The organism is Arthrobacter sp. Y3224055 (genome assembly GCF_059090825.1).
Genome location: NZ_JBNHGB010000006.1, coordinates 223,608 through 277,122 on the forward strand (window position 1 = coordinate 223,608; position 53,515 = coordinate 277,122).

60 protein-coding genes and 1 riboswitch (2 of these 61 only partly in view) are annotated in these 53,515 nt (G+C 67.7%); of the genes, 33 read left to right on the forward strand and 27 right to left on the reverse strand.

Translation table 11 applies throughout. From position 1 onward, the window contains the following. The 4 genes from AC5RTY_RS15175 to AC5RTY_RS15190 all read right to left on the reverse strand — a co-directional run. A protein-coding gene (locus AC5RTY_RS15175; protein ID WP_494139849.1) for an anti-sigma factor crosses the window boundary here: on the reverse strand, positions 1-31 show its beginning. It extends 758 nt beyond the left edge of the window; 31 of the gene's 789 nt are visible here — the first part of the coding sequence; its start codon is at positions 29-31; its stop codon lies off the left edge, out of view. Beyond that, complete coding sequence (locus tag AC5RTY_RS15180; RefSeq protein ID WP_494139850.1) at positions 18-590, reverse strand: RNA polymerase sigma factor; 573 nt, start codon at positions 588-590, stop codon at positions 18-20. The genes AC5RTY_RS15175 and AC5RTY_RS15180 overlap by 14 nt, the downstream gene beginning before the upstream one ends. A 64-nt stretch (positions 591-654) precedes the next feature. Further along, positions 655-1,350: a class F sortase gene (locus AC5RTY_RS15185; RefSeq protein ID WP_494139851.1), complete on the reverse strand. Its 696-nt coding sequence runs from the start codon at positions 1,348-1,350 to the stop codon at positions 655-657. A gap of 117 nt (positions 1,351-1,467) precedes the next feature. Further along, complete coding sequence (locus AC5RTY_RS15190) at positions 1,468-2,289, reverse strand: DUF4397 domain-containing protein (protein ID WP_494139852.1); 822 nt, start codon at positions 2,287-2,289, stop codon at positions 1,468-1,470. Between the two features lie 187 nt (positions 2,290-2,476). Between AC5RTY_RS15190 and AC5RTY_RS15195 the strand changes: the two genes are divergently transcribed. From AC5RTY_RS15195 to AC5RTY_RS15205, 3 genes are all read left to right on the forward strand, one after another. Next, a complete protein-coding gene (locus tag AC5RTY_RS15195; RefSeq protein WP_494014587.1) occupies positions 2,477-2,992 on the forward strand; it encodes a DUF6328 family protein in 516 nt (171 codons plus the stop codon). Positions 2,993-3,057: 65 nt separating this feature from the next. Next, entirely contained in the window at positions 3,058-4,644 is a 1,587-nt protein-coding gene (locus tag AC5RTY_RS15200) for an SDR family oxidoreductase (RefSeq protein ID WP_494139853.1), read from the forward strand. Between the two features lie 13 nt (positions 4,645-4,657). Continuing rightward, positions 4,658-5,122 carry a hypothetical protein gene (locus tag AC5RTY_RS15205; protein ID WP_494139854.1) on the forward strand — a complete coding sequence of 155 codons (465 nt, stop codon included), beginning with the start codon at positions 4,658-4,660 and terminating at the stop codon, positions 5,120-5,122. A 77-nt stretch (positions 5,123-5,199) separates the two neighbouring features. Here the strand turns inward: AC5RTY_RS15205 and AC5RTY_RS15210 are convergent, their stop codons facing one another. Both AC5RTY_RS15210 and AC5RTY_RS15215 read right to left on the reverse strand, forming a co-directional pair. Then, positions 5,200-6,018 (reverse strand): PDC sensor domain-containing protein, encoded by an 819-nt coding sequence (locus AC5RTY_RS15210; RefSeq protein ID WP_494139855.1) that lies wholly within the window; start codon positions 6,016-6,018, stop codon positions 5,200-5,202. Further along, complete coding sequence (locus AC5RTY_RS15215) at positions 6,015-6,800, reverse strand: winged helix-turn-helix domain-containing protein (RefSeq protein WP_494139856.1); 786 nt, start codon at positions 6,798-6,800, stop codon at positions 6,015-6,017. The genes AC5RTY_RS15210 and AC5RTY_RS15215 overlap by 4 nt, the downstream gene beginning before the upstream one ends. 184 nt (positions 6,801-6,984) lie before the next feature. Here AC5RTY_RS15215 and AC5RTY_RS15220 point away from each other — a divergent pair, with 184 nt between their 5' ends. From AC5RTY_RS15220 to AC5RTY_RS15235, 4 genes are all read left to right on the forward strand, one after another. Beyond that, positions 6,985-8,052, forward strand: a complete 1,068-nt coding sequence (locus AC5RTY_RS15220; RefSeq protein WP_494139857.1) for an ABC transporter ATP-binding protein — start codon at positions 6,985-6,987, stop codon at positions 8,050-8,052. A 46-nt stretch (positions 8,053-8,098) separates the two neighbouring features. After that, positions 8,099-9,298 carry an ABC transporter substrate-binding protein gene (locus AC5RTY_RS15225; RefSeq protein ID WP_494069245.1) on the forward strand — a complete coding sequence of 400 codons (1,200 nt, stop codon included), beginning with the start codon at positions 8,099-8,101 and terminating at the stop codon, positions 9,296-9,298. Positions 9,299-9,478: 180 nt separating this feature from the next. Further along, entirely contained in the window at positions 9,479-10,408 is a 930-nt protein-coding gene (locus AC5RTY_RS15230; protein WP_493979617.1) for an ABC transporter permease, read from the forward strand. 11 nt (positions 10,409-10,419) lie between these two features. Next, on the forward strand, positions 10,420-11,223 hold the full coding sequence (locus AC5RTY_RS15235) for an ABC transporter permease (protein WP_494026219.1): 804 nt from the start codon (positions 10,420-10,422) through the stop codon (positions 11,221-11,223). A gap of 51 nt (positions 11,224-11,274) precedes the next feature. Here the strand turns inward: AC5RTY_RS15235 and AC5RTY_RS15240 are convergent, their stop codons facing one another. Next, entirely contained in the window at positions 11,275-12,342 is a 1,068-nt protein-coding gene (locus AC5RTY_RS15240; protein WP_494139858.1) for an enoyl-CoA hydratase/isomerase family protein, read from the reverse strand. Positions 12,343-12,502: 160 nt separating this feature from the next. Between AC5RTY_RS15240 and AC5RTY_RS15245 the strand changes: the two genes are divergently transcribed. Further along, positions 12,503-13,609 carry a copper resistance D family protein gene (locus tag AC5RTY_RS15245; RefSeq protein ID WP_494139859.1) on the forward strand — a complete coding sequence of 369 codons (1,107 nt, stop codon included), beginning with the start codon at positions 12,503-12,505 and terminating at the stop codon, positions 13,607-13,609. Here the strand turns inward: AC5RTY_RS15245 and AC5RTY_RS15250 are convergent. From AC5RTY_RS15250 to AC5RTY_RS15265, 4 genes are all read right to left on the reverse strand, one after another. Continuing rightward, on the reverse strand, positions 13,606-13,968 hold the full coding sequence (locus tag AC5RTY_RS15250) for a hypothetical protein (RefSeq protein ID WP_494139860.1): 363 nt from the start codon (positions 13,966-13,968) through the stop codon (positions 13,606-13,608). The genes AC5RTY_RS15245 and AC5RTY_RS15250 overlap by 4 nt on opposite strands. Beyond that, the gene (locus tag AC5RTY_RS15255) at positions 13,914-15,353 is read right to left on the reverse strand and encodes a glycosyltransferase family 2 protein (protein ID WP_494139861.1); all 1,440 of its coding nucleotides are present in this window, start codon (positions 15,351-15,353) and stop codon (positions 13,914-13,916) included. The genes AC5RTY_RS15250 and AC5RTY_RS15255 overlap by 55 nt, the downstream gene beginning before the upstream one ends. Positions 15,354-15,956: 603 nt before the next feature. Beyond that, positions 15,957-17,771, reverse strand: coding sequence for a DUF4389 domain-containing protein (locus AC5RTY_RS15260; RefSeq protein WP_494139862.1), 1,815 nt, complete (start codon positions 17,769-17,771; stop codon positions 15,957-15,959). Between the two features lie 402 nt (positions 17,772-18,173). Next, the gene (locus tag AC5RTY_RS15265) at positions 18,174-18,617 is read right to left on the reverse strand and encodes a glutaredoxin family protein (RefSeq protein WP_494023471.1); all 444 of its coding nucleotides are present in this window, start codon (positions 18,615-18,617) and stop codon (positions 18,174-18,176) included. 160 nt (positions 18,618-18,777) lie between these two features. Here AC5RTY_RS15265 and AC5RTY_RS15270 point away from each other — a divergent pair, with 160 nt between their 5' ends. Then, complete coding sequence (locus AC5RTY_RS15270) at positions 18,778-19,530, forward strand: SurA N-terminal domain-containing protein (RefSeq protein WP_494076734.1); 753 nt, start codon at positions 18,778-18,780, stop codon at positions 19,528-19,530. 106 nt (positions 19,531-19,636) lie between these two features. Here AC5RTY_RS15270 and AC5RTY_RS15275 read toward each other — a convergent pair whose 3' ends face one another. From AC5RTY_RS15275 to AC5RTY_RS15285, 3 genes are all read right to left on the reverse strand, one after another. Further along, positions 19,637-20,071: an Hsp20/alpha crystallin family protein gene (locus AC5RTY_RS15275; protein WP_494001673.1), complete on the reverse strand. Its 435-nt coding sequence runs from the start codon at positions 20,069-20,071 to the stop codon at positions 19,637-19,639. A gap of 152 nt (positions 20,072-20,223) precedes the next feature. After that, a complete protein-coding gene (locus AC5RTY_RS15280; protein ID WP_494014602.1) occupies positions 20,224-20,784 on the reverse strand; it encodes a GNAT family N-acetyltransferase in 561 nt (186 codons plus the stop codon). A gap of 80 nt (positions 20,785-20,864) precedes the next feature. Next, on the reverse strand, positions 20,865-21,425 hold the full coding sequence (locus AC5RTY_RS15285; RefSeq protein WP_494139863.1) for a type 1 glutamine amidotransferase domain-containing protein: 561 nt from the start codon (positions 21,423-21,425) through the stop codon (positions 20,865-20,867). A gap of 215 nt (positions 21,426-21,640) precedes the next feature. Between AC5RTY_RS15285 and AC5RTY_RS15290 the strand changes: the two genes are divergently transcribed. From AC5RTY_RS15290 to AC5RTY_RS15310, 5 genes are all read left to right on the forward strand, one after another. Further along, complete coding sequence (locus AC5RTY_RS15290) at positions 21,641-22,699, forward strand: iron-containing redox enzyme family protein (RefSeq protein WP_494026230.1); 1,059 nt, start codon at positions 21,641-21,643, stop codon at positions 22,697-22,699. After that, positions 22,696-23,730, forward strand: coding sequence for a glycosyltransferase family 2 protein (locus tag AC5RTY_RS15295; protein ID WP_494139864.1), 1,035 nt, complete (start codon positions 22,696-22,698; stop codon positions 23,728-23,730). Before AC5RTY_RS15290 ends, AC5RTY_RS15295 begins: the two co-directional genes overlap by 4 nt. Beyond that, positions 23,666-23,875: a CDGSH iron-sulfur domain-containing protein gene (locus AC5RTY_RS15300; protein ID WP_494001678.1), complete on the forward strand. Its 210-nt coding sequence runs from the start codon at positions 23,666-23,668 to the stop codon at positions 23,873-23,875. Before AC5RTY_RS15295 ends, AC5RTY_RS15300 begins: the two co-directional genes overlap by 65 nt. 55 nt (positions 23,876-23,930) lie before the next feature. Then, positions 23,931-24,794 carry a phosphatase PAP2 family protein gene (locus tag AC5RTY_RS15305; RefSeq protein WP_494026232.1) on the forward strand — a complete coding sequence of 288 codons (864 nt, stop codon included), beginning with the start codon at positions 23,931-23,933 and terminating at the stop codon, positions 24,792-24,794. Positions 24,795-24,916: 122 nt separating this feature from the next. Then, the gene (locus AC5RTY_RS15310) at positions 24,917-25,216 is read left to right on the forward strand and encodes a hypothetical protein (protein WP_493987708.1); all 300 of its coding nucleotides are present in this window, start codon (positions 24,917-24,919) and stop codon (positions 25,214-25,216) included. 124 nt (positions 25,217-25,340) lie between these two features. On the opposite strand, the gene AC5RTY_RS15315 is transcribed toward AC5RTY_RS15310, so the two are convergent. The 3 genes from AC5RTY_RS15315 to AC5RTY_RS15325 form a co-directional block, all read right to left on the reverse strand. Further along, positions 25,341-25,889, reverse strand: a complete 549-nt coding sequence (locus tag AC5RTY_RS15315) for a DUF488 domain-containing protein (RefSeq protein WP_494139865.1) — start codon at positions 25,887-25,889, stop codon at positions 25,341-25,343. A 13-nt stretch (positions 25,890-25,902) separates the two neighbouring features. Then, positions 25,903-26,340 (reverse strand): LapA family protein, encoded by a 438-nt coding sequence (locus AC5RTY_RS15320; RefSeq protein WP_494001682.1) that lies wholly within the window; start codon positions 26,338-26,340, stop codon positions 25,903-25,905. A 195-nt stretch (positions 26,341-26,535) separates the two neighbouring features. Further along, positions 26,536-27,330: a hypothetical protein gene (locus AC5RTY_RS15325; protein ID WP_494139866.1), complete on the reverse strand. Its 795-nt coding sequence runs from the start codon at positions 27,328-27,330 to the stop codon at positions 26,536-26,538. Positions 27,331-27,479: 149 nt separating this feature from the next. Here AC5RTY_RS15325 and glsA point away from each other — a divergent pair, with 149 nt between their 5' ends. Then, positions 27,480-29,294 carry a glutaminase A gene (gene glsA, locus AC5RTY_RS15330; RefSeq protein WP_494139867.1) on the forward strand — a complete coding sequence of 605 codons (1,815 nt, stop codon included), beginning with the start codon at positions 27,480-27,482 and terminating at the stop codon, positions 29,292-29,294. Between the two features lie 4 nt (positions 29,295-29,298). On the opposite strand, the gene AC5RTY_RS15335 is transcribed toward glsA, so the two are convergent. Beyond that, a complete protein-coding gene (locus AC5RTY_RS15335; RefSeq protein WP_494139868.1) occupies positions 29,299-30,762 on the reverse strand; it encodes an aldehyde dehydrogenase family protein in 1,464 nt (487 codons plus the stop codon). Between the two features lie 284 nt (positions 30,763-31,046). On the opposite strand from AC5RTY_RS15335, the gene AC5RTY_RS15340 reads away from it, so the two are divergent. After that, positions 31,047-32,117, forward strand: coding sequence for an MBL fold metallo-hydrolase (locus AC5RTY_RS15340; RefSeq protein ID WP_494023460.1), 1,071 nt, complete (start codon positions 31,047-31,049; stop codon positions 32,115-32,117). Continuing rightward, a complete protein-coding gene (locus tag AC5RTY_RS15345; protein WP_494001687.1) occupies positions 32,114-33,475 on the forward strand; it encodes an MFS transporter in 1,362 nt (453 codons plus the stop codon). The genes AC5RTY_RS15340 and AC5RTY_RS15345 overlap by 4 nt, the downstream gene beginning before the upstream one ends. Positions 33,476-33,601: 126 nt before the next feature. On the opposite strand, the gene AC5RTY_RS15350 is transcribed toward AC5RTY_RS15345, so the two are convergent. After that, positions 33,602-34,534, reverse strand: a complete 933-nt coding sequence (locus AC5RTY_RS15350) for a LysR substrate-binding domain-containing protein (protein ID WP_494101705.1) — start codon at positions 34,532-34,534, stop codon at positions 33,602-33,604. A gap of 249 nt (positions 34,535-34,783) precedes the next feature. Next, positions 34,784-34,948, forward strand: a riboswitch (cyclic di-AMP (ydaO/yuaA leader). Positions 34,949-34,951: 3 nt separating this feature from the next. On the opposite strand from AC5RTY_RS15350, the gene AC5RTY_RS15355 reads away from it, so the two are divergent. From AC5RTY_RS15355 to AC5RTY_RS15365, 3 genes are all read left to right on the forward strand, one after another. Then, the gene (locus tag AC5RTY_RS15355) at positions 34,952-35,860 is read left to right on the forward strand and encodes a C40 family peptidase (RefSeq protein WP_494139869.1); all 909 of its coding nucleotides are present in this window, start codon (positions 34,952-34,954) and stop codon (positions 35,858-35,860) included. A 381-nt stretch (positions 35,861-36,241) separates the two neighbouring features. Next, on the forward strand, positions 36,242-37,762 hold the full coding sequence (locus AC5RTY_RS15360; RefSeq protein ID WP_494139870.1) for an MDR family MFS transporter: 1,521 nt from the start codon (positions 36,242-36,244) through the stop codon (positions 37,760-37,762). Positions 37,763-37,923: 161 nt separating this feature from the next. Further along, the gene (locus tag AC5RTY_RS15365) at positions 37,924-39,702 is read left to right on the forward strand and encodes an HNH endonuclease signature motif containing protein (RefSeq protein ID WP_494139871.1); all 1,779 of its coding nucleotides are present in this window, start codon (positions 37,924-37,926) and stop codon (positions 39,700-39,702) included. A gap of 97 nt (positions 39,703-39,799) precedes the next feature. On the opposite strand, the gene AC5RTY_RS15370 is transcribed toward AC5RTY_RS15365, so the two are convergent. Further along, positions 39,800-40,183 (reverse strand): hypothetical protein, encoded by a 384-nt coding sequence (locus tag AC5RTY_RS15370; protein ID WP_494139872.1) that lies wholly within the window; start codon positions 40,181-40,183, stop codon positions 39,800-39,802. Between the two features lie 375 nt (positions 40,184-40,558). Here AC5RTY_RS15370 and AC5RTY_RS15375 point away from each other — a divergent pair, with 375 nt between their 5' ends. The 3 genes from AC5RTY_RS15375 (at position 40,559) to AC5RTY_RS15385 (ending at position 42,717) form a co-directional block, all read left to right on the forward strand. Beyond that, positions 40,559-41,029: a ferritin family protein gene (locus tag AC5RTY_RS15375; protein WP_494014618.1), complete on the forward strand. Its 471-nt coding sequence runs from the start codon at positions 40,559-40,561 to the stop codon at positions 41,027-41,029. Then, positions 41,026-41,847, forward strand: a complete 822-nt coding sequence (locus AC5RTY_RS15380) for a family 1 encapsulin nanocompartment shell protein (RefSeq protein ID WP_494139873.1) — start codon at positions 41,026-41,028, stop codon at positions 41,845-41,847. The genes AC5RTY_RS15375 and AC5RTY_RS15380 overlap by 4 nt, the downstream gene beginning before the upstream one ends. A gap of 219 nt (positions 41,848-42,066) precedes the next feature. Continuing rightward, positions 42,067-42,717: an SDR family oxidoreductase gene (locus AC5RTY_RS15385; RefSeq protein WP_494139874.1), complete on the forward strand. Its 651-nt coding sequence runs from the start codon at positions 42,067-42,069 to the stop codon at positions 42,715-42,717. Between the two features lie 54 nt (positions 42,718-42,771). Here AC5RTY_RS15385 and AC5RTY_RS15390 read toward each other — a convergent pair whose 3' ends face one another. Together AC5RTY_RS15390 and AC5RTY_RS15395 are read right to left on the reverse strand one after the other, a co-directional pair. Beyond that, positions 42,772-43,074 carry a DUF4193 domain-containing protein gene (locus AC5RTY_RS15390; protein WP_493979582.1) on the reverse strand — a complete coding sequence of 101 codons (303 nt, stop codon included), beginning with the start codon at positions 43,072-43,074 and terminating at the stop codon, positions 42,772-42,774. A gap of 208 nt (positions 43,075-43,282) precedes the next feature. Further along, entirely contained in the window at positions 43,283-44,032 is a 750-nt protein-coding gene (locus AC5RTY_RS15395; protein ID WP_494001697.1) for a M50 family metallopeptidase, read from the reverse strand. A gap of 72 nt (positions 44,033-44,104) precedes the next feature. Here AC5RTY_RS15395 and AC5RTY_RS15400 point away from each other — a divergent pair, with 72 nt between their 5' ends. Both AC5RTY_RS15400 and AC5RTY_RS15405 read left to right on the forward strand, forming a co-directional pair. Next, entirely contained in the window at positions 44,105-44,719 is a 615-nt protein-coding gene (locus tag AC5RTY_RS15400; protein WP_494139875.1) for a GyrI-like domain-containing protein, read from the forward strand. 256 nt (positions 44,720-44,975) lie between these two features. Beyond that, positions 44,976-45,404: a DoxX family protein gene (locus tag AC5RTY_RS15405; protein ID WP_494014623.1), complete on the forward strand. Its 429-nt coding sequence runs from the start codon at positions 44,976-44,978 to the stop codon at positions 45,402-45,404. A 593-nt stretch (positions 45,405-45,997) separates the two neighbouring features. Here the strand turns inward: AC5RTY_RS15405 and AC5RTY_RS15410 are convergent. Beyond that, positions 45,998-46,261 (reverse strand): helix-turn-helix domain-containing protein, encoded by a 264-nt coding sequence (locus tag AC5RTY_RS15410; RefSeq protein ID WP_494139876.1) that lies wholly within the window; start codon positions 46,259-46,261, stop codon positions 45,998-46,000. A 214-nt stretch (positions 46,262-46,475) separates the two neighbouring features. On the opposite strand from AC5RTY_RS15410, the gene AC5RTY_RS15415 reads away from it, so the two are divergent. Further along, complete coding sequence (locus AC5RTY_RS15415) at positions 46,476-46,895, forward strand: MarR family winged helix-turn-helix transcriptional regulator (RefSeq protein ID WP_494001701.1); 420 nt, start codon at positions 46,476-46,478, stop codon at positions 46,893-46,895. 30 nt (positions 46,896-46,925) lie between these two features. On the opposite strand, the gene AC5RTY_RS15420 is transcribed toward AC5RTY_RS15415, so the two are convergent. After that, positions 46,926-47,402 carry an acyl-CoA thioesterase gene (locus tag AC5RTY_RS15420; RefSeq protein ID WP_494139877.1) on the reverse strand — a complete coding sequence of 159 codons (477 nt, stop codon included), beginning with the start codon at positions 47,400-47,402 and terminating at the stop codon, positions 46,926-46,928. Between the two features lie 152 nt (positions 47,403-47,554). Between AC5RTY_RS15420 and AC5RTY_RS15425 the strand changes: the two genes are divergently transcribed. Genes AC5RTY_RS15425 through AC5RTY_RS15435 form a run of 3 tightly spaced genes read left to right on the forward strand, consistent with a single transcriptional unit; the run spans position 47,555 to position 48,633 of the window. Next, positions 47,555-47,830: a hypothetical protein gene (locus AC5RTY_RS15425; protein WP_494139878.1), complete on the forward strand. Its 276-nt coding sequence runs from the start codon at positions 47,555-47,557 to the stop codon at positions 47,828-47,830. Between the two features lie 60 nt (positions 47,831-47,890). After that, positions 47,891-48,289 carry a YidH family protein gene (locus tag AC5RTY_RS15430; RefSeq protein ID WP_494001704.1) on the forward strand — a complete coding sequence of 133 codons (399 nt, stop codon included), beginning with the start codon at positions 47,891-47,893 and terminating at the stop codon, positions 48,287-48,289. Beyond that, on the forward strand, positions 48,289-48,633 hold the full coding sequence (locus tag AC5RTY_RS15435) for a DUF202 domain-containing protein (RefSeq protein WP_494139879.1): 345 nt from the start codon (positions 48,289-48,291) through the stop codon (positions 48,631-48,633). Before AC5RTY_RS15430 ends, AC5RTY_RS15435 begins: the two co-directional genes overlap by 1 nt. 108 nt (positions 48,634-48,741) lie before the next feature. On the opposite strand, the gene AC5RTY_RS15440 is transcribed toward AC5RTY_RS15435, so the two are convergent. After that, positions 48,742-49,149, reverse strand: coding sequence for a YchJ family protein (locus AC5RTY_RS15440; protein WP_494139880.1), 408 nt, complete (start codon positions 49,147-49,149; stop codon positions 48,742-48,744). A 2-nt stretch (positions 49,150-49,151) separates the two neighbouring features. Then, positions 49,152-49,823 carry a TetR family transcriptional regulator gene (locus tag AC5RTY_RS15445; protein WP_493979572.1) on the reverse strand — a complete coding sequence of 224 codons (672 nt, stop codon included), beginning with the start codon at positions 49,821-49,823 and terminating at the stop codon, positions 49,152-49,154. 80 nt (positions 49,824-49,903) lie between these two features. Between AC5RTY_RS15445 and AC5RTY_RS15450 the strand changes: the two genes are divergently transcribed. After that, positions 49,904-50,401, forward strand: a complete 498-nt coding sequence (locus tag AC5RTY_RS15450; RefSeq protein ID WP_494014631.1) for a CarD family transcriptional regulator — start codon at positions 49,904-49,906, stop codon at positions 50,399-50,401. Positions 50,402-50,547: 146 nt separating this feature from the next. Here the strand turns inward: AC5RTY_RS15450 and AC5RTY_RS15455 are convergent, their stop codons facing one another. After that, on the reverse strand, positions 50,548-51,606 hold the full coding sequence (locus AC5RTY_RS15455; RefSeq protein WP_494001709.1) for an App1 family protein phosphatidate phosphatase: 1,059 nt from the start codon (positions 51,604-51,606) through the stop codon (positions 50,548-50,550). 170 nt (positions 51,607-51,776) lie between these two features. Here AC5RTY_RS15455 and AC5RTY_RS15460 point away from each other — a divergent pair, with 170 nt between their 5' ends. From AC5RTY_RS15460 to AC5RTY_RS15470, 3 genes are all read left to right on the forward strand, one after another. Next, positions 51,777-52,172 (forward strand): SRPBCC family protein, encoded by a 396-nt coding sequence (locus AC5RTY_RS15460; protein WP_494001710.1) that lies wholly within the window; start codon positions 51,777-51,779, stop codon positions 52,170-52,172. 193 nt (positions 52,173-52,365) lie between these two features. Next, a complete protein-coding gene (locus AC5RTY_RS15465) occupies positions 52,366-52,836 on the forward strand; it encodes a DUF4383 domain-containing protein (RefSeq protein WP_494139881.1) in 471 nt (156 codons plus the stop codon). Positions 52,837-52,935: 99 nt separating this feature from the next. Beyond that, a protein-coding gene (locus AC5RTY_RS15470; protein WP_494139882.1) for a hypothetical protein crosses the window boundary here: on the forward strand, positions 52,936-53,515 show its 5' portion. 668 nt of this gene lie beyond the right edge of the window; only the first 580 of its 1,248 coding nucleotides appear in the window; the start codon lies at positions 52,936-52,938; its stop codon lies off the right edge, out of view.

Genomic DNA, 53,515 nt, shown 5'->3' on the forward strand with positions numbered 1-53,515 from the left:
GGCTGATCAGTTCCGGTTCAAGATGCTGCATGGTCGACCTCCAATCGGCTCCTCAGGTGGTGCAAACTGCGATGAATATGGCTCTTGACGGTACCAACGGGAAGGTCCAGCCGGTGGGAAATCTGCTCGTGGGTCAGATCCTCGTAGAACGCCAGGCGCATGATGGAGCCCTTGGGTTCGCCCAGCCGTTCCAGCTCATCGTCCAGCAGCAGGCGGTCTGCGAGGACCTCCGGCGACTGGGAGTCCCGGGCGAATTCGGGGTCCGGCATGACCGCCGAAACGGCCCGCAGTTTGTGCTGCTCGCGGGCGGCGGAGGAATAGGCATCGGCGATGGCGCGGCGTGTGATCCCCACGATCCATGCGGGCAACCGGCCGAGCGCGGGATCGAATCCTTCCCGCGATCGCCACGCCCGGATGAATACTTCCTGAGTGATATCGTCCGCCGCGGACTTGTCTTGCAGGGCCCTGGAGGCCAGCGTGTGGACGAGCGGGGCCAGGTGCCGGTAGGCATCGGCGATGGCAGCCTCCTCACCCGCCGCGAAGGCTGCGTCGATGTCCGTGTCCCACGCTTCGAAAGGATGAGGTACCAAGCCTGCGTCCTTCCGGTTGGTCGGAGGAAACGCCACGCGAACAGTTGTTGCGGGACCGGAAAAGTCAGTCGGGAACTGCCGTGACAACCACATTGTGGCTGTAATCCTCTCGCGCGTCCAGCCATTGGCCACCGCAGGTGACCAGCTTGAGCAGCGGTTGTCCACCGCGGCGGAAGATGCCGTTTCCGTCGAAATCGTCCTTGTCCATCAGGGCCACCTCGGTGACACGGTAGGTCACGGGACCGGCGGCAGCCCGTTCCACCGTGATGCGGGTGCCCTGTTCGAGCTGCCTCAGTTCGGAGAAGGGAGCCAGGCCCGCCAAGGTGTCGACGTGGGCCGCTATCACCGCGGTCCCCGCCCGGTCACCCGGCGCGGCACCGTAGCGGTACCAACCCGCCTGCTCCACCGACTCGGGGATCTCCATGGCGTTACCCGTAGTGACGCCGACGTCGACGACGCTCACATCGATTGACGTGCCGGCCACGACCAGCCGGGTGGGCGGCGTCTCCTGATTGGCGGCGGTCAGTGGCGCGGCCAGCCGCACCGGAATGTCGGCAGGGTCGGGGATCTTGTCGACCGCCGGAACAGCGGTTTCGACCGGCCCTGCGGGGTTTCCAACAGCTGCCGGGGAGGCCGCCGGAACCAGCTGCCGACCCGCGGCCGGTTGCATCGGTGCGGCGCAGCCGGTAGCGGCGATCAAGACGCCGCAGCACAGGAGCCCTACGCGGGTGCCCATCGTCGTCGTCGGTACGGTTGTCATGATTCTTTCCTCAAGGGGTGGTTGCAGGTGCCGAAGCGATGGTTGCCGGCGCCAAAGCGATGGAAGCCGGCGGCGCCCCGGGCTGGCGCCGCCGGCTTCTTTTCGGACCCGTCGCAGTTAGTCGGTGGTGCGAACCGCTTGCCTGCGACGGGCGACTGCGCCGGTGCCGAGGAGCAGCAGCACTGCTCCGCCGGCAACCGCGGCGATGGTGTAGTCCGGGCCGGCCTCTGCGGCCGCGCCCGACATGCCGCCCGGCACGGCGCCGGGCGCGGAATGCAGTCCTTCGATGTTCTGCACCGCAAGGGCCAGGTTGCCGTCATTCAGGCTGCCCCAGGCATAGACAATCGTGTGGGTGCCCTCCGCCACCGGCACGTCGGCCGGGCCGATCACCGGTTCGGTGGTGCCCGCCGCAGCCACCGCCGCGGAGATCGTGCCCGGGTCGAGGGTGAGGGTCTGCTCGTCCGGGTTGGACAGGCCCTGGATCACCGGAGATCCTCCGGCCAGCACGTCGACGGCGGGGGCGGCGGCAGTGTGCCGCACGGTCAGCTTGCCCTTGCCTGCCTCGATGGCCGAGACGTCGTTGGTGAACAGGTTGGCGGTTGGATTGCCCTCGGCGTCCAGGTTGGCCACGGCGGTGTAGTTGCCGCCGCCTTCCAGTTGGACATCCACCGGGCCGATGGCGGGGCTGTCGGCGTTCTCGGCGTCCGAGGCGGTGATGGCCAGCGAGTACTCGCCCGCAGGCAGTGCCAGCGGACCGGCCAGGTCGCCGGGAGCGAAGTCATCCAGCGTCCGTTCGCCGTTCACCCACACGTCCACGGTCAAATCCGGGACGCCGTGCAGGACCGAGAGCTGGGCTTCCTGTTCGGCCGCCTGGGCGGGACTTGCCGCGCCGAGTGCCAGAAGCCCCAGGGCTGAAACCGTAACGATGCTCTTGCGCATTTTGTTCTCCTTCAACGGCCCGGGTGCTCCGGGCTGATCGGTGCTTACACCCCTACTACTGTCCGGGCGGGGTATTTGGATGCACTTTCATGGAAATTTTTTAGGCGGCGTCTCTCCCCTCGGGATGCGCCCCGCCGTCGCGCCTCCCGGTTGAGTGGAGAGCGGCCGGAGACGCTAAGTTTTTCCTATGGCTACGGAAGATCGCGTTAACGAACATTCAAAGGGCCGGACCGAGACCTTCGAGGAGAAGCTGGACCGGAATTGGAACGAGCTGCTGCAGGAGCTGCGGGTGATGCAGACCGGCGCGCAGATCATCACCGCGTTCCTGATGACGCTTCCGTTCCAGAGCCGCTTCAGCGATCTGGCCCCGTACCAGGTGAGCCTGTACATCGCGCTGCTGGTGCTTGCGGCGCTCATGACCGGCGTGATCCTCACGCCGGTGGCGATCCACCGCCAGCTGTTCGGGCTGCACCTCAAAGACGCGACCGTGGCGCACGGGCACCGGATCGTGAGGGTCGCGGTGCTGGGGATCGGGCTGCTGGCCACCGGTTGTGTGGCGTTCATCGTGGACGTGATCGCCGGCGATGTCCCTGCCCTGGCGGTGGGCGGCGGCGTGCTGGTGGCGATGTTCTTCCTGCTGTGGATCCTGCCGTACCTGCTGCGGCGCGGGCTGAGCGGCGCAGAGCCCCGCTCCAGGGACTGACCGTCCGGCGCTTTCCGGGCCCTTGACCCCGTGACAGGGCCCGGCGCGGGTGGAAGCATGGCGTCATGGCCACTCCACCGGAACCGACGCCGCAGCTGGTGCTGGTCACCGGCGCCACCGGCTACATTGGCGGGCGGCTGGTTCCGCGGCTGCTGGCCCGCGGCTACGCCGTGCGCGTTCTGGTCCGCTCACCGGGCAAGCTCGAGGCCGTTCCGTGGCACGACGAAGTGGACGTTGTTGCCGGCGACCTCGCCGACGCCGACGACGCCAAGCTGGCCTGCGCCGGCGTGCAGACGGTGTTCTACCTGGTGCACTCCATGGCCTCCGGGACCGACTTCGAAGGGCGCGAACTGGCGATAGCGGGCACGGTCGCGGCCGCTGCGGCCGCGGCCGGGGCGCAACGGATCGTCTATCTGGGCGGGCTGCATCCGGAGAACGTCGAGCTGTCCCGCCACATGCGTTCGCGGGCCGCCGTGGGCCGGGCGCTGCTGGAAGGCGAGGTGCCGGCGGCGGTCTTCCAGGCCGGCGTCGTGATTGGCTCCGGTTCCGCCTCCTTCGAGATGATCAGGCATCTGGCCGAAAACCTGCCGGTCATGCCGGCACCCAGCTGGGTGCGGCGCACCGTGGAGCCGATAGCCATCAGCGATGTGCTGCACTACTTGGAACGGGCGCCGGAGCTGCCGGCCGGGCTGAACCGCACCTTCGACATCGGCTCGCGGGAACGGATCACCTACGCGGGACTGATGTACGGGTACGCGCGCGAGGCCGGGCTGGCGCGGCGGCTGATTTATGCCCTGCCGATTCCGGCTCCCGCCCTGGCCGGCTGGTGGGTGGCGCTGACGACCCCGATCCCGCACGCCATGGCCGTGCCGTTGGTGCAGTCCCTACAGCACGACGCCGTCTCCGCGGAACACGACATCGACCGCTACATCCCGCCGCCCGAGGGCGGACTGACCGGGTACCGCCGCGCTGTGCAGTTGGCGCTGGGCAAGATGGCCAGCGGCGAGGTGGAAACCAGCTGGACCAACGCCTCCAACAGCCCGCCGTCAGACCCGCTGCCCAGCGACCCTGAATGGGCGGGCCGCACCGTCTTCGTGGACGCGCGGGAACGCGGCTCCACCGTCGCGGCCGAGGACGTCTGGCGGGTGATCCAAGGGATCGGCGGGGACAGCGGCTGGTACTCGTGGCCCGCGGCCTGGGCCATCCGGGGCGTGCTGGACAAGCTGGTGGGCGGCGCCGGGCTCAACCGCGGCCGACGGCATGCCGACCGGCTTAGCGTGGGCGACGCCGTTGACTGGTGGCGGGTGGAGGCCATCGAGGACGCGCCGGAGCGCCGGCTGCTGCGGCTGCACGCCGAGATGAAGGTGCCGGGCCAGGCCTGGCTGGAACTGTCGGTGGTCCCCGCGGACGGCGGCAGCGTCTACCGGCAGCGCGCCATCTACTTCCCCACCGGGCTCTCCGGCAAGCTCTACTGGTGGCTGGTGCTCCCGTTCCACGGGCTGATCTTCCCCTCCATGGCCCGAAACATCATCCGCCGGGCATCCGCGCTCGGGGGTGCCGGTGAGGCGACCGCCGCGGAATCGGCCGCCGGACGCAACGCTGCCGGGCTGGGGGCCGCCGGGCTCGGGGCTGCCGGTGACGCGACAACTTGAAAGAGTGCCCACCATGACAAAGCAACCTGACGACGTGCCCGCCGAAAAGTACCGGCGCCCCGAGGGCCTCGACGACGCCACCCTTGAGGCCCTGGGCAAGATCTCGGAGGCGCTGGAAGCGGTGGAGCACGCCCGCGGCCTGCTGTACGGCTTTCACCGGCTCACCGGTACGGCCGACTTGGCGCTGGGCGAGGCGGTGGAGCTGCTGCGCAAGGCCGGACACCGGCAACTGGCCGAGCGCGTCGACCGGGAGATCGTCGGCCGCAACGTCATCGAGGGGCATTGGACGTTCCAGATCATCGACGAGTACGACGAGATCTACTACGGTCCCTTCAAGGAGCTGGAGCGGCAGGCACGTGAAACGCTGGCCGGCGGCCGCAAGCACCTGTTCGAAGCCGCCATGAAAGAGGACCGGCGCACCCACGGGCTCCGAAACCACGAGGCAAACGCCCCGGGCCAGCGGGACGCCGGCACCTGATCGCGGCCGGCACGAACTCGGACCGGTTTCCAGGGGACAGCCTTTGAGCCAAGACGTGTGCGCCGCCGATCTGGCCGTTACGCCTGCGGGTACACAACCGCCAGCGGAAGCCGGCCACAGTCCAGCACGACCAGGTCCACATCGTTGTACCGATCGCCGCGGGGCGGCACCGTCCGGGGGCGGGCCGGAGCGGCCTGGCTTCCGGGATCGCCGATCATCCCTGCCGCCGGACCGGCCGCCGGGACGGCACCCGGCGCCAGCAGCGTGCCGGCGGCCAGCTGGGCGTCGGCGGAGACCACCACGCGGCCGGCACGATTGACCAGGGACGCCGCCGGGTGCAGGCTCTTCAGCGCCGGCAGCAGCAGCGGTTCCAACGACGCGACAAAGACGTCGGCGCCCGCCACGCCGACCCGCCGCTCTCCCGCTGCGACTCCCGCTGCGACCGGGACAGTCATGGTCATGGTGTATTCGTCGGTGCAGAGGAAGTCCACGTAGGGTCCGGTGACATGCGGCAGGCCGGTCTCCATCGGCCGGGTGAACCACTCACGCCGCATGTAGGCGTCGGAGGCCGATGCCAGGGCGGGCAAGACCAGCCGCTCCATGCTCTCGCCCTGCCACCACGCCATGTGCCAGGAAGCGTCGGCCACCGCGTGGGCGGCGGCCACAAAGCCGGCGCCGACCACGGGCCTTTCCTCCCTCCCCACCAGCTCAGCGACCAGCGGCTGCATGGTCGCGGTCACCTGCTTGCCGCCCGGCGGCCGGGCCGGATCCTCAAACAACCCGGCCAAGGCGGGCACCCACGCGTTCACTTCGGCCAGGATGTCTTCGAAGAATCCGGTGACCTCGGCGAGCGGATCCGCCGCACGTGCTGATACCGGTTGGGCCATGGAGTTCATCCCGTCCTCCTTTGGGCGGTAGCGCGGGTCGGGCCGGCGGGCCGGTCGGTCAGCCGGGCGTGTTCGTCGATCAGCGCCGCCAATCCGGTCTGGATTTGTTCGGTCACTGTTGTGCGCGCCGTGGCGGCATCGGCTGCGGCAACCGCATCGGCAATGCGGTCGCACATCTGCACCATCGTGGCGTCGAACTCTGCGTCCTCGTGCAACACCGACAACAACGGACCAAAGTCCTTATAGAGCCGGACGAATTCACGCGTCAGCCGCGCCGACTGGCTCAAGGCTGCCAACTCCAGCAGGAAATCGCCGACGACGGCTCCGCCGGTGCCTGTTGACCGGGGAGCATGCAAGATCCGGCGCAGCATTTCGGCGTCGTCGGGATCGGCAAAATCCGCCGCCAGCTCGGCGGCGGTCGCCGCGATGGCACGGTAATGGATAGCCAGGTCGCGCAGCTCCACCCGGCTCATCCGGCCCAGGCGGTCGCGGACCAGTTCCGCACGCCGTCCGGCGGGGACGGTGACGAAGGTGCCTCCGTCGCGGCCCCGCCGGGTGGCCACCAGCCCGCGGGATCGCAGGCCCACCAAGGCTTCCCGGGCCGTCACCGTCGCCACGCCCATGGAGGAAGCCAGCTCGGCCTCGCTGGGCAGCCGGTCGCCGTCGGCCAGCACACCCGCGGCAATCCCTTCCAGGATCCGGTCCTCCACGCGCTGCGCCTTGCCGCCCTCGCCCAGCGGGGCGAAGACCGCGGCGAGCAAGCGCTGGCGTGGCGGTGATTCCTTAGGCATGCGTCGATCCTTCCAGACGGACCGCCCGCAGGACGGCAGGACGCGGCGGAGCGCCTGCGGCCGGAACGGGCCGTAACAAGAAATCTACCCGATGTGACCCGCTTTACATTTAACCTCTGGTTTCATATGTTAAGGCAAGACGATGTAGTCCACGCCACATCAGCCCTCTTGAAAGGACCCAGCCGTGCAAGTCACAGCCACCTCCGCAACCACCGCGCCGGACAGCACGGGGGCCTCCGCCACGCCTGCCATCTCCCTGCAGCAGGTCGCGAAGACCTTCGGCGACTTCTCCGCCGTCAAAGGTTTGGACCTGGACATCCGCCAGGGCGAGTTCTTCTCCTTGCTGGGCCCCTCCGGCTCCGGGAAGACCACCGTGCTGCGCATGATCGCCGGCTTCGAACTCCCCACCTCCGGCCGCATCGACCTGGCCGGTCGCGACGTCACTCGCAAGGCGCCGTTCGAACGCGACGTCAACACCGTGTTCCAGGACTACGCGCTCTTCCCGCACCTGAGCGTGGCGCAGAACGTGGAGTACGGGCTCAAGCTGCGCAAGACGCCCCGGAGCGAGCGCCGCAGGCTGGTGAACGAAGCGCTGGAGATGATCCGCCTGCCCCGGGTGGCCGACCGGCTGCCCTCGCAGCTCTCCGGCGGCCAGCGCCAGCGTGTTGCCCTGGCGCGGGCACTGGTCCTGCGCCCGCAGGTGCTGCTGCTGGACGAGCCCCTCGGCGCACTGGACAAGCAGTTGCGCGAACAGATGCAGGTGGAGCTGAAGCAAATCCAGCGCGAGGTGGGGATCACGTTCGTCTTCGTGACCCACGACCAGGAAGAAGCGCTCACGCTCTCGGACCGGGTCGCCGTCTTCAACGAAGGCGTGGTGGAACAGGTGGGCACGCCCGAGGACCTGTACGAGCGCCCCGGCAGCCGGTTCGTCGCTTCCTTCCTGGGCAACACCAACCTGGTGGAGGGCGCCTTGGCCAAACAGCTCACCGGCTCCGAGGCGCTGCTGAGCATCCGGCCGGAGCGGATCCACATCCGACGCCTCGACGAGCCGGCGGAAGCCGATGGCCTCTCCACCGTGGAAGCGCTGATCGAGGAGGTCATCTACACCGGTCCCGCCACCCGCTTCGTGGCACGCACCGCCGTCGGGCAGACCCTGATTGTCCAGGAGCCGAACGATGCCCGCGCCTCCGGCGCCCAGCGCGGCGACCGGGTCCGGCTGCAGTGGTCTTCCCGCTTCAACTACACCGTCTAGTCCCGCACCAACTACCTCACTACGCACCCTGAAGGAAAGGTACTCCATGAAGATCACCAAGGCACTGCCGCTGGCGGCACTCGCCTCGCTCTCGCTGGTCCTGGCCGGCTGCGGCGGCTCCGCTCCCGCCTCGTCCGCCGGCGGCGGCATCCAGGTCCCTGACCTCCCGGCCGCCACCGAGGTGGGCGAGTCCGAGGGCGAAGTCAACATCATTGCCTGGGCCGGTTTCGTCGAGGACGGCTCCACCAACCCCGACGCCGACTGGGTCACCGAGTTCGAAAAAGAGACCCAGTGCAAGGTCAACCGCAAGGTCGGCGCCACCAGCGACGAGATGGTCCAGCTGATGCGCACCGGCGAGTACGACCTGGTCTCGGCCTCCGGCGACGCCTCGCTGCGCCTGATTGCCGGCGGCGACGTGGCCCCGATCAACACCGACCTGATCCCGAACTTCGGCCACATCGTGGACGGCCTGAAGGGCCAGATCTACGACACGCTCAACGGCAAGACCTACGGCGTTCCCATCGGCCGCGGCGCCAACGTCCTGATGTACAACACCGAAGCGGTGCCCGAAGCCCCTGACTCGTGGGAAGCCACCTGGGACCCGAACAGCGAGTACGCCGGCGAGATCATGGCCTACGATTCGCCCATCTTCATCGCCGACGCGGCCCTCTACCTGATGGCCACCCAGCCGGACCTGGGGATCACCAATCCCTACGCGCTGGATAAGGAGCAGCTGGCCGCAGCGGTGGAACTGCTCAAGACCCAGAACGGCGTCGCCGGCGAGTACTGGAACGACGCGCTCAAGGCCGTCTCCTCCATCTCCTCCGGGACCGCGTCCCTGGGCACCGGCTGGCAGGTCATCGTGAACATCGCCCAGGCCGACGGCGGAAAGGTTGAGTCCGTGCTGCCGAAGGAAGGCGCCACCGGCTGGTCCGACACGTGGATGCTCTCCGCGCAGTCCAAGAACCCCAATTGCGCCTACCAGTGGATGGACTGGGCCTCCTCCGCCGAGGTGAACGCCAAGATGGCCCAGAACTTTGGCATGGCTCCGGCCAACGCGCTGGCGTGCGAAGGCTCCAAGGAGAACGAGGAGCACTGCGCCACCTACCACGCCACGGACGAGGAGTACTACAAGCAGGTGTGGATGTGGACCACCCCGGTGGAGCAGTGCATTGACGGCCGCACCGACGCCACGTGCACCAACTACCAGGAGTGGACCAAGGCCTGGACCGAGGTCAAGGGCTAGTCCCTCCCTCCAGCACCCTCCCCATGGCAGGGGCGCGGCGCGCGGTGAGCACCGCCGTCGTGCCCCTGCTTTGGAGGCATTCCCCCAGCACGACGGCGGTGTCCCCGCCGGCCGTGCACACGCATCCTGATCAGCACCGCATCTGAAGGAGGAACGGCGGGCAGGCCCGCCGAAACCACCATGGCAGCACCAACGATCGAACCGGAGGCCGCAGCCGGCAGCGCCTCGGCGCCGGGCAGCGAGCGCAGCGGACTGGGCGACCGGATCTCCCGACTGCTCTACGCCCGGCCCAAACTGCGGCTGACCGCGCTCCTGACCCTGCCGCTGGCCTGGCTGGGCGTGCTGTACATCGGATCGCTGATCCTGTTGTTCATCACCGCTTTCTGGACCACCGACTCCTTCACTTCCAAGGTGATCCCCGCGTTCACCGTGGAGAACTTCGTGGAGATCCTGACCGTGCCGGCCTATCAGTTCACCGCGCTGCGGACCATCGGCATCGCGCTGGCCGTGACCGTGCTGTGCGCCGCGTTGGCGCTGCCGCTGGGACTGTACATGGCCAAGGTCGCCTCGCCGCGGATGCGCGCGGTCCTGGCCATCGGCATCACGCTGCCGCTGTGGGCCGGCTACCTGGTGAAGGTGTTCTCCTGGCGCATCACGTTCTCCAGCGGCGGCCCGCTGGACTGGCTGCTGGCCCCGCTGGGCATGACCGGGCCGGGCTACGGCACCGCGGCGCTGGTGGTCACGCTGGCTTACCTGTGGTTCCCGTACATGGCGGTGCCGGTGTACTCGGCCTTCCGCCAGATCCCGGACAACCTGTTCGACGCTTCCTCGGACCTGGGCGCGAAGGCTTGGTCCACAGTGCGCACGGTGGCCGTCCCGCTGTTGAAGCCGGCGTTCATTGCCGGGTCCATCTTCACGTTCTCGCTGAGCCTGGGCGATTACATCGCGGCGCAGTTCGTCGGCGGGAAAACGCAGGTGATCGGCACGGTGATCGCCTCCAACATCAACCTCAATCCGCCGTTGGCCGCCGCGTTCGGCACCGTGCCCATCGTGGTGGTTGTCCTGTACCTCTTCCTGGCCCGCAAGTCCGGCGCCCTCAAGCAGCTTTAGGAACTTCACCGATGAGACTTTCCTCCTCCGCCAAGGTCACCCTGCGCCTGTTCGCCGGGCTGGTGATGGCCGCCATCTACCTGCCGCTGCTGCTGGTGATCGTCAACTCCTTCAACGCCACCACCTCCGGCGCGTTTCCGATCACCGAATTCACCACCCGCTGGTGGGAAGCGGCCTTCCGCAACGAGGGCGTGCGCGAGGCGCTCTGGACCTCGCTGCGCGTGGCCACGGTAGCCACCGTGATTGCGCTGGTGCTGGGCAGCATGATCGCGTTCGCGCTCTCCCGGTATGACTTCTTCGGGAAGAACACGGTCAACCTGCTGGTGGTGCTGCCCATCGCGCTGCCGGGCATTGTCACCGGCGTGGCGCTGAACAACACGTTCAAGACGGTGCTGGAACCGCTGGGCATCGGCCTCGGGCTGTTCTCGGTGATCGTGGGCCACGCGACGTTCTGCATCGTGATGGTGTTCAACAACGTGCAGGCCAGGCTGGGCCGGATGAACAAGGGCCTGGAAGAGGCCGCCATGGACATGGGCGCCAACGTGGTCAAGACCTTCTTCCAGGTCACCTTCCCGGGTTTCCGCTCGGCGTTCGTGGCCGGCGGCCTCCTGGCCTTCGCGTTGAGCTTCGACGAGATTGTGGTGACCACCTTCACCGCCCCGCCCGGAACCGAGACCCTGCCCATCTGGATCTTCAACAACATGGCCCGGCCCAACCAGGCGCCGGTGGTGAACGTGATCGCGGCGGTACTGATCATCGTGTCGATGATCCCGGTCTACCTGAGCCAGCGGATGACCGGAGACGACAAGAAGTAGCAACAGCAGGAGCGGCGCGGGTTCCCGGTTTCCGGGGCCCGCGCCGTTCGTCTAGCTGCCCGCGGCTGGTTGTGCCGCAACGGATGCGGCCAGGCCCAGTTCGTCCTCGCCGAGGTCCGCGAAGTAGGACTCGACGGCGGCACGGTCCACCTCCGCGAGCGTGGCCGGGTTCCACCGCGGATTGCGGTCCTTGTCTATCACCTGGGCGCGCACGCCCTCGGCGAAGTCCGGGGCGGCGACCAGCCGGATGCCCAGGCGGTAGTCCTGGTCCAGCACCTCCTCCAGGGTCTCCATCCTGCCCGCCCGGCGGAGTGCCTCGAGCGCGAGCTTCACGGCGGTGGGCGATTTCAGGGCGATCTCCTCGGCGGCGGCGCGCGCGGCCGGGACCGGCGAGTGACGCAGGGCGGCGAGGATCTGCTCGGCGTCGTCGTAGGCGTAGCACTCGTCGATCCAGTGGCGTTCCTTTTCCAGGTCCGACGCCGGGACGTCCGTGTGGGAGAAGGCCGCCATGGCTTCGATGGCCGGGGCTTCGGCGAGCGCGGCCGCCAGGGCCGGGAGCTCCGCGCTGTCCACGAAGTAGTCGGCCAGGCCCATCACGATGGCATCTGCTCCGGTCCCGGTGCCCGCGGTCAGCGCGAGGTGGGTGCCGAGCTCCCCCGGTGCCCGCGAGTACAGGAAGCAGCCCCCGACGTCGGGAATGAACCCGATCCGGGTCTCCGGCATGCCGATCTTGGTCCGCTCGGTCACCACCCGGTAGGAGGCGTGTGCCGACACTCCGACGCCGCCGCCGAGCACCACGCCGTCCATGAACGCGACGATCGGCTTCGGGTAGCGGGAGATTAGCGAGTTCATCCGGTACTCGTCTTCCCAGAAGAGCTGGTCGCCGCCGTCCTTCATGTGCCGGTAGATGGCCACGATGTCGCCGCCGGCGCACAGTCCCCGTTCCCCGGCGCCGGAAATCAGGACGGTCTCGACGGCGTCGTCCTCGGCCCACTCGCGGAGGGCCGCCGTGATCGACGTGATCATCGAGTCGTTGAGGGCGTTGATGGCCTTCGGGCGGTTCAGGACGATGTGGCCCAGGCGGCCGTTGCGTTGCAGCAGTATCTCGTTGGTATTCATCGCAGCACAGCCTACCCGGCGGCGGCCGCCGCGTCAGCGGGCGTGGGGCGGCCGCCGACGTCGCGTTGCAGGCGATACCGGTTGAAGGCGACCACGGTTGAAGGCGACCGGCGGCCCGCAGCCTCTCGACGCCGCGGGGTGCGCGCCCTATCCTGCACGAATGACCCATCCCGACGCGAAACCGGGCACGCAGCCGGCATCAGAACCTCCGGAAATGCCCCTGCGCCGGCTGCCGGTGTGGGCTGTCGCCGGCTGCTGCCTGCTGCTGGGAGCCGGCCTGATGCTCCTGGGACTTGCCGCGGGAGGCGCGGTCGCGCCGCCCCTGCCGGGTCTGCCCTCGGCGGGAGCAGCGACCGCTTGGGGGCTCCCGGCGGCAACGCTGCTGGCCACCGTCTGCGTGGTCCTGGCCGTCGGCTTCGCCTGCGTTGCCCTGCTTACCCTCCCCGCGGGAAGTCAGGAACTGTCGACTGTTGGCCGGGGGCTGGTCGTCGTGGCGGCCGCACTGGGAGCCGCCGCGGTGCCGGCCGTGGTGGTCCGCCTGTGGTTTACCGGGAGCGAACTGCTCGGCGTGCCCGTCACCCAGCTGGACCCCGCGGAGCTGATGCGGGTGGTCTTGGAGGTCAGGCCCGGCAGGGTCCTGCTCTTCCAGGCGGTACTGACGGTCGTGGCGGCGGTGACCGCGCGGTTCTCGCGCACGGCGACCGGCGCGGGACTGGCCCTGATTCTTCTGGTGGCAGCCCTCGCCATGCCGCCGCTGGCAGGCCACGCCTCCAGCCACGACGAACACTTCCTCGCGGTTGCCAGCCTGGGCCTTCATGTATCCGCCGCTGGCCTCTGGGCGGGCGGGTTGGCGGGCGTGGCGTACCTGGCGCTGCAGGCGCCCGACGACTTCCTGCGGACCATGCGGCGCTACAGCACGCTGGCACTGGGCTGCGCCACGGCGGTGGCTGCCAGCGGCCTGGTCAATGCCCTTCTCCAGGTGCAGGCCCCGGCCGCGCTGGCCTCCGGCTACGGGTTCCTGGTGTTGGGCAAGGCGGCGGCGTTCGCGTTGTTGATCGTGTGCGGCTGGCTGCATCGCCGCACCACGCTGCGCGCCCTTGCCGCCCGGGGACCTGCTCCCGCCGGCCTCCCGGCCGCGGCGGATCCCCGGCTGCCGGCTCCACCCGTGCCGCTGCGGCCGTTCCTGAAGCTGACGGCCGCCGAGCTCATGGTGATGGCGGCGGCCTACGGCCTGGCGATAGCGCTGGCCCGGACACCTCTGCCCTAGCTGGTTCCGCGGCGTGGCATGTCCACGACGGGCGGGGCAGGGACAGCCATTCCGTCAGCTCGGCGTCCGCCGGAACGAGCGTGCCCCCGGCGCGTGTCAGGGTGGATGCTGCGCGTCTCGGAGCGCTGGTTGGTTCTGCGCATCCAGTCGGCGGGGTAGACCTTGGGTAGAATCTTGGTCACGGCCAGCGCGGCATACATGACGGTGTTTATGGCGACGAAGGCCGCTAGGACCGCGAACAGTTCGGAGTGCAGGATCGGTTCGGGAAGCAGGATTCCGGCGGGCAGTATGAAGTAGGCGCCGGTCATGACCGGGCCGCCCTTGCTGCTGCCGGGCCGCGACGCGTGACGTGCTTCCATGTGGCCTTCCGGCCCAGGGATATGTCGATGATTCCTTTGACGTAGACGATGTTTATAAACATGTCGAAGAACAGTTCGGGCAACAGCGTGAGTGCTAGCAGGCGTGCCCGCCAGCCGCCCTTCCACACCGTGGCCGTCCGTTCCACGGCGAACAGGGCACCCATCCCGAGCCAGAATGGGAACAAGATCCAATCATCAAGTGAGAGCACCATCAGCGCGATGAGCAGCAGGTAGGAGCCCAGGGCAATGACGCCGTAGCCGATGCCCAGTTGCTGGGCCCAGTAACGAAGCGTCTGTGGGGTAACGCCGTAGGCGCCGATGTTCTCCAGGGCACCGCGCTGCCAGCGCAGGCGCTGCGCCCACAAGGTGCGCCAAGTGGGCATCAGTTCGGTGACGACCGTGCACTGCGCCGGGGAGATCGTCAGGGCGCCGAGAGACTTCAGCGCGATGGTTAGTTCGTTGTCTTCCGTCAGTGACGCCGTGTCATAGATGTCACCTGGCTTGCCTGGAATCGACTGTCCGCGCTGCAGTGCCGCCGCGCGCAGCGCAGCGGCACGAAAGAGGGAGGCGGTGCCGGTGAGCACGAACACCCGGCCGCGGCGGCGGCGCATCTCGCGGGCATAACGGATGTACTCGTTGCGTTGGAACTGGCCAAGCAGCCCGTGCCCTTCCTCCCCGTTAAACAACCCGCCCACAGCCATCAGCGCGCGGTCGTCTGTGAAGCGTTGGACCGCGGCCGCCAGAAAGCCGTCATCGAGTCTCGTGTCGGCGTCCATCACCATGACGACGTCGTTGTCGCCTTGTCCGGGCAGCAGCATCTTGAGCGCCTGGTTCAGCGCTCCGGCCTTCTTTTGCGTGTTGTCCACTGTTTCGAAGACTTCGACCCCGGCTTCGGCGGCAAGTCGGACGGTGGAGTCGGTGCAGTTATCGGCGACAACGATGATTCGTTCCGGCTTGTGCGACTGGGCCAGCAGGGAAGCGATGGTTTCGGGGAGGGAAGCCTCCTCATTGTGGGCCGGAATCAACACGGTCACCGTGACCGGGCCTGCGTAGACACCGCGGGTTGCGGCCATCACCAGCCTCGGAGCCAGGGGAGTTGCCCGGTGGTCGATGGAGCGGCGCGATCTGGTCGACACGAGCCGCTCGAGCAGCGCTATGCCGGTCACAAGCAGAAGCGCCAGGGCAGCGGCCGCCAGAATCACCCGCGCGGGAGGAGCCTGCGTGTCGTAGAGGAAGCTCCAAAGCCCGAAAATAACGCCTTCGGAGGGGGAAGCGGGCGCTTCCCGATCGTTTGCGGCAACGGCGGACCAAAGCCCCGTCGCCGCGCCCGCGGCAGTCACCCCAATGACCGCGCCGACTCCCCGTTTGAACCGCCCCCGCTCCATACACCCGCTCCTGCTGGAATGAACGTCTCAGCTGAAGAATAGCGGGTACCGGTTTGGGGCCTGCAGGGTTATCCGCTGCGTTTGCTCAAGTTGTTATGTGACCCGTGGTGGCGGCTTGAACACGTCGGAGCACCCCCATGCCGCAACCGTCGATGACCGGCAGTGCGCGAGCCCATTTGGATCTGGTTGACACTCCCCATGCTTTTGGGGCGGCCAGGGTCAGCGCGTCGTTGGTGCGGCCGGTCATGCGTGCGAACCGGCGGTTTCGGACCGGAGAGGCCTGCCCGCTCGTGCAGGTAGGAGAAGCACAGTTCCCTGGCGGTCGGCAGGATGATCAGCTGGACGGTCGTCCGGCCAGATCCGAATCGACGATGCGGGCGTCGTCGGTTCCAGCACAACTGTCCCTCCCTCTCCGATCGGATTCTACGGGGAGCGCCCGACGGAGCGTGCGACGGTCGACACGGCTGAGCGGCGCCGCCCGGAATCATCGGCGAGCAATCTCGTCCTTACCTGGCTTCGCCTAATGCGGAGACACACCCTAGCTGGGTCCGCTGCGTGGCCAGAAGGAACGCGGGTGAAGGCTGCCGGGAGCAGTCTCTTGGCTTAGGTCGTTCCTGGCGGGCGGGTCCACGGCTCCGGTCCCCCGTTGCCCGGGGGCGGTGTTCCGGGTGTCCCGGGTTCTTGCGGCCGGGCTGTCGGCGCCTGCGGGTTGGCGGGCCCTGGCCCCTGAGGGGCGGTCCCCGGGTAGACGGGCCCTTGCCCCTGAGTCGCGGCCCCCGGGTTGAGGGGCCCTTGCGCTGCGGCCGGGGCCGACGGATCGACGGGCCCCTGCGCTGCGCCCGTGGCGGACGGGTCGACCGGCCCCTGGTCCAGGCGGAAGGGCGGGTACTCGTCGCGCATCAGCAAGACGTAGGCCGCCACCCGGTAGGCCCAGCGGTTGATGCCGACGATCAGGTCGAACAGCTCCTGCCGGTAACGGCCGCTGAAGAGCAGGATCACCGCCGTGATCAGCACGAGCAAACCCAGCAGCGAGGGGCCCCACGTGGCCGGGGAAGCATACGAGTCCTCGCCCCAACCCCTGCCCCAACCGCGGTCCCAGGCCGCACCGGTGCCACTCGTGAAGATGCCGACAATGAGCAGGTGCGGGATGGCCAGCAGCCACCATTTCACCAGCACGAGCCAGTGCGAGAGGCGCTGCGGGTAAACCACGTCCAGGTCCGCGGGGTAGTCCGCGGCGGCCAAGGTGAACGGCGGATACCGGTCCGTGCCCAGCGCGGAATACCCGTAGAAACCCACGCGCCAGGACCAGCGCAGCACACCGACGTTAAACCAGAACCAGGACCTCGGATAACGCCCGGTGAACAGGATCACGATCCCGGCCGCGATCGTGGCCACCAGCACGGCAAACCACAGCACGGCCAGGACGATGTAATGCGGAATCGCCAACAACCACTTGACGAGCCAGAGCCAGCGCGAGAGCCGGCCATCCAGGAAGCCGGTCACCAGCACCGGGTATGACTGCGTCGACCGTCCCCACCCGGCGCTCGCGGCCGGCGCGGCTCCCGGGCCCTGGCCCGGGCGGCGGTACTGATCCATGCCGTCCGGACCCGGGCCCTGCCGCTGGCCCGGACGGGAACGATCCGGATCGATGTCGCGGCCCAGGCCGGCGGAACCGAGCAACAGGAGGGGAACGCCGATGACCAGACCGACCAGCCCGGCGATCAAGAGGCCGCTCCCGGCCGGTCCCAGCACATCGGATCGTGCCCCTGCCTGCACCTCCACCCACACCGGGCGGGAGGCATCGGCGTTCATCACGACGAGCGACCATCGGCCGGGCTGCAGGTCCCAGGCAATCTGCTGCGGGCCCCTGCCGGAGGTCGATTCCGTCCAGAAGTCCTGCTCCCCGGGCGGGGCCGGCACGCGGTCCCCTTCCGAGGTCACCTCGTCGTCGTCATCGAACCACGACGAGCGCCCCGGCCGGTCTCCGTCGTCGGACCGGGAGGCGTCACCCAGCGAGGTGTAGGAGACGCCCTCCAGATAGGCCGCCGCGTCGGAGGCCTCGGCGATGCCCACGAACACCTCTTGGTCCGGAACCACGGGGGTGACGCGCACCTGAAAACTGGCCAGGTCTCCGACCGGCGGAATATTGGGCATCCCCGCTGCCCCGGGGTCGACGACCACGGAAGGGCCGACCAGGGCATACCCCGTGCTCTGGTACTGCTCCGTCGGCCCGGTCAGGTAGCGGCCGTCGCCCTGCACGGCGTTGGCACCCAGAATGACGGCGGCGCTGATGGTCAAGGCCAGCCCGGCGACGCTCAGCAGCACGCCGAGGATCAGCAGCACCCAGTGTCCCGGCTTCATCCGGGCGGCTGGCGGCGCAGGACTGGGCGCGGGAGGCGGGACAGGTTGGGCGGTCATGACGGTCCTTTCGCAGCGCGTGCCGGAACCGTGCCCGGACTAAGCGCCTACGGCTGGGTTGGCAGGATGCGGGCAGCCGGACCGGCGCCCGGCTATCGGGTTCTCGTGCGTCAGCGCGTCAGCAATCCGCCCAGCGGTCTCCAACGTCGCATCAAGGGGACTGGCAGAGGCATTCGAAACCCGCATAGTGCCACCTCCCCCTGGGTGCGCTTCCCCGTCACAGTGTGCCCTCCAAGGCCCGGCTCCCGCCCCCAACAGGAACGAGGCCAGCCTGGACGCCGGCGCACTTCAGGCAGCCCCAGTCCGTCAAATGCCGGCGGTACACATGCCCGGCCGCGCTCGGCGCGTGTGGCTGCAGGCACCATGGTACTCAGCCGCTCGGACCGGGGATAGAGTCCGCGCTTACCTGCCGGCCAAGGCCCGGCCGACAAGGTTGGGCTCCGGGTTCGTCACGACCTCTCCGCCCAGCAACACCGTGGGAACGGTTTCGTTTCCGTCGTTGTGCTGCCGGACGAACGCCGCGCCTTCCGGGTCCTGCCAGATGTTCACCCAGTGGGCGGCCCGGCCGTTGCGGCCCAGGGTTGCCCTGAGCCGCAGGCAGTAGACGCAGCCGGGCCGCCAGAAGATGACCACCCGGCCAGGATCGTCGCTTTGGTCCCGCAACGCGGTCCACGGGGCGGCCCGCCGGCTGCCGAAGAAGGGACTGACCGCCCACGCGCCGGCCAGCAGCAGCGTGGCGAAGATGATGGCGGGCAGCCATTCGCCGTCCTGCCCCTTATAGAGCAGGGCAGCCACGCCCAGCCCGGCCAAAGCCGCTGCGGGGAACCATCGCTCGAAGCGTTTCATGGACACAGCGTACGCGCGCCCTACCGCCAGCCACCGTCGCCCTCCCTCCGCTTTTGCCTAGGTTTCTCCCAGCTTTCGCCACGGCAACACACATGCTGGCCCAGTAGTGTCGCTCACTTATGCACCGAGATGGGAGAACAAAGTGACTAAGAAGTGGTTAATGAGCCTGGCCGTTGCCGGCTCCATCGCCGTCCTCACCGCCTGTGGCGGGTCGCCGGCGGAGGAGAGCGGTTCGAGCCCGGCGGCCTCCGCGGAAGCCGGCGCGGGTGCGGAAGGGCAGGCCCAGCTGCCGGAGCCGGATCTTGAAGGCATCCCGGACGTGGTGGCCGTGGTCAACGGGACGGAGATCCCGAAGGACAAGTTCACCGCCGCGTACGAAGGGCAGTTCCAGCAGATGGCCATGCAGTCCCAGATGACGGGGCAGGACGTGGACCAGGACGCGCTGAAGCAGCAGACGGCCGAGGCCATGGTCGGCACGCAGTTGCTGATTCAGGAAGCGGACAACCGCGGGATCAAGGCGTCCGACAAGGACGTGCAGGCCTCACTAAAGGAGATGGCGAAGGCCAACCAGTTCAAGACCGTGGACGAGCTCATGGCCGCCATCAAGGAACAGGGCATGACCGAGGACGAGGTCAATGCCGAAATGGAAACCCAGGTCCGGGTGGACAAACTGATTGCCGAGGAGGCCGGCAACGCCAAGCCCACCGAGGACGAGCTGAAGGCCGCCTACGAGCAGGCCAAGAAGCAGCAGGAGCAGATGGGCGAACAGACCGGCCAGAAGGCCGAGGTCCCCTCGATGAAGGAAATGCGCCCGAACCTGGAGCAGCAGATTCAGGCGCAGAAGGAAACCGAAGCCACCCAGGCCCTGGTCACGGACCTGCGTGAGAAGGCGGACGTCAAGATCAACCTCTGATTCTCCCTCTCTCGAAACTACGACGACGGTGCCCGACTTAGCGGGCACCGTCGTCGTAGTTGTGGGGCGGCTGACGTAGTTTCCGGGCGCTGACGCAACCGGCGCCCTACCCGCGCCTGACCTGTATTTTCTGTCGCGGCGTTTCCGCCTCCACCTGGGGAACAGGGGCCTTGATCTCGAGCACCCCGTCCCGGTAGGTGGCGGTGATGTCCTCGTCTTTGACGCCCTGGGGCAGCGGCACGCTGCGGGAGAAGGATCCGTAGCGGAACTCCGAGCGGTAGCTGCCCTTCTCCTTCTGCTCCTTCCGCTCGTGGCGCTCGGCGTGGATATGCAACTGTCCCTCGGAGACGGAGATCTCGGCGTCCTTCTCCGGGTCGATGCCCGGCAGTTCGGCGCGGATGGTCAGGACGTTGTCTTTGATTTCCTCCTCCACCCGAATCATGGATTTTTCCTGTTCACCCTCGAAAAAGCGGCGGAACGGCTCCGCCAATTCGAAGGGCGAGCGGCGCTCGAACGGCGGCCACCTCAACAAATCGCTCATGGCACACACTCCTGTGACAGAAACGGCAGGCTGGCGGCCAGGCGCCGCCGGCCCGTCATACCCTTCAGTTTTCGCAGGTGCAGGTTCTGGCACGCACCCGGTGCGTTCGGCACGGCAACATGGTATAGCTGCCCGGTATATACGGGAATGGGTCAGGCCTGCGGGCGGACCGCGGCATAGAGCAGCATGTCCCGGCGCACCCCGCCGACGGTTTGGTAGCTGCGCAGCAGGCCCTCGCGGCTGAAACCTGCGGATTCGGCGGTCCGGATCGAGGCGTTGTTCCAGGGCTCGATGTAAAGCTCCAGCCGGTGCAGTTCCGGGATGGTCCAGGCGAAGGCCGCGAGCGCCGCGAGCGCATCCGCCGCCCGGCCCTGCCCCCGGTATGCCGGGCCCATCAGGTAGCCGGCGGTCGACCGGCCTTCCGGCAGGTAGGTCAGCCACAGTCCGATCTGGCCCACTGCCCGATCCGACTCCGCGTCCGCCACCGCGAAGGAGTACCCGGCGCCGGAGGTGAACCGGCCGTTCTGGCGCAGGATCCACTCCACCGCGTCGTCCTCCCGGCACGGCGAAGGGATGGAACTGATCAGCGGGATGTACGGATCCCGGGCCAACTCCAACGCCAGATGGGCGTCGTCGCTGCGGAATTGGCGCAGCACCACGCTGCCCTGCGCCGGCGTGACCTCCGGCCAAGCCAAGGGCAGGCGTGCATCCATGTCTGCGATGGGGCCGGTTCCCTTCTGCGGGGCCGGCACGGGCGGCGCGGAAGGGGGCTGCACGGGCGTAACGTCCGGGCTCAAGTGGTTTCGGCCAGGACGTCCACGACGGCGGCCACGAACTGGTCCAGATCGCCCGGGTTGCGGGACGTGACCAGGGTCCAGCCGTGCTCGCGGTCGATCACCACGGGTTCGTCGTCCCACTGGCCGCCGGAATTCATGATGTCCGCCTTGAGCGAGACGTAGGAGGTGAGGGTCTTGCCGCGGGTGCGCCCGGTTTCGACCAGGAGCCACGGTCCGTGGCAGATGGCGGCGATCGGCCGGCCGGATTCGGAGAAGGACCGCACGATGCCCTGGGCGTCCGGGTCCAGCCGCAGCTGGTCCGCGTTCAGGGTCCCGCCGGGCAGAACCAGCAGGTCGTAGTCGCCGTCGGAAACATCCGGCAAAGACTTGTCCACCGGGATTTTTTCGCCCCGGTCCCAGTCCCCGACCAGGGTTTCCACGTCGCCGGCTTCGGGTGCCGCGATCGTGACGTCGACCCCGGCCGCGCGCAGTTTTTCGACCGGGATTTTCAGTTCGTCCTGTTCGACGCCGCGGTTACTCACCGCTACCAGGACCTTTTTGCCGGCAATTTCGGGCATGTCTTCCGTCCTTCCTACGGGGATGTTCGGACTCTTCCCACCTTGCCACCGCTGGGAAGTGAAGCCAAGCGGCGGGGGACGTTCCTGCTGCGCGCTGCGGGTCAGCGGCCGGGCGGGGCCTTGACGTCCCGCGGCCGCCGGGATGCACTTGAGATCAACAGATCGCCGCCGAGCGCGGTACATAACGCCATGCGCGGGCTACATAAGGAGACGCCGTGAAGCTTCCACATCCCCGGGGTCCTGTCAGTGAAACACTGCTGGCCGCGCTGCAGCGCAACGACGTTCCGGACGCCCTGCCGCAGGTGCAGGACGCAACAGAGCAGGCATTGGCCGCAACGGCGGACATCCTGTTCGACGACGATCTGCAGCTGGCACTGTTCTGCCTGTACGAACTGCACTACGGCGGGTTGGACGGGGTGAACGACCGGTGGGAATGGAATCTGCCGCTGCTGCAGGTCCGCGCGAAGATTGAGCAAGACCTGGAAGCGAGGCTGCGGGAGTCGGTGTCCGTGGCGGTGCCGGAGCGGCTGACGGCGCAGGCCGTGGCGGACCGGCTGTTCGAGATGGCAGCCGACGACGGCGGGCCGAGCGTCTCCGGATTCATGGCGCGCGAGGCCACGCTGGAGCAGGCGAAGGAATTTGTGGTGCTCCGCTCGGTGTACCAGCTCAAAGAAGCCGACCCGCATACCTGGGCGATTCCGCGCCTGCACGGGCGGGCGAAGTCGGCGATGGTGGAGATCCAGGCGGACGAGTACGGCGGCGGAAAGCCGGGGCGGATGCACTCGCAGCTGTTCGCGCGCACCATGCAGGGGCTGGGCCTTAATTCGTCCTTCGGCGCATATGTGGACTCGGTTCCGGCCATCACGCTGGCGTCGGTCAACGCCATGTCCATGTTCGGGCTCCAGCGGAGGCTGCGCGGAGCCATCTGCGGGCATCTGGCCATCTACGAAATGACTTCCTCCATCCCGAACGGAAAATACGCCCGCGGCTTCCGCCGGCTGGGCTTCGACGGCGAGGTGGCCGAGTACTTCGACGAGCATGTTGAAGCGGACGCAGTCCATGAACAGATTGCCGGACGGGATCTCGCCGGCGGGCTGATCGCCGAGGACCCCACGCTCGCCGCGGACGTCTTTTTCGGCGCCGGCAGCGCCTGCTATCTGGACGGACTCGCCGGCGGTTGGCAGCTGGACGCGTGGAATGCCGGCAGGTCGGCGCTGCGCCAGCCGCTCGATCCGGGCCAAGAGGCGCCGGTCGCCGCCGGCGCATCGGTGTGAGCATCGAGTATGTCCTGCCGCTGAAGTGGCAGGACTGCACCGGCGACGCCGAGCTGACTGCGTACCTCATGTCGCTGCCTGCCTGGGTGGACATCACCGTGGTGGACGGATCCGCCGACCCCGTGTTCGAACGGCATCACCGGCTCTGGCGGCGGCGGGTGCAGCATCTCCGCCCGGACGGACCGGCCACGCCCAACGGGAAAGTCCAGGGGGTGCTCACCGGATTGCGGCAGGCGCGGCATGACCGGGTCGTCATTGCCGACGACGACGTGCGGTACACCCCGGAGAGCCTTGCCGCCGTCGCGGAATTGCTGGCGCAGGCCGAACTGGTGCGCCCGCAGAACTACTTCGACCCGCTGCCGTGGCATGCCCGCTGGGACACCGCGCGGTCCCTGCTGAACCGGGCGTTCGCGTCCGACTACCCCGGCACGCTCGGCGTCCGCCGCTCGCTGCTGCTGAGGACCGGCGGCTACCGCGGCGACGTGTTGTTCGAGAACCTGGAACTGATCCGCACGGTCCAGGCCGCTGGCGGACGCCAGATCCGGGCCGACGGCATCTACGTCCGGCGGCTGCCGCCCACCTTCCGACACTTCATGGGCCAGCGGGTTCGGCAGGCCTACGATTCGCAAACCCAGCCCGGGCGCCTGGCCGTCGAGCTGCTGCTGGTCCCGCTCCTGCTGCTGCAGGCGCGCCGGCCGGCGGGCTACGGGGCGTGGGCGGCCGCCGCCGTCGTCCTTGCGGAAGCGGGGCGGCGGCGCGCCGGCGGTGCCCGGGTGTTCGGCGCGCGGGCCGCGCTGTGGGCACCGCTGTGGGTGCTGGAGCGGGCCGTGACCTCATGGCTCGCCGTGGGCTGGCGCTGGGCGGGCGGCGTGCCGTATTCCGGCCGTCGGCTGCGGAGCGCGGCCAGCAGCCCGGCATCACTGCGGCGGCGGTTCAGCCACTTTAACGCTTCGATAGGAGAAATTTATGACGAGCCAGGAACCGACCGAGATCGTCGTCTGCCCCGACGGGCCGCTGCTGGTGCGCGGTGACTTTGACCTCGTGGACGGCGACGGCGAGGCGGTGCCCCGGACGCGGGAGACGGTCGCCCTGTGCCGCTGCGGCGCGTCGGGCATCAAACCGTACTGCGACGGAACGCACAAGCTGATCGCGGCGAGGCGGAAGGCCGCGCAGTAGCGCGGTCGTGCGGCGCCGTAACGCGGTGGTGCGGCACCGCCGCTGAGGGGGCGTAATGCCTGACGAAGTCAACGACGACGCCGACGCGCCGTCCCGGCCGGTCGACGGTCCGCGCGAAGAGCGCTTCCTGGGCGGGCGGGACCTGACCCGGTGGAACACGCCACCGGGCAGGTTTTTGGCACGCGGGATGCACCGCCTCAGCAGCATCCTGGGTCCACACGCCGCGTTGATCCTCACGCTGGCCGCCGGGGCGCTGGTCGCCGTGCTGCTCACCGTCGCGTCGACCGAGATCTACGAGGCGGTGACCGACGAAGACGGCGTTGCCGAATTCGATCAGCCGGTCCTGGACGCTGCACAAACCGTCCGGTCACCCTGGCTCAATACGGCGGTGACCGCGTTCACGAACATCGGCGGGCCCATCGGCATGCCGATCCTCGCGTTGCTGGTCATGGGTATCCTGACCTTCCGCCGGCGGTCCTGGACACCGGCCATCCTGATCACCACCGCCGCCGCCGGGTCGCTGTTAATGACGGTTGCCGCCAAGCAGTTCATCGGACGGGCCCGGCCGCCGCTGCGGGAGGCGGTGCCGCCGTTCGAATATTCGGCGTCCTTTCCCAGCGGGCACTCCCTCAACGCGGTCGTCATCGCCGGCGTGGTGGCCTACCTGCTCATCCTGCGCCAGGCCAAGCGGCGGTCGAAGATCCTCACCGTCGGCGCCGCTGCCCTGTTCGCGGTGGCCATGGGATTGAGCAGGGTCTTTCTGGGCCACCACTGGTTCACCGATGTCCTGGTCGCCTGGACCCTCGGTGCCGCGTGGCTGGCGCTGGTCATCACCGCCCACCGCCTCTACCTGACCGTTTGGCACCGCGGGGGTGCACGGGGTCCCGCCCAGAGGAGATCCCCGCCGGCGGCACCCTAGGGCGGCACCCTGGGCAGATGCCCTCAGGCGGGTTCGACCGGGACACCGACCAAGGTTGCCTAGCACCCCGCCGGCGAGTGGGCGGGGATAGTCTGGAAGTCCCGACGTTCAAGGAGATGCCCATGAGTTCCGTCCTCCCCACCCTGCTCACCAGCACCGGTCTGCTCGGCGGTTTCAAGACCGGCCAGGCGACCAAGAACCGCCCGCTGGCCGGCGCCGTGCTGGCCGCCGCGGGGGCCGGAGCCTTCGCGATGTGGCAGCGCAACGCCGGCACCGGGCGGGCGGCGGCACTGACCGGTGGCTATCTGGCGGCCTTTGGCGTGTCCCATCCGCTGGCCAAGAAGATCGGCGCCTGGCCGGCGGTGTATACGGTGACGGCGGCGACGGCGCTGGCTTCGCTGGTCTTCGGCCGCAAGCGCTGACCGCCACCGGCGCGCGGGCCACCAAGGGTTGATTTCCGGAGCCGCGGCTCGGTTCCCCGGCGCCGTGCTTGATTGATTGCGTACGACTGCGCTCGGTTCCCGAACGGTGGGGTATCGCCCGGCGTTATGCCGCCGGCAGGTCCCAGTACAACCGGCCGGCTTCGGTTCGCGCACCCGCCGCCGGCTCGTGTAATGATTTCTTGCCGCCGGGCAGCAGGTGCACGACCTCGAAGGCGTGCAGCAGCACCAGGACGTCCGAGATGATCCGGCGGTGGCAGCGCCACCACACGCTCTCGCTGCACATGATCGCCACGTCGGCGGCCTCGACGTCGGTCAGCAGGCGTCCCAGTCCCTTGGCGAATTCCGGGGTGCGGGTGTAGGCGGCATAGGCCCGGAACGCAGCGACTTGCCACCAACTGTCCGGCTCCGGCTCGCCGGCGGGAATCCGCCGTCGGCCGCCCAAGTCTTCTTCCCAGCGGTAGCCGAGGCCCGCGATCGGAAGCCATTCGGCGAGCGCGTCGCGACCCATGTCCGGATGCTTGCGGCTGCCCGGGAACCGGCGGACATCGACGACCTTTTGCACGCCGGCGCCGTGGAGCAGTTCGGCCAGCTCTTCGGGCGTGCTGGTGCCGTGACCGACCGTGAACAGCCGGCGATGTACGTCCTGTGCCATCTGCGAATCCGAATTAACGCGGGGCCGAACCGTTCTTGCGGCTCACGCGGGTGCGGTAGCGCAGCTGGATGATGCGGGCTGCCCCGGCGGCGGCGACGAAGATTCCCCCGGCGACCGACGCCACGAACAGCGCCAGCCCCAGTGCGACTTGCCCCTCGAAGCCGAAATAGCGCAGCAGGACCTGGTCCTGGTTCTGCGCGATGAACACAATCAGCAGCACCAGCAGGAGCAGTGCAACGACCACCGACGTCCAGATCATCCCCAGCCGGGTGCCTTGTTGCCTCGCCTCGCGCCCGTCAAGCGCGTCCCGGCCTGTCCCGCCGGTTTTGGGCCCAAGATCGCCGGATTTGCCCTGCCCGGAGCCACCGGACGGCCCCGCTCCCGATCGGCCGGTGTGGGTACCCCCGGCTTCGGCTCCGTCCCGTCCCGTGCCCTGCGGATTGGAAGTCATTGCTGTCCTGCCTTTCGCCGCGGCGCCTTTTCCCTCAGCGTAGACGATGCATCAGCGCAGCAACACCGGCGTCAAACCGCAAACACGTCGTGCGCCACGACTTCGTGCACTTCGATCTGCCCACCTGGCAACTTCCAGTCATCAGGGGACGGCCTGCCGCACGGCCGCCCATTCAAGGTCCGTTGCCGGCCCTTGCTACTCCGCGAGGTTGCTGCGCAACAACTTGAAAAAGCGCTTCTGGTAGTCCGGCCATTCGTCGCTCACCAGGACGCGTTCAATCCCCTGCCGGACCCACTCGGCGTCCCAGTAGCCCAGCTTCACCAACTGCGGCAGCAGAACCGCCAGCTTGCGGTTCTCCCAGGGATTGCCCTCATCGAACTGCATGGCGCTGGCACCTTTGATTCCCGGTACGTGGAACAGTTCCTTGAGCGTCACGTCGATTAATCCCGGCCGCGCCCGCAGGAACTTGAGAAAGTCGATGGCTTCAACCTGCGTCTGGCTCAACAGCAGGAGCATCGCACCTCGGTGCGCCGGGGCCGGCACGAGGCCGTCGCGGACCCAGTCGAACATCGCGTCAATACCGCGGTTGCGGTCCCAGCCTTTGGGATTGCGCAGATAGCGGGCAGCCCATGCCTCGACGAACAGGTCAAGGTGGCCCGGAAACAACACCGGCGGCACGTCGCGCGCAACTTTGAAGTCGGTGTAGGACAGGTCGGCGGACCGCTCGGCGCCGCTGCAGGCCATGTGGGCAATGTCCGCGGCGGCCCAATGGTCGGGCTTCAGCGGGCCCTGCCACCACCCGTCCGGCGAGCGCTCGCCGGTCGGCTCTGCCGAGACCACCGTCCGGAACCTCCGGACCGTCGACTTCTGGCGCCGCTTTTCGCTGTCCGGCATGGCTGCCGCGTAGCCAAGGACCCCCGCGCGATCACCGGCGCCCAGCAAGTCGAACAGCGGGTTGTCGGCGGCCGGCACCGGCCCGGGATCGGTCATACCGCCAATCTAACCCGGCGGGCCCCGGCAGCCCGGCTTTCCGGCATGATCGGCATCTCGGCGGCCCGCTCGCCGGGCATGGCCCGTGGGGCCGGGCCCTGGACCCGCCCCGTTGGTTGTACGTTCCTGCCACCCCATAGGCTGGCATCATGGACTCCCCTATCCAGAGCTATCTCCGCGCCCTGCACGCCGAGCTCGCCGGCCTCAAGGACGGCAAGCCGTACGGCGGGATTCCCGCGATGGCCGGGGCGGACCCGGACAAGTTCGCCATCTGCCTGGCCACCGTGGACGGCTATGTGTACGAGGTCGGCGATTCGAACGAAGAGTTCACCATCCAGTCCATATCCAAGCCCTTCACGTACGGGCTCGCGCTCTCCGACCTCGGCCTCGACGCCGTGGACCAGAAGGTGGACGTAGAGCCGTCGGGCAACGCCTTCAACGAGATCTCCCTGGCTCCGGGCACCGGCCGCCCGGCCAACGCGATGATCAATGCCGGGGCACTGACCGCCACCTCCCTGATCAAGGGCAGCGGCGGCAAGACCGGTTTCCGCCGCATCCTCGAGCACTATTCCGCCTTCGCCGGCCGCGAACTGTCGGTCAGCGAACGCACGTTCCAGTCGGAGGCGCGGCACGGCTACCGCAACCGGGCGCTGGCCCATCTGCTGCGCTCCTTCGAGATCATCGAGCAGGATCCGGACCCGGTGGCCGAGGACTACTTCCGGCAATGCTCGGTGCTCGTCACCTGCCGCGATCTCTCGGTCATGGCGGCCACCCTGGCCAACGGCGGCACCAACCCGCTCACCGGAAAACAGGTGCTGGATTTGGAGGTGGAGGAACGGGTCCTCTCCGTGATGGCTACCTGCGGCATGTACGACGACGCCGGTGCCTGGCTCTCGGACGTGGGCATGCCGGCAAAGTCCGGGGTCGGCGGCGGCTTGCTCGCGGTGCTGCCGGGCCAGTTGGGCCTGGCCGTTTATTCGCCGCCGCTGGACGACCACGGCAGCAGCGTGCGCGGCGTGGCGGCCAGCCGGCGGATCTCGCACGACATGGGGCTGCACTTCGTCCGGGCCGCGCGCACCGGCCGCAACGCCATCCGCGCCAGCTACGACATCACCGACGCCCCGTCAGGGATCCGCCGCAACGACGAGGCCGCCGAGGTGCTGCGCGCCAACGGGCACCGCGCCCGCGTCATCGAGCTGAACGGCGACCTGCTGTTCGCCGGCACGGAATCCATGGTGCGCGAGGTCAGCGACCTGGACGATTCGGTGGAACTCGTCATCCTGGACATGCGCCGGGTGGACGAAACCGCCCCGGTCGCCCTGGACATGCTGGAGCAGCTTCGCGCCTCGCTCGCGGACGCCGGGCGCGAACTGGTGATGATCGACGGCGAGGGCGCCCTGGCGCAGCGGTTCGAGGAATCCGGGCGGCCGGTGCCGTCGTTCGCCACCCGCAGCACCGCCGTCGAATTCGCCGAAAACCGGCTGATCGCCGGCTACGGCGATCAGCTCTGCATGCCCGCCACTGTGGATGTGGCCGACTCCCCTGCGCTCAGCCCGCTCGACCGGGAGGACTCCGCCGCGCTCGCGGAGCTGATGGAAGAGCGCAGCTATGACGACGGCGAGCTCATCCGCCGGGTTGGCCAGCGCTTCGCCGGCGTCTATTTCATCCTGTCCGGCCGCGTCACCACCACCTCCACCGGGCCGGAGAACATCAGGGTCAAACTCACCACCCTCAGCGCAGGCATGACGTTCGGCGAAATGGCGCTGGGCAGCGCGGACCGGCAGGAAACCACCGTGCGCGCCGATGGCCCCGTTCGGGTCAAGCTCCTCCCGGCCGAAACCATGAGCCGGCTGGAGAGCGAAAACCCGCGCCTCGCCGTCGAACTCTGGAAAGCCCTGACCCGCGACGCGTACGCGCACGTGGACCGCTACATGCGCGAAACGGCCGTCCGCATCCGCGACTGACGGCTTAGAACGGGTACTGCGCGTGCCCGTTCTGCTGGATGGTGATCCAGCGCTCCTCGGTGAACGAATTGATGCCGGCCTGCCCGCCGAACTTGCCGTAGCCCGACTCCTGGATGCCGCCGAACGGTGCCATCGGTTCATCCAGCACCGGCTGGTCGTTGACGTGGCCGATGCCGGTCTTGAGCCGCTGCGCGACCTCGATGCCCTCGGCCAGGTTCTCCGTGATAACACCGGAGGTCAGGCCGTAGTGCGTGTCGTTCGCCAGCTTCACCGCCTGTTCCGGGCCGTCCACCTCCATCACTGTGGTCGCCGAACCGAAGATCTCCTCGTCGTAGATCCGCATCTCCTCGGTGATCCCGGAGAGCACCGTCGCGGGCACCACGGCCTGGGCAGCCTTCCCGCCGCCGGCCAGCACCGTCGCGCCCTTGGACACGGCGTCGTCGATCAATGCATACTGCCGGTCCGCCGCGGCCTGCGTGACCTGCGGGCCAATCACCGTGTCCTGCTTCATCGGGTCCCCGGTGGGCAGCGTGGCGACCTTCTCCGCGAAGCGGCTCGAGAACTCCTCGGAAATGCTCCGGTCCACGATCACGCGATCCACGGACATGCAGATCTGCCCGGCGTTCATGAACGAGCCGAAGGTCGCCGCCTGCACGGCGTAGTCGACGTCGGCGTCCTTGAGCACCACCAGGGAGTTCTTGCCGCCGAGCTCAAGCACCGCAGGCTTCAGGTTCTGCGCCGCCAGCGTGCCGACGATGCGTCCCACCTTGGTGGAACCGGTGAAGTTCACGTTGCGCACGCGGGGGTCGGAGATCAGGGTGCTCACCACCTCGTTCGCGTCCGCCCGGTCGTTGGTGATGACGTTCAGCACGCCGGCGGGCAGGCCCGCATCCAGCAACGCGTCCGCGAGGAACAGGCCACAGGAAAGCGGCGCGTCCTCGCTGGGCTTGAGCACCACGGTGTTTCCCACGGCCATTGGGATGGCCATGGCCCGCATGCCCAGGATGAAGGGCGCGTTCCACGGAGACAGCGCCGCCACCACCCCGTAGGGCTGCCGGACGGAGAACGAGAATTTGCCGGGCAGATCGGTGGCCAGCACGTCGCCGCGCGGCGCGGTGGTGGCCGCGGCGGCCGAGCGCAGGATGTTGGCGGCCAACTGGACGTTGAACCCGGCCCAGACCGCCACGCCGCCCACCTCGCCGGCCATCAGCTCGATGCCCTGCTGCATCCGTTCTTCGAACAAATCCGCAGCCTTCAGGAAAATCTTTGCCCGCTGGGTGGGAGGCGTAGCGGCCCAACCGTCGAAGGCCGCCGACGCCGCGTCGACCGCTCGCGTGACATCTTCCGGCCCGGCGGCAGCGACGGTCGCGAAGGGTTCGCCCGTGTAGGGGCCGATGTCCTCGGTGGTCTTGCCGGAGGCTGCCGGGACGTGCTCGCCGTTGATGATCAACTCACGCGTGATGGGCATGGCGCTCATTCCTTTCCGAAGTGGCTGGGCCACGCCGCCGACCACAGCCGAAGCGCCGGCCGTCCCCGCGGCCCGGATAAGGCGGAGCCTACTCCCGCCGCCGTGCCCGGACAATGGCACGGACGCGGATGGGGATCGCCGGCAGCCGACGGGTCGGCCTTGTTATAAGTGAAACCGTTTAAGTAGGTCGGTTATTACCGTTTTACGAAAGTGATTGTGAGCCGCATCATGGGATTCAGGTTCCGCCGGCACCACAGGCGGAAAAACACCGAGGAGCTCGACCGATGACCCATTCCCTCAAGCCGCACGTCGTCACGCTGGGCACCGCCGGCGGTCCCCGCTGGTGGACCGGCGAGAATGCAGGCCGCCGGACCGGCATCGCCACCGCCGTCGTCGTCGGCGATGCCGTCTATCTGGTGGACGCCGGCAACGGAGTCGGACGCCAGCTGATGAAAGCGGGCCTGCAGGTTTCGTCGTTGCGCGGGATTTTCCTGACCCACCTGCATTCCGACCACACGATCGATCTGGCCGGGCTGGCCATCTTCGGGCTGTTCACACTCACGCCCGGACAGCGGAGCATCCGCATCCTGGGACCCGGCGACCGGGGAGAATTGCCGCCGGCTTCACCCCGCGCCACGGTTCCGCCGTCGCCCGTTTTCCCGCAATTGCCGACGCCGGGCACTCGGGACATGTTCCACCACCTGATGCAGGCCTACGCCACCGACCTCAACGACCGGGTCATCGACGCCCTGCGCCCCTCGCCGCTGGACTATTTCGTGGCCGAAGACATCGCGGTCCCGGACGCCGTCGGCTACCACCCGAACCAGAACCCGACGCCGGCCGGCATGGAGCCGTTCGAGATCTACCGCGATGAACTGGTCACCGTGACAGCCACCCTGGTGGAGCACCCGCCCGTGGCACCCGCCTTCGCCTTCCGGTTCGACACGGCCGAAGGGTCGGTCACGATCTCCGGCGACACCGCCCCCTGCCAGAACCTGGTGCGGCTGGCGCGCGGCACCGACCTGCTCCTGCACGAGGCCATCGACTTCGACTGGGTGCAGCGGGCGTACGGCAGCATCGATTCCGACGAAGCCCGGGCCTCAATGGACCACCACCGCAGGTCCCACACCTCGCCGCAGGACGCCATCGCGATCGCGCGGCAGGCCGGCGCCCGCACCTTGGCTCTGCACCACCTGGTGCCGGGAACCACGCCGGACGCAGTCTGGCAGGCACACGGCAAGGACTTCAGCGGCACGTTCCTGATCCCCGACGATCTGGACGTTATCTCCTTCTCTTCCAGCGACCCGGAATCCACCGGAGTCGCCGATCATGACGAAATGGCGGTTGCACCATGAGCAATAACACGACGACGGCGTCGGCCCCTGCGGCGAACGACAGGCAGCCCGGGGACCTGAAGGTCCCCAGCCTCAACACCCCGGAGATGCGGCGCATCCTGGCGTCCAGCTTCCTGGGCAGTGCCATCGAATTCTACGATTTCATCCTCTACGCCACCGCGGCGGCGCTGGTTTTCAACACGGTGTTCTTCGTGAACCTGGACCCCGCGGTGGGGATCTTCGCCTCCTTCGCCACGCTGGCGGTCGGCTACATCGCCCGGCCGCTCGGCGGGATCATCTTCGGCCACTTCGGTGACCGGCTGGGGCGCAAGGGCGTGCTGATCACCTCCATGGTGCTCATGGGCGTGGCGACTACCCTGATCGGCCTGCTGCCGACCACGGCGCAGATAGGCATGGCCGCTCCGTTGGCGCTGATCGTCCTGCGCATCGTCCAAGGCTTGGCCGTCGGGGGCGAGTGGGGCGGTGCCATGCTGATGGGCCTGGAACACGCACCGAAGGAACGCCGCGGGTTCGCGGCCAGTTTCGCCAACATGGGAGGTCCCGCCGGTGCGGTGTTGGCCACCCTGGCGGTTTCGGCCGTGTCCGTGCTGCCGGACGAGCAGTTCCTGACCTGGGGCTGGCGGCTGCCGTTCCTGATCAGCATCGTCCTGGTGGGCATTGGCCTGATCGTTCGCCTCAAGGTCGCCGAGTCCCCGCTGTTCCTTGCGCTGGAGGACAAGGCCGAGGAGAAAAAGATCCCGATTCTCGAGGTGCTGACGAAGTACCCGAAGAACGTGATCATGGGCACGCTGGTGGGGATGAGCTCCTACACCGTCCAAGGCCTGATGACCGTCTGGGCCATCTCCTATGTGGTGGACGAGGTCGGCCTGGACCGGACGAGCGTCCTCAACGTCAAAGCGTTGGGCGCGGCGCTGACCGTCGTCGCCATCTGGTTTGCGGCCCGGCACAGCGACAAGCTCGGCCGCCGGCCCGTGATGCTGATCGGCATCACCGCCGGCGCGGTGCTGGCCTTCCCCATCATGTGGATGCTGGAGCTCGGGACGCTGTGGCTGTTCGCGATCGGGCTGTTCCTGGCCAACGGCGTCATCCAGGGCACGATCTTCGGACCGTTCGGGGCGTTTACCGCCGAGCTGTTCCCGACCCGGATGCGCTACACCGGCGCCTCGCTGGTCTACCAGCTCTCCTCGACGCTGGGCGCAGGTTTTACCCCCATGATCGCCAGCGGGCTGGTGCTGGCGGCCGGCGGCGAGCTGTGGCTGGTGGCGACGGTCTGGGCCGGCGCGTTCGTCCTCGCAGGGCTGTGCATCCTGGCTATCAAGGAAGGAAAGGACCAGGACCTGACCGCGGAGAACATGTAGTTCCTCCAGCATGCCGTACCGGCATGCGGCGGCCGTTGCCCGAGGCAGCGGCCGCCGTCGCGGTTAAGCGGGATCACGCCGTCGTGTGCTCATCCCAGCCGCTCGCCGCAGCGCCTTCAGGGTGGATCACGCCGTCGTGTGCTCATCCCATCCGCTCGCCGCAGCGCCGCCAACCTCTGCGCAGAAGTCCAGGAATGCCCGCAGCCTGAGGCTGGGCCGGGTGACGCTGGCGTAGGCCACACAGACATCGCTGTGACCGACCGGCCCGTCGATTTCCACCGTGGCCAGGGGAAGCCCGTCGTAGCTGTAATTGCCCGGCGGCCGCTGCACCAGCACGGTGTAGCCGAGGCCGCGCGCCACCATGCCCCGCACCGCCTCAAAACTTGACGATCGCCAGGCGATCTTCGGATCCAGCCCGGACAGCCGCAGATTGACCAACTGGTTATCTCGCACGGTGGGGATGTCCAGCGAGACGAAGTCTTCTTCGGCCAGCTCGGCGAGCCGGACGCTTTTGCGCGAAGCCAGCGGGTGGCTTGCAGCAAGCAGGACGTAGGGCCGGCCTTCCTTGACGGTGCGGGCCTGCACGCCGGGCAAGAGGTGCCGCGTATGGGTCAGCACCGCATCCAAATAGCCCTCTTGCATCCGGTGCTGCAGCTCGGCGGCCTCGCCTTCCTCCATGGTCACGGTGAGGCGCGGATGCGGCTTGATGAACCGTTCGCTGATCACCGGAACCCAGAAGGCGGACAGGGTGCTGTAACAGCCGATGGCCAGCGGGCCGACCAACCCCTGCTGGCGCTCGATGATGCTGTTCTGCACGTCGTCGGCGTGCCGGACCAGGCTCCGGACGTCGCGCAGGAACTGCTGCCCGACGCCGGTCAGGGCGATTCCGCGGGACCGGTGCCGCACCATCAGCTGCGCGCCGACGATCCGCTCCAGCTCTGTCAGCGCCTGGGACATCGCCGCCTGTGAGATGTGGCTGGCGGCGGCGGCGGCCGAGATTGAGCCGTGGTCAGCGACTGCCACAAAGTACTGCAGCTGTTTAAGCGTGAAGTCCACCACTCTGCCAGCGTACAAGTTAGCCCGCAGCGACTGCTTAATCGGCCGATTGTTGCGCCCGTTGTACCGTGACGGACGCGTGCAACGGCCCCCTGGGGGTTGCTCGCTCCTGACCGCAAGATGGCTCTCAGGTTATCCACAGGTAAATTTCAGGGCTTGGACAGTTACCGAACCGTTATGTAATGTTTTCAGCACGTCGGCGATCATGCGCCGATGTCCTCGGAGGGTATTGCCTAGCTCTGCCAGCCTTTCCGAGTTCGTTCGCTAGACATCTGGCAGAGGCGGGGGACCCACATTCCGGGCCCCTCTTGGGGCTCTTGGGGTTAAGTCGTACGGAGTGCTTACCGCACTGCCGCACGGCCGGGTGACTCCCACCCGAACCCGACAGCTTACCTCGCAGGCATTGGGAGAGGTATCTTCTTGCTGCTCAAAAACAATCGCGCACGCCACCGTGCCACCCCGGTCCGCAACACCACCGTGGCCGGTCTGTCCCAGGCTGTATCGTCCCGCGCCGGAACCGTCGGCCGCGGCGCCGCCGTCGTCACCGCCGCCGGTGGCCTGATGCTGGGTGCCGGCCTGCCGGCCAATGCCGCCGCCGATGTCACGGTCCCGACCTACGGCGCTGCCAATGCAACGGACACCGTTGCCGCTCCGGCCAACGCCGGCTTCGAGGTGGAGCGCGCTTCCGTTACCAGCTCGGCCGCCGACGCCGGTGCCGCTACCGGTGCCACCACGCACACCGTGGTCGCGGGCGACACCGTGGGCACGATTGCCGCCCAGTACGGCAAGAATGTGCAGGACGTGCTGGCCATCAACGGCCTGGGCGCGTACTCCATCATCTACCCGGGCGACCAGATCGCGCTGACCGGATCCGCACAGTCCGGTGGCGGACAGGCAGCGCAGGCCGGCGGCGGAGCCGCTACGACCCTGGCTGCGTCGACCGACGCCGCGACTGTCTCGCTGGCCAGCGCCGACATCAAGCCGGCCTCCACCGGTGGCAACCAGAGCATCGTGGACATCGCCCTGTCCGCCCAGGGCACGCCCTACGTCTGGGGCGGCACCTCCACGGCCGGCTGGGACTGCTCCGGCTTCACCCAGTGGGTCTACGCCCAGGCCGGCGTTGACCTCCCCCGCCTCAGCCAGCACCAGGGCGGCGCCCTTACCCCGACCAGCAACCCGCAGCCGGGCGACCTGGTGGTGCAGAACGGCGGCGGCCACGTGGGCATCTACCTGGGCGGCGGCAAAATGATCAGCGCCCTGAACCCGAGTCAGGGCACCATGGTGCACGACGTGAACGCCATGCCCGTTACCGGTTACTACACGATGTAACCACCCCTAAAACTCCTGGACCGGCTAATCCCCCAACGGCCGGTCCAGGATCACAGGGAAGCCTCGTCGGCCTTGCGCCGGCGGGGCTTCTCCTCTTTTAACCCGTAAGCGCGACTTTCCCTCCACTTAAACGACGCGGCCGGAGTCCTCTTGAAGGGGACCGGTGGGGGAACCATTGGCGCGCGCCCCTCCCCCGCAGGAGGCGGTTGCCGCCCGGCGGCGAGCACCGGCGTCGTTGTTTATTCGAGGTTGACCGCCGGGAATAGGAGTCAGTGGGGGCAGGTTAAGCTGTTACTCCGCCTGCGCCCGGCCTTCTTGGGCTGTTTCCGGCCGCCCCCAACAGCACGATTTCCACGCGAGGATCTTCCCGTGAATAAAGATATGTCGACGAACAGAGCCTCGGCACGGCCCGGACCCGCCCGCGGCAGCGGGCTGACGGCTGATGAGTCGCGCCGGAACCGCCGCGTGATTGGCATCCTGTTGATGTCTGCGTTCGTGGTGATCCTGAACGAGACCATCATGTCCGTGGCGCTGACCGACCTGATGGACGACCTGGGCATCAGCGCCCGCGCGGCGCAGTGGCTGACCACGGCGTTCATGCTGACCATGGCCGTGGTCATCCCGGTGACCGGATTCCTTTTGCAGCGTTTCACCACGCGCCAGGTTTTCACCGCTTCGATGGCGCTGTTCTCCGCGGGAACGCTGCTGGCCGCGCTGGCTCCGGGGTTCGAGGTGCTGCTGGTGGCCCGCGTGGTCCAGGCGTCGGGCACCGCGATCATGATGCCGCTGCTGATGACCACGCTGATGAACCTGGTGCCGGCCGAGGACCGCGGCAAAACGATGGGCAACGTCTCGATTGTCATATCAGTGGCGCCGGCCATCGGCCCGACCATCTCCGGCATCATCCTCAACACCTTGTCCTGGCGCTGGATGTTCTGGCTGGTGCTGCCGATCGCGCTGGCCATGCTGGCGGTCGGCAACCGGCGGATCCAGAACGTGACCGAGCCCCGGCCGGTGCCGCTGGACCTGCCGTCCGTGGCGCTCTCCGCCATCGGCTTCGGCGGGCTGATCTACGGCCTCAGCCAGGTCGGCGCCGGGCACGGAACAACGACGGCGGGGCCGGGCACGGGTGCCGCCATGTGGGTTGCATTTGCGGCCGGCGGCGTGGGGCTGCTGGTATTCCTGCTCCGTCAGGTTCGGCTGCAGCGCTCGGACAGGGCGTTGCTGGACCTGCGGACCTTCCGCTCCGGCAACTTCTCCGTGTCCGTCGGGCTGATGGCTGTCAGCATGGCCGCACTGTTCGGCACCATCATTTTGCTCCCTATATATATGCAGCAGGTCCTGGGGCTCGAGCCGCTGCAGATCGGGCTGATGCTGCTGCCGGGCGGGCTGTTGATGGGCCTGCTGGCCCCGGCCGTCGGCCGGCTCTATGACAAGTTCGGCCCGAGGGTGCTGCTGGTGCCGGGGACGGCGGTGGTCAGCGCCGTACTCTGGTTCTTCTCCACGGTCAGCGAGGACACCGCCGCGCTGACGCTGCTGGCGGCGCACATCGTGCTCAGCGTGGGTCTGGCGCTGCTGTTCACGCCGCTGTTTTCCGCTGGTCTCGGGTCGGTGCGGCGGCAACTGTACTCGCACGGAAGCGCCGTCATCGGCACGGTGCAGCAAGTGGCCGGGGCAGCGGGCACCGCCATGTTCGTCACCGTCATGTCCATGCAGGCGGCCGTTCTTTCCGCCGAAGGTGCGGCAACGACGACGGCGGTGGCAGGCGGAGTGCGGATGGCTTTCCTGGCCGGAGCCCTCATCTCCATCGTGGCCGTGGCGGCGGCTTTCTTCATTCGGAAACCGGTGGAGGAGCCCGCCGGCGAGCCGGCTTCAGTGGAGGGCGCGCCGGTCGCCCGCTGACGACGGGGCCCGGGCGTAATTTGAACGCTTGGCTTTCGCCGCCGCCGCCGGGGCCTGTTCACCCATCCACTTCTTCTCCACAGCCAGCCCCGTGCGCTTGCTCATCCACATGCCGACCCTTGGTTCTCCTACCCTGTTCGCGGGCTTCATAGGCTGTATTTATGGCGATCGAGGTGCTGGATGAAGCTACGGGGGCAGGGCAGGATGATTCCGTCCGGCTGGCCCGGATCCGCGCCGAGGTCAGCGAACTGAATAATCGCCTTCGGAACGACGGGCTGAGACGCAGTACCAAGTCGGTGGCCCGGACGGCGGCACAGGTTGAAGAGCTGGCCAACATTGTTGGTCAAACCCAGCTGATTCTGGCGGGCATCATCAAAGAGCAAAACATCGCCGCCGTTGGGGAAACAGACAAGCCGCATGACCCCGAGGCAGCGAATCATCGTATGCGCGGCGCCTACAAATCGAACGAAGACTATCTGCGGGCGAAGTTGGGCATTGCACGGCAGGAGGCTGCACGACGCTTCCAACTCGCGGAAGCCACCGAAGTCCGCCCAGCGCCCCCGGGTAAGCCTGTTGTGTCGCCCAGGCTGCCGGTGCTCGCCCGTGCAATGGATGATGGAATGGTCTCCGGTCAGGCCGCAACTCTGATCCGAAGGGCTGTCGATGGGCTGCGTCGCACCGCGGAGCCGGAGCAGCTCCGCAAGATGGAAGAGGCACTGGTTCAGCATGCCTCCGATTACGACACCGACTCGCTCAGGCTGCTGATCCGGCATTGGGAAGGCGGCCTCAACCCAGCCGGCGCCGATCTCGGGCCAGCCGAGCTCAAAGCACGCCAGGGCCTGTTCTATCGCGGGCGGCGCAATGGCCTGCACTGCTACGAAATCAACGCCACCGACGAACAGAATGAAGTTCTTGCAACCGTCTACAACACCGCCACCAACCCTCGTTTGAGGGAAGGGACGGCCACGGCCGGGGCAGTAGGATTTGACGCGGTTGACGCACCAAATGCGGCCTCCCGATTGAACGGCGCTTCCGACAACGACGACGAGGTCTTCACCCCGGACACGGATGCTCGAGACAGCGGAGCGGATGCGACGGTAGAGGACGGGCGTACCCGGCAGCAGAAGCAGCTCGACGGCCTCATTGGTGCCTGCAAAATCGCTCTCACCACGGATCTTCTACCAGCCACCGGCGGTCGACGGCCGCAGCTGCTGGTCACCATCGACTACAAGGACTTGGCCTCCGAATTCGGACGTCCGGGAACCAGCATCTTCTCCGGGCCGCTGAGCGCCAAGGCAATACGGCGGATAGCTTGCGATGCCGACATCATCCCGGTGATCCTCTCCGGCACGGGTGCGGTTCTGGATGTCGGCCAGTCCCAGCGGTTGTTTCCGAAGTACATGCGGCTGGCAATCATCGCCAGGGATGGAGGTTGTGCCTTCCCCGACTGTACTGCGCCCTCGCCCTGGACCGAAGTGCATCACATCCAGTGGTTTGAGAAGGGTGGTCCCACCTCGGTCGACAATGGCGTCTTGGTCTGCGGGCACCACCACCATTTGCTGCATCAGGGAGATTGGCGGGTCACCGTGAGCAAGGGCGTGCCTTGGTTCCTACCGCCGCTCAGCGTCGACCCGGCTGAAAGGCCGCTCCGAAACCACGTGTGGTTGAAAGACGCGCCGCTGCCCGAACGCCTGCCGGAGCCGGCCGAAGTAGGTTCAGAACCCTGTCGGTCCGGCAGCCCTCCCCCGGACGGAGGCCCATTAGACCCTGACGCGACGGTCCGCAGGACGCCGTTCGGCCACTTAGGTCCGCCGAAGGTCCCGATGCAGTCGGAACTCGATATCGGGACGGACAGCGCCACGGGAGCCACGGCGCCGCCCGGCAGAAGTTCCAGTCCATTTGACGGTTGGCCGGCTCAGCCTGAAACGCCGCCGTTCTGAAAGCGGCGTTCCCGCCGGTCCCCCGGCTGCCCTGGCGCCCCACAGGCTTTCCCATTCCGCGCAAGAGCGGTTTGGGAGTGGTCAGTTGGTTGCCTAACTACCCAGCGCCGTTGTTGTCGCAGGCTTGCTGCATGGAGGCCAGGGCGTCGGCCGGAATCTGGTCGCCGGACTCGGCGATCTGCGACATCGGCCCGGTGATCTCCGCGGGAACGCCGGCTGCGTCGGCGGCAGAAACCAGACCCCCGAGCATCTCCTTCTCCTTTGGACCGATACTGCCGTCCTGAATCGGGGCACACACCTGCTTGACTGCTTCCCCGACCGCTGCGTTGGCCAAGTTGGACGCGGCTTGACCCACGGCCTCGGAAGCGGAATTGGCGGCTTGGTCGACGGCGTCGGAGGCGGCCTGTTCAACCTGAGCGCAGCCGCTGGCAAGCAGGGCGACGAGTGGCAGCATGAGCAAGGCGGAGTATCGGCGAATCACCCTGCAACATTACTATGCCGCGGTAGCGTTCCCGATAACGCGTCGGCGGCGTCAGGCCGTTCCTAACGGTCCGCCGTGGACTCGTCGGCGGCGATGAGCAGGAGACCCCCGGCGGCGGCGGCCACGCCCCGAGGCGTCGCGGAGAATGAAATGCCGGATTTCACCGGCTGTGGCCCACAGGCGATCCGGCAATTACAGCGCCCGGAAGATGGCCGTTCGTTAAAGATGGACATGCACTCCTCAACTCGGCGGGGCGGTGGCTACGCCCGGGCGTAGCGCCCTCGCCGGAGCGCACTCCCGGAACCGTCAGAGGTAGTCAGCCAGCGGGGCCGTGGCTACGCTGGCAAAGAGGCACAACCTCATGGAGGAATCCAGATGGGCTTTGACCAGTACCACGAACCCGCCGCAGAGCTCTCCGCCGAGACGCGGACCTTTGCGCGTATGTGCGCCAACCTGACAGAGGAGGCCGAGGCCATCGGCTGGTACGCGCAACGGATGTCGCTGGAGAAGGACCCGGAATCGGTCGCCATCATGGAGGATTCCCTGGCGGAGGAGTTTAAACATTTCAGCATGGACCTGGAGTTTCTCCTGCGCAGGAAACCGAAATGGCGCCAGATCGCCCGGGGCACCCTCTTTCAGGACGGCGACATTGTGGCCAACGGCGGGGCGGCCGAGGCAGCAACGGCTGCCGGCACGGCTGCGGGCACCGACGAAACTGCAGTCCCTGCACCCGGGCCGGTGGGCCGCTCTCCGTCGGGCGCGGCGCGTCGTACGGATCCTCGCCGGTGGCGGGCCGGTTCTGATTCGTCCCTGGGAATCGGCAGCCTCAAGGAGGACTTCTCATGACCATGGATCACCTGCTGCGCGAGCACGCCCCCATCTCCGACGGTGGTTGGGCGCTGCTGGACCGGGAGGCCAAGGAGCGGCTCACCGTTGCCCTCGGGGCCCGCAAAATGGTGGATTTCGCTGGTCCATTCGGTTGGGAGTACTCGGCGACAAACCTGGGCCGCACCGAAAGCATCACGGGTCCGGCGCTGGCCGACGGCGTGGCGACGCGACGGCGCGGGGTGCTGCCCCTCGTGGAGATGCGCGCACCGTTCAAGGTTTCCCGGCTGGAACTGCTTGACCATGACCGGGGTGCGGCCGATGTGGACCTCACGGACCTGGCCGAGGCAGCGATGCAGATTGCCATTGCGGAGAACGCGGCCGTATTCCATGGCTGGCGGCAGGTCGGCATTGAGGGGGTCACGAGCGCGACCCCGCATTCGCCGGTGCCCCGCGTGACTGACTTCAATGACTACCCCAAGCGTGTTGCCAAGGCCGTCTCGGCGCTGCTCCAGGCCGGCATTGGAGGTCCGTTCGGCCTGGCACTCGGCCCCGGACACTACACCGCCGTGGTGGAGGCGACCGAGCGGGGCGGGTATCTGCTGTCCGAGCACCTGCGCAAGTTGCTGGGCGGTCCGATTGTCTGGGCGCCGGGAGTCCGCGGGGCCATCGTGATGAGCCTGCGCGGCGGGGATTTCCTGTTCGAATCGGGCCAGGACCTCTCGGTGGGCTACGACCGGCATGATGAAGAGTTCGTCTACCTGTACATCGAGCAGTCCTTCAGTTTCCGGGTGGCCACGCCGGAAGCCGGTATCCATCTCACCGGAAGCGACGGCTAAGACGGCGGAATCGGAGGGCCGGGCTCGCGGCGGCCTAACCAGCGGACCAGCCCACCGGGCGGGCGTCAACGCGGACCCAGCGCGGCGACGAGCAGCCGACGAACCAGGCACAGGTGGGGCCGGGCGACGGCCGGGCGCCGTCACCGTCAAGGACGCCGGCCATTGGCCGCCACCTGACTCCGTGCCTAGATTGGGATGGACGACACCGAAAGGAACCTTATGTCACGCATTGCCATTTTCGGAGGCCACGGCAAGGTCGCGCTGCACCTGTCCCGCATCCTCACCGCGCAGGGCCACGAAGTCAGCTCCATCATCCGCAATCCGGACCACGTCGCCGATGTCCGGGAAACCGGTTCGGTGCCGGTTATCGCCGACGTCGAGAAGACGACCACCGACGACCTGGCACACCAGCTGCGCGGCCACGACGCCGTCGTCTGGTCGGCCGGCGCTGGCGGAGGCAATCCAGCCCGGACCTATGCAGTGGACCGGGACGCGGCCATCCGGTCGATGGACGCAGCCGTGGCGGCCGGGGTGCAGCGCTACATCATGGTGTCTTATCTGGGCGCCGGCAAGAACCACGGCGTGCCGGAGGACAACGCGTTCTTCCCCTACGCCGATGCCAAGGCCGCCGCGGACGACTACTTGAAGTCCACATCACTGGACTGGACAATCCTGGGGCCGAGCTCGTTGACGCTGCAGCCCGCAACCGGGAAGATCCAAGCCGGACCGGGTACTCCTGGCGGTGAAGTGAGCCGCGAAGACGTTGCTATGGTGGCGGCCGAAGTGCTGGCCGTTCCTGCCACTGCAGGCAAGGTGATCGAGTTCATCAACGGCGGCACGCCGATCCGCGAGGCCGTCCGAAGCGTGTGATTTAACCACAGAACCCCGCGCTGGTCCCAGCGCGGGGTTCGGAAGATTGGGGATTTAGCCTTCGCAGTCGCGGCAGTACTTCTCGCCGTTCTTTTCGCGGGCTACTTGGCTGCGGTGACGGACGAGGAAGCAGGAGCCACAGGTGAATTCGTCCTCACGGGGAGGAACAACCTGAACCACCAGTTCTTCACCGGAGAGGTCGGCACCGGGCAGATCGATGCCCTCGGCGGTGTCCGAGTCTTCGACGTCGATCAGCGCGGTCTTCGCACCACCGGAGCGCTGAGCCTGAAGGGCTTCGAGCGACTCATTATTGTTGTCGTCGTCCTTGTTGCGCGGTGCGTCGTAATCGGTTGCCATGCGGGTTTAAAACTCCTGAAGTTCTCGTTGTTTTGACCTATCTGCGAGCGCCCATCATAGCTGCTGTTCCACAGATTTCAACATCGGTCAACAACGCCTCACACACGGCGATAATTCCCGTGCACCGACGCGGTCCCTTCGGACCCCAAGGCGAATGACATTGCTGTGAGCAGGGCCACTCCAGAAGGCCGAGGGGACCGGGAATCCGTTACAGAATCGCCAGCGGGACGACAGCGGCCGCGGTCGCCACGGCAGCCGCCCAGCAAAGCAGGATGACCACCGCGAACCCGGCCAGCCAGAGCGCGGCCGGGACCCCGGTCCGGCGCGCCATGATGAAGGCGTCGGAATTGGCCAGCTGGTGCCGGCGCCGGGTGTGCACGCTCAGCAGATTCAGCCAGTCCCGCACGGCCCCCACCAGGAGCCCGACGCCGATGGCGAGCGTCAGGTGCCCTAGCCACTCCACCGGCGCGAACCACACCAGCAGCTGAGCACCTACCGCCAACCCCACGGCGATGACGACGCCCTCGAGGTTCCGGATGAACAGGAGCGTGGCCAGCAGCAGCAGCGCGCTGACGGACAGGGCGGCACCGGACCAACCGCTGAAGGCGGCCCACACCAGCGCCGCCCCGACCAGCGCGGGCACCGGGTAGCCCCAGAACCCGGTCCAGGCCGCTGATGCCCGGCCCGCCCCGCGGCTGATCATGGCGCCGGACTGGTCGAACCGCAAATGGATTCCGCGCACCAGCCGCCCCGTGGCCAGCGCAGCGAAGGCATGTCCAAGTTCATGGACCGCCGTGACGAACAACCCGAAATACCGCCAGCTTGCTCGGGGCACCGACAACAGCAGCGCCGCGGCCAGGATGACCGCCAGCTCCAGCGCTCCGGCTTGGAGTGGTTCACCGCGCGTGAAGCCGGCGGTGATCCTGGTCCACCATTCGGCGGCGATTTGCTGCAGCATGTTCCTCGTTTCATCCGTGACGACGCGATATAACTAGACCACACTGCCCGCTGCCCACCACCGGAAAGCCCCATGGACAAGCTGGATTTCAAGAAGGACCAGAAGGAGCTGTACGCCCCGGGCCAGGATTTCCAGCTGGTTACCGTACCGCCCATGCAGTTCCTGCAGGCGGACGGCCACGGCGATCCGAACACGGCAGACGAGTACGTGCAGGCGGTCGAGGCCTTATACGCAGTGTCCTACACGCTGAAGTTCACCAGCAAGAAGCAACTAGGGCGCGACTATGTCGTCGGTCCGCTGGAAGGCCTCTGGTGGGCGGAGGACATGACCGCCTTCACCCGGCGGGCCAAGGACGAGTGGTCGTGGACGATGATGATCCGCCAGCCCGACTGGCTGCAGCCGGAACACATCGAAGACGCGATGCGGCAGGCGGCCACCACAAAGGATCTTCCCGCGGTGAGATCGCTCCGGCACGGATGGCTGGACGAGGGACTAAGCGCCCAGGTCATGCACGTGGGTGCGTACGACGACGAAGGACCGGTCTTGGCCCGCCTGAGGGATGAGTTCCTACCGACCAAGGAGCTGGAACCGAACGGGCACCACCACGAGATCTATCTCGGCGACCCGCGCAAGACCGAACCGGCCAAGCTCAGGACAATCCTGCGCCAACCGGTCCGCCGCGCCTGAGCGTTCGGCAGCGGCGGCATGCTCTGGGGGCTCGGGACGGCCAGCCCGTGCGGTCCGGCCAGCTGGGGCTCGGGACGGCCAGCCCGTGCTGTCCGGCCAGCTGGGGCTGCTGCCCGCCTCGCACCGTCAGACACGGGACCGAAAGTTGACACTTCAACATAATTGCTGTCAATATTTGATTGAAGCGTCAAGTTATTGATGCTTATCGCTCGTTCCAGACGGCCGATCCTCTGACCATTGAAACGGTGAAAACATCATGACTAACTCCGCTTTGACCACCACTGCACGCACAGTTCTTCGCGTCGTCCTGGGCTTCCTCTTCGTCGCCCACGGCTGGCAGAAGTTCAACGAATGGACCATTGCCGGCACCCAGGCCGCCTTCGGCCAGATGGGCGTCCCGGCCGCCGATATCGCCGCGCCGATCGTGGCCGGTCTGGAGCTCGCCGGCGGCATCGCCCTGATCCTCGGCCTGCTGACGCGGCTCGTGGCGGCTCTGTTGACGCTGGACATGCTCGGCGCCCTGGTGCTCGTTCACGCTCCCGCCGGCGTCTTCGTGGACGGCGGCGGCTACGAACTGGTGCTGCTGCTCGGCGCCGCAGCGCTGGCGCTGGCACTGGTTGGCCCCGGCCGGATCTCGGTGGACCGCGCCGTCTTCGGCAAGACCAAGCTGGCCCCCCTGGCTTAAGTTCTCAGGCGGCCCGGCCTGACCTCGCCGGGCAACCCCCGGAAACGGGCGGACACCCCAGCGGGCCACCCCGGAACAGGCGGAAACCGCAACGGGCAACCCCGGATCAAGCGGACGCCCGAACTGAAACGGGCAGGCGCAACCGAAAGGCTGCACCTGCCCGTTTTTCCTGTCTCCGGCCGCAGCCGTTGGCGCATAACCAGCGCAACCGGTGGTGGCGCAGAATCGGCGCGACCGATGGCGCAGTTCCGCCGCAGACGCTGGCGCAGTGCACGGAGGCGAGCAGCGGGCGGCGGGTTCGTTGTCGGAACACGTCCGGCCGCGTGGCCCCTGTGCACGGCGACGCGCGCCGGGCGTGCAGCGGCGTATAACGTCAGGCGGCCATCAGAAGCGGCGGCGGCCCGCCTTGAACGCCCGTGCCCTGTTGGCGGCACGCGTCCGCCGGGGCGTGCGGGGCCAGGTCCTTGTCGGCGAGGACTCCAGAAAGCAGGTCGGCAGCATCTGCACATTCCTGCCGCGCGCGGCCAACGGACCGGGAGGCCGATGGCATGGACTGAAGATGCAGCACAGCCCTTCCTTCGACCGCCGCCATTTCACGGTGAACTGCCGCCAGGAAGGCGGCCAGTCCCGACCCCAGCGACGCACAGACTGCCGCGAGGATCCTCCGAGGAGGCCTCCTTACGGCCGCGTTCGATCTCCGAGAGGTACTGGAGTGACACGCCGGCCCGGCTGGCGACGTCGTCGAGGGTGCGCCGCTGGCGACGACGCTCCCTGCGCAGCACCGCCCCATAGACGTCGCGGAGCAAAGGCGGAGGCGCTGAACTTGGACCGCGTTGAAGCTTCTGAAGTTCGAGCACGGCGGAACTCCCTTCTGGCTGCTTCCATCGTAGGAAGCGGCGCCGTCGGCGTCAGCAGGGTCTGCTCAGGGCAGAAAGCGTCCCCGTCTGCGCCGGGTCCAACCGCGCGCCCGTCAGGAACCGGCCACGCAGGCCTCGGGGTGCCTTTGCCAACTAAGCGGCGCGTCCGGCAATTTCAGTCGATCAGCCGCGCGGACCCTTGTAGGGTGGCGGCATGGCACCTCTACGACCTATCGGTTATTGGCTGAAGCTCGTTGACCGGCTGCTCGACGAGCAGTTCATCGAGACCATGGAGGAACACGGCATCACCCGCCGGCAATGGCAGATGATGAACCTGCTCGCGGACAAGCCATCCACCGCCGACGAGCTCGCGGAAGCCCTGGGGCCTTTCATTCCGGAGGAAGAGGGCGAAGGGCCCCAGGAACCGGTCGAAGAACTTATGGAAAGCGGCTGGGTCAGCGCCGAGAACGGCCACTACGCGCTGACCGACACCGGGCGGGCCAGCCTGGCCTCCCTCGGTGAGGTGGTCGACCGCACGCGCGCCCGCATGGCGGACGGCATCAGCGAGGAAGAGTACACGGCCACCCTCGACGTGCTGGAGCGGATTGCCCGCAACCTCGGCTGGGAGGGCTAGGCACGACGGCGGCCCATCGCCGTCGTCGTCTCAGCGGAAGTTGGACTCTCCCAGGTAGGGAGCCAGGATCGACCGCTGGCGCTCATTCAGGCGCAGCAGCCGCCCTGTATCCGTGTGGCAGAACGCAAGCGTGGTTTCGGCCAGCACGCACTGCTCGGCGGTGACCGGGTCCATGATCCGGTAGGCGATGGTCAGGCTGGCGCCCTTGATCGCACTGATCCAGACCTCCACGTGGGCCGGGATGTTGCGGTAACTGAGCGGCCGGACGTACTTCACCCGGTGCTCCGCCACCAAAGCCTGGGTGGATTCGGGCAGGTCGGAGAAGACCGGCAAGTCCACCTCGAGCCCGGGACCGCCGGTGCCGGCCGGAGGCCCAAACGCGTGGATGCGCGCCTCCTCCAGGATGCGCAGGATTTCCACGTTGTTAATGTGCCCGTAGGCATCCATGTCTCCCCAACGCATCGGCACGTTGCAGGTGAGGCGCTGGGCGGAAGGTGTCTGAGTCATCGCCCGATTCACTTTACCGGCCGTTCACGCTGGGGAAACCGTTTGGCATTCCGCATGGTGAACCCTATAGTGGGAGGGCGCCACAGGGTGTGACGCGCAACACAGGTCTCGTGATGAACACATACAAAACAGAAGATACAGCCAGCAGCACTGTGCTATTCGACGTTTGGGTGGACGTCGAACTGCATGTAGATACCGAGTTGGGACTAATCCAGTTCTGCCTCGAGGGGGAACGCGTTCTGGGGTGGTCCGACGATATTGACGCCATCGCTGCGGCTGCCGCGGATTCCCGCGGCACCGCCCAGTGGTGCGAAAAATACTCCAAACTCCTGGTGCCGAGTTCACGCAAGGGGGCGGGCAACCGCTTCTTCACCGTGGCCCGCATGGACCAGGACAACGACGACGACCGGGACCGGCCGGAGGCCTGATGGCTGGCATGTGACGTAAGCCGTCGCCGCGCCTACCGCGGACTTGGCTACCATGAAGCCGTGCCTACTTCTTCGCCCTCGCCCAGCCCGGAACGCGGCAAACTCGCCGACAAACTGCTCCGCGGCGGCACCGAGCCCGACCCGCGGTTCACGCTGGCCAACGAGCGCACCTTCCTGGCGTGGATCCGCACCTCGCTGGCACTCCTGGCCGGCGGCATCGCGGTGGAGGTCTTCACCGGCGGCGTCTTCGTCCCGGAAATCCGCAAGACCATCGCCATCATCCTCCTGGTCCTGGCCATGGCGATCGGCGGCGGCTCGTTCTTCCGCTGGCTCAACGTCGAGCGGGCCATGCGCCACAAGACTCCCCTGCCGCTGCCGCTGATAGCCCCGATCCTGGCGGTAGGCGGCGGTGTGGTGGCGGCCTTGCTGGTGGTCTTCGTCGTCCTGCGGCCGTCCTGATGCGACGCGCCCGTGCCGTGCCGGAGCCGGAACACCACGACGCCGGCCTGCAGCCCGAACGCACGTCCCTGGCCTGGAGCCGGACCACCCTGGCCATGATCGTGGCGACAGCCATGTTCCTGCGCTGGATGCCGGAATACGGCTGGTTCACCGGGATGCTGGTCGCCGTGGCGCTGTGCACGGCGTTCGGCATCTACATCACCCAGAAACTCCGGTACCGCCGTGCGGTCTCCGGCGTGGCCGACGAGAGGATCCATGCCGACGCCGCCGCTGCCGCCTGGGTTGCCGGCAGCGTGGTGGTGCTCGGCGCGCTCGGGATCTACGCCGTCCTGGCCCTGGACTGAACAACGACGACGGCGCCCCCGTGCTCGCGCGGCTTGATGCCGGGCGCACGGGCGACTGACGGACGCCCGGGGCGGTGCACCGCCGCCGCCCATCTCGGCCGGGTGCGCTCAGGCTATGGCGTCGCGGTAGACCCAGCGGCCGTCCTCGCGCACGAAAGTGCTCTTCTCCTGCTGCGTGCGGTCCAGGCCGCACTCGCGGTAGCCGGCGCGGAACTCCACGGTGCCCACGCGGTCGGTTACGCCGCCGCGCACGGTCTTGAGGATTTCCAGCCCGGTCCAGTGCAGCGCGGGGTCCAGCTCGAGCTGCGCGGGCCGCGTTTCCGAATGCCACGTGCGCAGCAGATACGCGGCATCCCCGGCGACGAACGCCGTGTAGCGCGACCGCATCAGCGCTTCCGCCGTCGGCGCATCAGCCTCGCCGCGGTGGAACGGCCCACAGCACTCGCCGTAGGCCCGGCCGCTCGGGCACGGGCACGGCGTCGTCGTCGTAAGGGCCGGGGTTTTTGTGTTTCGCATGGTCAGTGGGACAACTGCAGCGCAGCCGCGTAAATGTCCGGCAGGTTGTCATTCCGGCCGGCTTCGCGCCGGGCCACCCACACCTCGAACGCGACCCGGACCACCGCCGCACAGGTCTCGAACGCCAGCCTGATCTGCAGGTCGCTCACCCCGTCGCGGCCGAACCGGTCCATCAGGGCGTCCACCAGCCCGGTTGTCCGGGTGGCATTGTGCTTGAGCATGGCGGCTTTAAGCAGGGGCTCCTTGCGGATGAGCTGGTTGACGAGCAACATGCGGCGGGCTGCCGGAGCGTCGTTGTCCGCATACCCCTGCATCACCTCTTGGTAGACGCGCTCAAGCTCTTCGCGCGGGTTGCCGGCCGGATCGATGGTGAGCAGCCCGGCCTCGAGTGCGGCGTCAAAATCCTGGTGTGCCGGCAGCGCGGCTTCTTCCTTGCTGGTGAAGTACCGGAAAAACGTGCGCTGGGAGATCCCGGCGGCGTGGGCAATGCCGTCCACGGTGGTGGCGTCCACGCCGTGTTCCTGGAACAGATGCAGTGCGGCCTCGCTGATTTCCGTCCGGGTCTGGCGCCGCCGCCGCTCCCTTAATCCGGGTGCAGCGACAGGGAGCTCAGCCGTGGTCGGGCCGGGCACATCGGTTCTGGAAGCGCCGCTGGTCGGCGTTTTCTGTGGCATAGCAGCTTCCAAGATACCCCATATTTGAGTATTCGCTGCCAATGTGGCAGTATCTGCCATAATGGCATGAAAGGGCATCAATGAACATTAAAGTTGGCGACACCCTCGTCTATCCCCCGCACGGCGCTGTTACCGTGACCGATCTCCGGACCCGTCCGTTCAAGGACTGCCAGACCAAGTTCGTACAGTTCCGCGCGCACCACGACGGCCTGCTGATCGAACTGCCGCTGGGCAACGCGGAAACGGTCGGCGTACGCAAGGCCATCAGCAAAAAAGGTGTTAAGGAAGTTTTTGCGATCCTGAAGGCGAAGGTGCCGGAGGATCAGGAGAACTGGTCGCGCCGGTTCAAGGCCAACCAGGAAAAGATCAACAGCGGCGACATTTACCGGGTCAGCGAAGTGGTCCGCGACCTCTCGCTGCGGGCAATCGAACGCGGCTCCTCGGCCGGTGAAAAGCACCAGCTCGAACAGGCCATGCGGATCCTGTCCTCGGAGCTTGCGCTGGCCGAAAAGACTGACAATGAAACGGCGCGGGCCATGATCGAAGCCGTTTTCGGCCCGCTGGAGGCCACCGTTTAACAGGCCGCGCCCGCAGGAACGACGTCCGGGCACTGCCGCTTGACGGCGCCCCGCTCCATCAGGAGCGGGGCGCCGTCGTCGTTAGAGGATTCCCAGCCGTGGCCGCCGTCGGCGTTGAAGGATTCCCAGCCGGGCCGCCGTCGGCGTTAGAGGATTCCCAGCTGCTGAAGCTGATTCGCCAGGCCTTTCCCGTCGGAGGCGTAGATCCACGGGATGCTGCGCGCGGGTCCGACCGGGCCGTCCTGGGAACGGCCGCCGGCCAGCACCGCTTCGCTGACCGACAGCTGGCGGATGGCGATGGCCGCCACGTGGTCGGGATAACGCAGCGCAAAGCCGGCGTAGATGGCTTCGTCGTGCTGGCCGTCGTCGCCGATCAGCAGCCACTTGATCTTCGGGAATTCTTCGGCCAGCCGGCGCAGCTGGTCCACCTTGTGCATCTGACCGCTGCGGAACCAGCGGTCCTTCGTCGGCCCCCAGTCCGTGAGCAGCAGCGCACCGTCCGGATACATGTTCCGGGACAGGAACCGCGTCAACGTCTGCGCAACGTTCCAGGCACCGGTGGATAGGTACAACACGGGGCTGCCCGGATGCTCGCGCGTGACCCGCTCGAGCATCACGGCCATGCCCGGCGTGGCGTTGCGCGCATGTTCATCCAGCACGAACGTGTTCCACGCCGCGAGCATCGGGCGGGGCAGCGCCGTGACCATGACGGTGTCATCGACGTCGGACACCACCCCGAACCGGGTGTCCGGCGGCACCACGTAGACCGCGGCTTCCACCGGTTCAGAGTCTTCGCAGCGCAGCGTGACGGTGTGCCAGCCCGGAGCCAGACTCACCGAAACCTTGGCGTCCACCACTCCGCCGCGGTCGGCCACCACTTGGTGCTCGATGCCGTCGGCGTGGATCGTCACCCGGGCGTTGGCCACCGGCGGGCTAATGAAATTCCGCCAGCCGCGGATGCCGTCGGCCACCAGCTTGGAGGGCATGCGGCCGTTGTCGAAGGCCCCGGGCCGCGCCATCACGACCCGGGCCAGCACGCGGATCCAGCCGTCGGTGCCGTAGCCGGTAAACGGCATGACGGTGGCCACGTCGCCTCGCTGCCGTGCCCGCCGTTCCCGGACCGCCTGCCAGCGGTCTTCAAGGCGCATGCCGATGTGGGCTGCCTTCTCATGGAGATCGTCGCCGTTGCCGGTAAGGGATGCCATGGTCCAAGTCTGTCATGCACACGCTAACCGGCTCGAACCTGCGGCAACGCGCGCCGCCGCGCGCCAATCACGGACCCTCCCGACGGCATCGCGAGCCCGCGGATCCTCCCGGCGGTGCCGGGCGCTCCGCGGGTCTTGCCCGCGTCGGAGCGAACCTGAAGACTGGCCACATGACGTTTGCATCGCGGCACATCAGCATCGCCATCAACCGACCCGTTGGAGAGGTCTACGAGTTCGCCGCCAAACCCGAGAACATGCCGCAGTGGGCCGCCGGACTCAGCTCCTCCATCGGAGTGGTCGACGACGCCTGGGTCGCCGAGACCGACAGTGGACCGGTGCGGGTCACGTTTACCGAGCGCAATGACTTCGGCGTGCTGGACCACTACGTGACCTTGCCGTCGGGCGAAGCTGTCTACAACCCGCTGCGTGTGCTCGGCAACGGCGACGGGACAGAGGTGGTGTTCACCCTCTACCACCGTGACGGCATGGACGAGGCGGCGTTCGAAGCCGATGCCGCCGCCGTGGACCGGGACCTGCACACGCTCAAGAGGCTGCTCGAGGCCTAAACCGGCCCCCTGTTCCGGACCACCCGGGCACCGCGCCGACAGGACCGGCCCGCCCACCGCCGTCGTCATTTTTCCGTGCCGCCGCGGCCAGGCAGACGTAAACTGAAAGCGCTGGTTCTGACGTCAGATGCGCCCCTACCAACAGCCGAGTTGTTACTCGACGAAGTTTCGAACTCATTGTCTGGGAGGAGAAATGACTACCGCATCACCGCATGCGCATCACGCACACGTCTCGCGCGGAACTGTGCGGAATGCCGCGATGACTTCGGGAATTGTTCTCTTGGTGATCGGTGTGCTGGGCTTCATCCCCGGCATCACCATGGAGTACGGAGAAATGGCTTTCGCCAGCGGCTCCGGCGCCATGCTGATCAACGCGTTCCAAGTGTCCATGCTGCTCAACATCGTCTACCTGGTGGTAGGCGTGGTGGGCTACATCATGAGCCGCACCACCAGCGGTGCCCGGGACTTCCTCATGGGAGCCGGCATCCTGTACCTGGCGATGTGGCTGTACGGCCTGATCGTCGGCCCCGGCGAATCAGCGGCCAACTTCCTGTCCACCAATGCAGCCACCACCTGGCTCAACTTCGTCCTGGGCGCCGTGATGCTGGCCCTGGCCATCGCCTACATGGTGCGCCACCGGGACGAGGCGCGCGAAACACGCTAACCGAAGCCGTCCCGCCGGTTTCCGGCGGACGGTTTGCGGCGGACCCCAGTCGACATGACTGGGGTTCGCTGGCTTCCGGGACCGTCGGATACTGGCTCCGTGACACTCATGATCCTGTGCGGCGTGCTGGTAGCCGCCGGGCTGGCCGCGGTGACCTTTCGGGGCGGGGAGCGGTTCCAGCCTCCGCCGGGCCGTGACGAGTACCTGCGTCGGGACGACGGCGCGCTCGTGTTCGACAGGGGCACCCACGGGAACGACGACGGGGCCCTCGTCCTCGAGCGCGGCACCCACGGGAACGATGAGGGAGCCCTCGTGCACTACGGCGGCACAGCCGTGGACGACGACGGTGTGCTCGTCCTGGACGGCGGCACCGCCGGGAACGACGACAGGGGGCTCGTGCTGGACGGCGGCAACCCCGGGAATGACGACGGGGGGCTCGTTCTCGCAGGCGACACGCACGTGGACGTCGACGCCCAGGTGCCCGAGGGCGGCACCCCCGGGAACGACGACGGAGCGCTTCTGCTTCGCGGCCGCGCCCTGCCGAGCGGCGGCGGTGCACTCCTGGCGCACGTTGCGCGCAGGGTGCTGTGGTGGGCGACAGTGCTGCTGGTCGCCGGCGGGGTGGCCGGGCTGTGCATGGCGGGCGCCGGCGGGCGGTTGATCATGCGCCTGTTGGCGG

Coding starts and splice junctions, on each gene's coding strand:
- AC5RTY_RS15185 (WP_494139851.1), bottom strand. CDS start 1,350: ATGACAACCGTACCGACGACGACGATGGGCACCCGCGTAGGGCTCCTG.
- AC5RTY_RS15190 (WP_494139852.1), bottom strand. CDS start 2,289: ATGCGCAAGAGCATCGTTACGGTTTCAGCCCTGGGGCTTCTGGCACTC.
- AC5RTY_RS15195 (WP_494014587.1), top strand. CDS start 2,477: ATGGCTACGGAAGATCGCGTTAACGAACATTCAAAGGGCCGGACCGAG.
- AC5RTY_RS15200 (WP_494139853.1), top strand. CDS start 3,058: ATGGCCACTCCACCGGAACCGACGCCGCAGCTGGTGCTGGTCACCGGC.
- AC5RTY_RS15205 (WP_494139854.1), top strand. CDS start 4,658: ATGACAAAGCAACCTGACGACGTGCCCGCCGAAAAGTACCGGCGCCCC.
- AC5RTY_RS15210 (WP_494139855.1), bottom strand. CDS start 6,018: ATGAACTCCATGGCCCAACCGGTATCAGCACGTGCGGCGGATCCGCTC.
- AC5RTY_RS15215 (WP_494139856.1), bottom strand. CDS start 6,800: ATGCCTAAGGAATCACCGCCACGCCAGCGCTTGCTCGCCGCGGTCTTC.
- AC5RTY_RS15225 (WP_494069245.1), top strand. CDS start 8,099: ATGAAGATCACCAAGGCACTGCCGCTGGCGGCACTCGCCTCGCTCTCG.
- AC5RTY_RS15230 (WP_493979617.1), top strand. CDS start 9,479: ATGGCAGCACCAACGATCGAACCGGAGGCCGCAGCCGGCAGCGCCTCG.
- AC5RTY_RS15235 (WP_494026219.1), top strand. CDS start 10,420: ATGAGACTTTCCTCCTCCGCCAAGGTCACCCTGCGCCTGTTCGCCGGG.
- AC5RTY_RS15240 (WP_494139858.1), bottom strand. CDS start 12,342: ATGAATACCAACGAGATACTGCTGCAACGCAACGGCCGCCTGGGCCAC.
- AC5RTY_RS15245 (WP_494139859.1), top strand. CDS start 12,503: ATGACCCATCCCGACGCGAAACCGGGCACGCAGCCGGCATCAGAACCT.
- AC5RTY_RS15250 (WP_494139860.1), bottom strand. CDS start 13,968: ATGGAAGCACGTCACGCGTCGCGGCCCGGCAGCAGCAAGGGCGGCCCG.
- AC5RTY_RS15255 (WP_494139861.1), bottom strand. CDS start 15,353: ATGGAGCGGGGGCGGTTCAAACGGGGAGTCGGCGCGGTCATTGGGGTG.
- AC5RTY_RS15260 (WP_494139862.1), bottom strand. CDS start 17,771: ATGACCGCCCAACCTGTCCCGCCTCCCGCGCCCAGTCCTGCGCCGCCA.
- AC5RTY_RS15265 (WP_494023471.1), bottom strand. CDS start 18,617: ATGAAACGCTTCGAGCGATGGTTCCCCGCAGCGGCTTTGGCCGGGCTG.
- AC5RTY_RS15270 (WP_494076734.1), top strand. CDS start 18,778: ATGAGCCTGGCCGTTGCCGGCTCCATCGCCGTCCTCACCGCCTGTGGC.
- AC5RTY_RS15275 (WP_494001673.1), bottom strand. CDS start 20,071: ATGAGCGATTTGTTGAGGTGGCCGCCGTTCGAGCGCCGCTCGCCCTTC.
- AC5RTY_RS15280 (WP_494014602.1), bottom strand. CDS start 20,784: ATGGATGCACGCCTGCCCTTGGCTTGGCCGGAGGTCACGCCGGCGCAG.
- AC5RTY_RS15285 (WP_494139863.1), bottom strand. CDS start 21,425: ATGCCCGAAATTGCCGGCAAAAAGGTCCTGGTAGCGGTGAGTAACCGC.
- AC5RTY_RS15300 (WP_494001678.1), top strand. CDS start 23,666: ATGACGAGCCAGGAACCGACCGAGATCGTCGTCTGCCCCGACGGGCCG.
- AC5RTY_RS15305 (WP_494026232.1), top strand. CDS start 23,931: ATGCCTGACGAAGTCAACGACGACGCCGACGCGCCGTCCCGGCCGGTC.
- AC5RTY_RS15310 (WP_493987708.1), top strand. CDS start 24,917: ATGAGTTCCGTCCTCCCCACCCTGCTCACCAGCACCGGTCTGCTCGGC.
- AC5RTY_RS15315 (WP_494139865.1), bottom strand. CDS start 25,889: ATGGCACAGGACGTACATCGCCGGCTGTTCACGGTCGGTCACGGCACC.
- AC5RTY_RS15320 (WP_494001682.1), bottom strand. CDS start 26,340: ATGACTTCCAATCCGCAGGGCACGGGACGGGACGGAGCCGAAGCCGGG.
- AC5RTY_RS15325 (WP_494139866.1), bottom strand. CDS start 27,330: ATGACCGATCCCGGGCCGGTGCCGGCCGCCGACAACCCGCTGTTCGAC.
- glsA (WP_494139867.1), top strand. CDS start 27,480: ATGGACTCCCCTATCCAGAGCTATCTCCGCGCCCTGCACGCCGAGCTC.
- AC5RTY_RS15335 (WP_494139868.1), bottom strand. CDS start 30,762: ATGCCCATCACGCGTGAGTTGATCATCAACGGCGAGCACGTCCCGGCA.
- AC5RTY_RS15340 (WP_494023460.1), top strand. CDS start 31,047: ATGACCCATTCCCTCAAGCCGCACGTCGTCACGCTGGGCACCGCCGGC.
- AC5RTY_RS15345 (WP_494001687.1), top strand. CDS start 32,114: ATGAGCAATAACACGACGACGGCGTCGGCCCCTGCGGCGAACGACAGG.
- AC5RTY_RS15360 (WP_494139870.1), top strand. CDS start 36,242: ATGTCGACGAACAGAGCCTCGGCACGGCCCGGACCCGCCCGCGGCAGC.
- AC5RTY_RS15365 (WP_494139871.1), top strand. CDS start 37,924: ATGGCGATCGAGGTGCTGGATGAAGCTACGGGGGCAGGGCAGGATGAT.
- AC5RTY_RS15375 (WP_494014618.1), top strand. CDS start 40,559: ATGGGCTTTGACCAGTACCACGAACCCGCCGCAGAGCTCTCCGCCGAG.
- AC5RTY_RS15380 (WP_494139873.1), top strand. CDS start 41,026: ATGACCATGGATCACCTGCTGCGCGAGCACGCCCCCATCTCCGACGGT.
- AC5RTY_RS15385 (WP_494139874.1), top strand. CDS start 42,067: ATGTCACGCATTGCCATTTTCGGAGGCCACGGCAAGGTCGCGCTGCAC.
- AC5RTY_RS15390 (WP_493979582.1), bottom strand. CDS start 43,074: ATGGCAACCGATTACGACGCACCGCGCAACAAGGACGACGACAACAAT.
- AC5RTY_RS15395 (WP_494001697.1), bottom strand. CDS start 44,032: ATGCTGCAGCAAATCGCCGCCGAATGGTGGACCAGGATCACCGCCGGC.
- AC5RTY_RS15400 (WP_494139875.1), top strand. CDS start 44,105: ATGGACAAGCTGGATTTCAAGAAGGACCAGAAGGAGCTGTACGCCCCG.
- AC5RTY_RS15405 (WP_494014623.1), top strand. CDS start 44,976: ATGACTAACTCCGCTTTGACCACCACTGCACGCACAGTTCTTCGCGTC.
- AC5RTY_RS15415 (WP_494001701.1), top strand. CDS start 46,476: ATGGCACCTCTACGACCTATCGGTTATTGGCTGAAGCTCGTTGACCGG.
- AC5RTY_RS15420 (WP_494139877.1), bottom strand. CDS start 47,402: ATGACTCAGACACCTTCCGCCCAGCGCCTCACCTGCAACGTGCCGATG.
- AC5RTY_RS15435 (WP_494139879.1), top strand. CDS start 48,289: ATGCGACGCGCCCGTGCCGTGCCGGAGCCGGAACACCACGACGCCGGC.
- AC5RTY_RS15440 (WP_494139880.1), bottom strand. CDS start 49,149: ATGCGAAACACAAAAACCCCGGCCCTTACGACGACGACGCCGTGCCCG.
- AC5RTY_RS15445 (WP_493979572.1), bottom strand. CDS start 49,823: ATGCCACAGAAAACGCCGACCAGCGGCGCTTCCAGAACCGATGTGCCC.
- AC5RTY_RS15450 (WP_494014631.1), top strand. CDS start 49,904: ATGAACATTAAAGTTGGCGACACCCTCGTCTATCCCCCGCACGGCGCT.
- AC5RTY_RS15455 (WP_494001709.1), bottom strand. CDS start 51,606: ATGGCATCCCTTACCGGCAACGGCGACGATCTCCATGAGAAGGCAGCC.
- AC5RTY_RS15460 (WP_494001710.1), top strand. CDS start 51,777: ATGACGTTTGCATCGCGGCACATCAGCATCGCCATCAACCGACCCGTT.
- AC5RTY_RS15465 (WP_494139881.1), top strand. CDS start 52,366: ATGACTACCGCATCACCGCATGCGCATCACGCACACGTCTCGCGCGGA.